53 protein-coding genes and 1 tRNA gene (2 of these 54 only partly in view) are annotated in these 56,527 nt (G+C 71.2%); 25 read left to right on the top strand and 29 right to left on the bottom strand.

Annotated elements, in window-relative coordinates; genetic code table 11:
* A protein-coding gene (locus C1A17_RS12490; RefSeq protein ID WP_146000637.1) for a S1 family peptidase crosses the window boundary here: on the bottom strand, positions 1–798 show its 5' end (the start). It extends 1,017 nt beyond the left edge of the window; only the first 798 of its 1,815 coding nucleotides appear in the window; it begins with the start codon at positions 796–798; the stop codon falls past the left edge of the window.
* A gap of 434 nt (positions 799–1,232) precedes the next feature.
* Between C1A17_RS12490 and C1A17_RS12485 the strand changes: the two genes are divergently transcribed.
* The gene (locus tag C1A17_RS12485) at positions 1,233–1,628 is read left to right on the top strand and encodes an META domain-containing protein (RefSeq protein ID WP_101653279.1); all 396 of its coding nucleotides are present in this window, start codon (positions 1,233–1,235) and stop codon (positions 1,626–1,628) included.
* Between the two features lie 117 nt (positions 1,629–1,745).
* On the opposite strand, the gene C1A17_RS12480 is transcribed toward C1A17_RS12485, so the two are convergent.
* From C1A17_RS12480 to C1A17_RS12470, 3 genes are all read right to left on the bottom strand, one after another.
* A tRNA-Thr gene (locus C1A17_RS12480) sits at positions 1,746–1,818 on the bottom strand.
* Between the two features lie 154 nt (positions 1,819–1,972).
* A complete protein-coding gene (locus C1A17_RS12475) occupies positions 1,973–2,851 on the bottom strand; it encodes a DsbA family protein (RefSeq protein ID WP_101653278.1) in 879 nt (292 codons plus the stop codon).
* A gap of 268 nt (positions 2,852–3,119) precedes the next feature.
* Positions 3,120–4,934: a serine/threonine-protein kinase gene (locus C1A17_RS12470; RefSeq protein ID WP_101653277.1), complete on the bottom strand. Its 1,815-nt coding sequence runs from the start codon at positions 4,932–4,934 to the stop codon at positions 3,120–3,122.
* A 65-nt stretch (positions 4,935–4,999) separates the two neighbouring features.
* Between C1A17_RS12470 and C1A17_RS12465 the strand changes: the two genes are divergently transcribed.
* Both C1A17_RS12465 and otsB read left to right on the top strand, forming a co-directional pair.
* On the top strand, positions 5,000–6,544 hold the full coding sequence (locus tag C1A17_RS12465) for an alpha,alpha-trehalose-phosphate synthase (UDP-forming) (RefSeq protein WP_101653276.1): 1,545 nt from the start codon (positions 5,000–5,002) through the stop codon (positions 6,542–6,544).
* Positions 6,541–7,419: a trehalose-phosphatase gene (gene otsB, locus C1A17_RS12460; RefSeq protein ID WP_101653275.1), complete on the top strand. Its 879-nt coding sequence runs from the start codon at positions 6,541–6,543 to the stop codon at positions 7,417–7,419. Before C1A17_RS12465 ends, otsB begins: the two co-directional genes overlap by 4 nt.
* Before the next feature lie 94 nt (positions 7,420–7,513).
* Here otsB and C1A17_RS12455 read toward each other — a convergent pair whose 3' ends face one another.
* Positions 7,514–8,509, bottom strand: coding sequence for a LacI family DNA-binding transcriptional regulator (locus C1A17_RS12455; protein ID WP_101653274.1), 996 nt, complete (start codon positions 8,507–8,509; stop codon positions 7,514–7,516).
* On the bottom strand, positions 8,506–9,507 hold the full coding sequence (locus tag C1A17_RS12450) for a LacI family DNA-binding transcriptional regulator (protein ID WP_101653273.1): 1,002 nt from the start codon (positions 9,505–9,507) through the stop codon (positions 8,506–8,508). The genes C1A17_RS12455 and C1A17_RS12450 overlap by 4 nt, the downstream gene beginning before the upstream one ends.
* 128 nt (positions 9,508–9,635) lie before the next feature.
* Between C1A17_RS12450 and C1A17_RS12445 the strand changes: the two genes are divergently transcribed.
* The 4 genes from C1A17_RS12445 (at position 9,636) to C1A17_RS12430 (ending at position 14,451) form a co-directional block, all read left to right on the top strand.
* Positions 9,636–10,319, top strand: a complete 684-nt coding sequence (locus C1A17_RS12445) for an ABC transporter ATP-binding protein (protein WP_180953327.1) — start codon at positions 9,636–9,638, stop codon at positions 10,317–10,319.
* A gap of 58 nt (positions 10,320–10,377) precedes the next feature.
* A complete protein-coding gene (locus C1A17_RS12440) occupies positions 10,378–11,655 on the top strand; it encodes a DUF4032 domain-containing protein (RefSeq protein WP_101653271.1) in 1,278 nt (425 codons plus the stop codon).
* A 335-nt stretch (positions 11,656–11,990) separates the two neighbouring features.
* Positions 11,991–12,791, top strand: a complete 801-nt coding sequence (locus tag C1A17_RS12435) for an SDR family NAD(P)-dependent oxidoreductase (protein WP_101653270.1) — start codon at positions 11,991–11,993, stop codon at positions 12,789–12,791.
* Positions 12,792–13,029: 238 nt separating this feature from the next.
* Positions 13,030–14,451, top strand: a complete 1,422-nt coding sequence (locus C1A17_RS12430; RefSeq protein ID WP_245873739.1) for an MFS transporter — start codon at positions 13,030–13,032, stop codon at positions 14,449–14,451.
* Positions 14,452–14,497: 46 nt separating this feature from the next.
* Here the strand turns inward: C1A17_RS12430 and rlmB are convergent, their stop codons facing one another.
* The 4 genes from rlmB to C1A17_RS12410 form a co-directional block, all read right to left on the bottom strand.
* A complete protein-coding gene (gene rlmB, locus C1A17_RS12425) occupies positions 14,498–15,448 on the bottom strand; it encodes a 23S rRNA (guanosine(2251)-2'-O)-methyltransferase RlmB (RefSeq protein ID WP_101653269.1) in 951 nt (316 codons plus the stop codon).
* A 48-nt stretch (positions 15,449–15,496) separates the two neighbouring features.
* A complete protein-coding gene (cysS, locus tag C1A17_RS12420) occupies positions 15,497–16,966 on the bottom strand; it encodes a cysteine--tRNA ligase (protein ID WP_101653268.1) in 1,470 nt (489 codons plus the stop codon).
* A gap of 97 nt (positions 16,967–17,063) precedes the next feature.
* Complete coding sequence (locus C1A17_RS12415; protein ID WP_101653267.1) at positions 17,064–18,068, bottom strand: Clp protease N-terminal domain-containing protein; 1,005 nt, start codon at positions 18,066–18,068, stop codon at positions 17,064–17,066.
* A complete protein-coding gene (locus C1A17_RS12410) occupies positions 18,065–18,313 on the bottom strand; it encodes a hypothetical protein (protein WP_101653266.1) in 249 nt (82 codons plus the stop codon). The genes C1A17_RS12415 and C1A17_RS12410 overlap by 4 nt, the downstream gene beginning before the upstream one ends.
* A 217-nt stretch (positions 18,314–18,530) precedes the next feature.
* Between C1A17_RS12410 and C1A17_RS12405 the strand changes: the two genes are divergently transcribed.
* From C1A17_RS12405 to C1A17_RS12390, 4 genes are all read left to right on the top strand, one after another.
* Positions 18,531–19,625 (top strand): S-(hydroxymethyl)mycothiol dehydrogenase, encoded by a 1,095-nt coding sequence (locus tag C1A17_RS12405; RefSeq protein ID WP_101653265.1) that lies wholly within the window; start codon positions 18,531–18,533, stop codon positions 19,623–19,625.
* The gene (locus C1A17_RS12400) at positions 19,622–20,305 is read left to right on the top strand and encodes an MBL fold metallo-hydrolase (protein WP_101653264.1); all 684 of its coding nucleotides are present in this window, start codon (positions 19,622–19,624) and stop codon (positions 20,303–20,305) included. Before C1A17_RS12405 ends, C1A17_RS12400 begins: the two co-directional genes overlap by 4 nt.
* A 638-nt stretch (positions 20,306–20,943) precedes the next feature.
* Complete coding sequence (gene dctP / locus C1A17_RS12395) at positions 20,944–21,921, top strand: TRAP transporter substrate-binding protein DctP (RefSeq protein ID WP_101653263.1); 978 nt, start codon at positions 20,944–20,946, stop codon at positions 21,919–21,921.
* A 149-nt stretch (positions 21,922–22,070) separates the two neighbouring features.
* Complete coding sequence (locus C1A17_RS12390) at positions 22,071–22,634, top strand: hypothetical protein (protein ID WP_101653262.1); 564 nt, start codon at positions 22,071–22,073, stop codon at positions 22,632–22,634.
* 18 nt (positions 22,635–22,652) lie between these two features.
* On the opposite strand, the gene ispF is transcribed toward C1A17_RS12390, so the two are convergent.
* From ispF to C1A17_RS12375, 3 genes are read right to left on the bottom strand one after another with little or no spacing between them, the layout of a single operon-like run.
* Complete coding sequence (ispF, locus tag C1A17_RS12385; RefSeq protein ID WP_101653261.1) at positions 22,653–23,141, bottom strand: 2-C-methyl-D-erythritol 2,4-cyclodiphosphate synthase; 489 nt, start codon at positions 23,139–23,141, stop codon at positions 22,653–22,655.
* Positions 23,138–23,851 carry a 2-C-methyl-D-erythritol 4-phosphate cytidylyltransferase gene (gene ispD, locus C1A17_RS12380; protein WP_219618303.1) on the bottom strand — a complete coding sequence of 238 codons (714 nt, stop codon included), beginning with the start codon at positions 23,849–23,851 and terminating at the stop codon, positions 23,138–23,140. The genes ispF and ispD overlap by 4 nt, the downstream gene beginning before the upstream one ends.
* A gap of 14 nt (positions 23,852–23,865) precedes the next feature.
* Positions 23,866–24,348 (bottom strand): CarD family transcriptional regulator, encoded by a 483-nt coding sequence (locus C1A17_RS12375; RefSeq protein ID WP_101653259.1) that lies wholly within the window; start codon positions 24,346–24,348, stop codon positions 23,866–23,868.
* Between the two features lie 430 nt (positions 24,349–24,778).
* On the opposite strand from C1A17_RS12375, the gene C1A17_RS12370 reads away from it, so the two are divergent.
* Positions 24,779–25,354, top strand: a complete 576-nt coding sequence (locus C1A17_RS12370) for a hypothetical protein (RefSeq protein WP_101653258.1) — start codon at positions 24,779–24,781, stop codon at positions 25,352–25,354.
* Between the two features lie 162 nt (positions 25,355–25,516).
* Here C1A17_RS12370 and C1A17_RS12365 read toward each other — a convergent pair whose 3' ends face one another.
* The gene (locus C1A17_RS12365) at positions 25,517–26,197 is read right to left on the bottom strand and encodes a response regulator transcription factor (protein ID WP_101653257.1); all 681 of its coding nucleotides are present in this window, start codon (positions 26,195–26,197) and stop codon (positions 25,517–25,519) included.
* Positions 26,194–27,444: a sensor histidine kinase gene (locus C1A17_RS12360; RefSeq protein ID WP_101653256.1), complete on the bottom strand. Its 1,251-nt coding sequence runs from the start codon at positions 27,442–27,444 to the stop codon at positions 26,194–26,196. Before C1A17_RS12360 ends, C1A17_RS12365 begins: the two co-directional genes overlap by 4 nt.
* 237 nt (positions 27,445–27,681) lie before the next feature.
* Between C1A17_RS12360 and phoU the strand changes: the two genes are divergently transcribed.
* Positions 27,682–28,383, top strand: coding sequence for a phosphate signaling complex protein PhoU (gene phoU / locus C1A17_RS12355; protein WP_101653255.1), 702 nt, complete (start codon positions 27,682–27,684; stop codon positions 28,381–28,383).
* 107 nt (positions 28,384–28,490) lie between these two features.
* Here the strand turns inward: phoU and C1A17_RS12350 are convergent, their stop codons facing one another.
* From C1A17_RS12350 to C1A17_RS12320, 7 genes are all read right to left on the bottom strand, one after another.
* Positions 28,491–29,234: a phosphoglyceromutase gene (locus C1A17_RS12350; protein WP_101653254.1), complete on the bottom strand. Its 744-nt coding sequence runs from the start codon at positions 29,232–29,234 to the stop codon at positions 28,491–28,493.
* Between the two features lie 141 nt (positions 29,235–29,375).
* A complete protein-coding gene (locus C1A17_RS12345) occupies positions 29,376–29,966 on the bottom strand; it encodes a YbjN domain-containing protein (protein WP_101653253.1) in 591 nt (196 codons plus the stop codon).
* Entirely contained in the window at positions 29,950–31,221 is a 1,272-nt protein-coding gene (locus C1A17_RS12340) for a glycosyltransferase (RefSeq protein ID WP_101653252.1), read from the bottom strand. The genes C1A17_RS12345 and C1A17_RS12340 overlap by 17 nt, the downstream gene beginning before the upstream one ends.
* Before the next feature lie 11 nt (positions 31,222–31,232).
* Positions 31,233–32,003: an alpha/beta fold hydrolase gene (locus C1A17_RS12335; RefSeq protein ID WP_101653251.1), complete on the bottom strand. Its 771-nt coding sequence runs from the start codon at positions 32,001–32,003 to the stop codon at positions 31,233–31,235.
* 53 nt (positions 32,004–32,056) lie between these two features.
* A complete protein-coding gene (locus C1A17_RS12330; RefSeq protein WP_101653250.1) occupies positions 32,057–32,368 on the bottom strand; it encodes a DUF2516 family protein in 312 nt (103 codons plus the stop codon).
* A gap of 115 nt (positions 32,369–32,483) precedes the next feature.
* Positions 32,484–32,840, bottom strand: coding sequence for an AzlD domain-containing protein (locus tag C1A17_RS12325; RefSeq protein WP_101653249.1), 357 nt, complete (start codon positions 32,838–32,840; stop codon positions 32,484–32,486).
* Positions 32,837–33,532 (bottom strand): AzlC family ABC transporter permease, encoded by a 696-nt coding sequence (locus C1A17_RS12320; RefSeq protein ID WP_101653248.1) that lies wholly within the window; start codon positions 33,530–33,532, stop codon positions 32,837–32,839. Before C1A17_RS12320 ends, C1A17_RS12325 begins: the two co-directional genes overlap by 4 nt.
* Positions 33,533–33,613: 81 nt before the next feature.
* On the opposite strand from C1A17_RS12320, the gene C1A17_RS12315 reads away from it, so the two are divergent.
* Positions 33,614–34,168 carry a helix-turn-helix domain-containing protein gene (locus C1A17_RS12315; protein ID WP_101653247.1) on the top strand — a complete coding sequence of 185 codons (555 nt, stop codon included), beginning with the start codon at positions 33,614–33,616 and terminating at the stop codon, positions 34,166–34,168.
* Positions 34,169–34,254: 86 nt separating this feature from the next.
* Here the strand turns inward: C1A17_RS12315 and C1A17_RS12310 are convergent, their stop codons facing one another.
* Positions 34,255–35,412, bottom strand: a complete 1,158-nt coding sequence (locus tag C1A17_RS12310; protein ID WP_101653246.1) for an FUSC family protein — start codon at positions 35,410–35,412, stop codon at positions 34,255–34,257.
* A 50-nt stretch (positions 35,413–35,462) separates the two neighbouring features.
* On the opposite strand from C1A17_RS12310, the gene pepN reads away from it, so the two are divergent.
* Both pepN and C1A17_RS12300 read left to right on the top strand, forming a co-directional pair.
* Positions 35,463–38,234: an aminopeptidase N gene (gene pepN, locus C1A17_RS12305; RefSeq protein WP_101653245.1), complete on the top strand. Its 2,772-nt coding sequence runs from the start codon at positions 35,463–35,465 to the stop codon at positions 38,232–38,234.
* Positions 38,235–38,565: 331 nt separating this feature from the next.
* Entirely contained in the window at positions 38,566–39,957 is a 1,392-nt protein-coding gene (locus tag C1A17_RS12300) for a serine hydrolase domain-containing protein (RefSeq protein WP_180953326.1), read from the top strand.
* A gap of 68 nt (positions 39,958–40,025) precedes the next feature.
* Here the strand turns inward: C1A17_RS12300 and C1A17_RS12295 are convergent, their stop codons facing one another.
* Positions 40,026–41,111 (bottom strand): LLM class flavin-dependent oxidoreductase, encoded by a 1,086-nt coding sequence (locus C1A17_RS12295; protein WP_101653680.1) that lies wholly within the window; start codon positions 41,109–41,111, stop codon positions 40,026–40,028.
* Positions 41,112–41,518: 407 nt separating this feature from the next.
* Between C1A17_RS12295 and C1A17_RS12290 the strand changes: the two genes are divergently transcribed.
* Complete coding sequence (locus tag C1A17_RS12290; RefSeq protein ID WP_101653243.1) at positions 41,519–42,415, top strand: PDDEXK family nuclease; 897 nt, start codon at positions 41,519–41,521, stop codon at positions 42,413–42,415.
* Positions 42,416–42,603: 188 nt separating this feature from the next.
* Here the strand turns inward: C1A17_RS12290 and gabT are convergent, their stop codons facing one another.
* From gabT to C1A17_RS12265, 5 genes are all read right to left on the bottom strand, one after another.
* Positions 42,604–43,968 (bottom strand): 4-aminobutyrate--2-oxoglutarate transaminase, encoded by a 1,365-nt coding sequence (gene gabT / locus C1A17_RS12285; protein ID WP_101653242.1) that lies wholly within the window; start codon positions 43,966–43,968, stop codon positions 42,604–42,606.
* A gap of 155 nt (positions 43,969–44,123) precedes the next feature.
* Positions 44,124–45,347: a CAF17-like 4Fe-4S cluster assembly/insertion protein YgfZ gene (ygfZ, locus tag C1A17_RS12280; protein ID WP_101653241.1), complete on the bottom strand. Its 1,224-nt coding sequence runs from the start codon at positions 45,345–45,347 to the stop codon at positions 44,124–44,126.
* A 40-nt stretch (positions 45,348–45,387) separates the two neighbouring features.
* On the bottom strand, positions 45,388–46,095 hold the full coding sequence (locus C1A17_RS12275; protein ID WP_101653240.1) for a hypothetical protein: 708 nt from the start codon (positions 46,093–46,095) through the stop codon (positions 45,388–45,390).
* Positions 46,096–46,106: 11 nt separating this feature from the next.
* Positions 46,107–46,709: a nitrobindin family protein gene (locus tag C1A17_RS12270; protein WP_101653239.1), complete on the bottom strand. Its 603-nt coding sequence runs from the start codon at positions 46,707–46,709 to the stop codon at positions 46,107–46,109.
* 287 nt (positions 46,710–46,996) lie between these two features.
* A complete protein-coding gene (locus C1A17_RS12265; RefSeq protein ID WP_101653238.1) occupies positions 46,997–47,788 on the bottom strand; it encodes an ammonia permease in 792 nt (263 codons plus the stop codon).
* Between the two features lie 176 nt (positions 47,789–47,964).
* Between C1A17_RS12265 and C1A17_RS12260 the strand changes: the two genes are divergently transcribed.
* The 8 genes from C1A17_RS12260 to pstB all read left to right on the top strand — a co-directional run.
* Positions 47,965–48,750, top strand: a complete 786-nt coding sequence (locus tag C1A17_RS12260) for a response regulator transcription factor (RefSeq protein ID WP_101653237.1) — start codon at positions 47,965–47,967, stop codon at positions 48,748–48,750.
* Positions 48,737–49,651: a mycothiol synthase gene (gene mshD, locus C1A17_RS12255; RefSeq protein WP_101653236.1), complete on the top strand. Its 915-nt coding sequence runs from the start codon at positions 48,737–48,739 to the stop codon at positions 49,649–49,651. The genes C1A17_RS12260 and mshD overlap by 14 nt, the downstream gene beginning before the upstream one ends.
* Entirely contained in the window at positions 49,652–51,796 is a 2,145-nt protein-coding gene (locus tag C1A17_RS12250; protein ID WP_101653235.1) for an RNA degradosome polyphosphate kinase, read from the top strand.
* Complete coding sequence (locus tag C1A17_RS12245) at positions 51,793–52,767, top strand: NUDIX hydrolase (RefSeq protein WP_101653234.1); 975 nt, start codon at positions 51,793–51,795, stop codon at positions 52,765–52,767. Before C1A17_RS12250 ends, C1A17_RS12245 begins: the two co-directional genes overlap by 4 nt.
* A gap of 177 nt (positions 52,768–52,944) precedes the next feature.
* A complete protein-coding gene (locus C1A17_RS12240; protein ID WP_101653233.1) occupies positions 52,945–54,048 on the top strand; it encodes a phosphate ABC transporter substrate-binding protein PstS in 1,104 nt (367 codons plus the stop codon).
* Positions 54,049–54,200: 152 nt separating this feature from the next.
* Positions 54,201–55,172: a phosphate ABC transporter permease subunit PstC gene (pstC, locus tag C1A17_RS12235; protein ID WP_101653232.1), complete on the top strand. Its 972-nt coding sequence runs from the start codon at positions 54,201–54,203 to the stop codon at positions 55,170–55,172.
* On the top strand, positions 55,172–56,347 hold the full coding sequence (pstA, locus tag C1A17_RS12230; protein WP_101653231.1) for a phosphate ABC transporter permease PstA: 1,176 nt from the start codon (positions 55,172–55,174) through the stop codon (positions 56,345–56,347). The genes pstC and pstA overlap by 1 nt, the downstream gene beginning before the upstream one ends.
* A gap of 35 nt (positions 56,348–56,382) precedes the next feature.
* A protein-coding gene (gene pstB / locus C1A17_RS12225) for a phosphate ABC transporter ATP-binding protein PstB (RefSeq protein WP_101653230.1) crosses the window boundary here: on the top strand, positions 56,383–56,527 show its start. It continues 635 nt past the right edge of the window; the window shows 145 of its 780 coding nt (coding positions 1–145); its start codon is at positions 56,383–56,385; its stop codon lies beyond the right edge, outside the window.

The raw sequence follows: 56,527 nt of genomic DNA, 5'->3' as shown, positions 1-56,527 counted from the left end.
GTCGGTGAGGCCGGTCGTGCGACCGCTCTTCGAGACCGGGGCACCTTCGGCCGGGGCGGCGACGCCGGTGATCTCGGTCTCGATCCCGGCTGCGAGATCATCGTCTCCGGCGGTCGACCAATCGGTGACAGCGGGAAGCAGATCAAGGTCCGCATTGCTGACGTCGATGACAGCGATGTCAGTCGACTCGGTGGTGGGCTCATCCTGGGGGGTGCTGCCGGGGCCGCCGAACTGCGAGAACCCGAACGTGCCCATCGCCGCGTCATCCAGGGGCGGCGGCTGGCTGGTCTCGCCGGCGTGCGCGGTGTCCAGGGACGGCGTCGACCGACCGGTTTGGGTACCTTCGGCACCACAGTGACCGGCGGTGATGATGGCCGGATTGCCATCGGGGCTCACGGCGGTGAAGCCGACCGAGCACAGACCGCCTTCGCTCGTGATGTAACCGGCGCCGCCGACGAGCTCATTCTGCGCGTAGGCCTGGACCGGCGCGCCGATCTCGATGACCTCAACGTTGCTGTGATCGCCCTCGAATGCCTCGAGCGCTTCGGTGCTGTCAGCGTCGAGGTCCTCTTCCGGCAGGGTGACGACGACGACGTTGCCGTCACCGTCGGTGCCGTAGGCCTGGATGCCGTCGACGTCGTCGAACTCCTGCACCTGCTTGCTCATCGCCTTGACCGAGGTCGGGGCCTCTTCGGCGGTCTCGGTGGCCGATGCCGGAACGGTGACGAGCACGCCCGTCATCCCCAGCGACGCGGCCGCGGCAAGAGCTGCCGGGCGCGAAAGGAGTCTCTTCCTCATTGCGTCTCTTTCCCTACTTCGTTCCGTAACGGTCAGGCGGCTGACGGATCAGCACTGGTTGCGAGCGCCGTGCGCACGGGGAGGCAACCGGGGTCGACTTTACCGATCCGTGACCTGACGACCAATGATTGCGTGAACGTAACGAACTAAACACAGAATCGACGTTTCAACTACCCGCGGGTACCCGCTTCGGAATGCGGATCGCGGCGGCCGACGCCGGTCGTCTCCGCCGGGGAGCGGTGACCGGGCTCAGAGCCCGACCCGGGCTCAGGTGTCGGCAGATGAGGCGAGCGTGCAACTGCATCTCCGCTCACCGCACACGGCACCGACCGCCCCCGCGGCACCGGCGGAAGGAGGGACGAGCAGGGTCTTCCAGCGCGCCCCCCAGCCCGGCAGGTCTTCATGCTTGAGCGCGCGCCGCTTAGACTCGGAGCATGAAGTTTCGCCCCATCCCCATGATCGCCGCACTGGCGACGACAACCGGGCTGCTCCTCGGCGGGTGCGGCGGTACCGGAACCGTGTCCTCGACGAACGGAGAAGAGTCCGTGGAAACTGTAGTCGGCCGCTGGGTCTCCGACGAGAAGGGGGAGCCGCACCTGACGTTCTCCGAGGACGGCAAGGTCTCCGGCAGCGACGGGTGCAACGGCATCGGTACCACCTACGAGCAGGACGGGGCCACGGTGACGCTCGAACGGTTCACCACGACGCTCAAGGCGTGCATCGGGGTCGATACCTGGCTGCGCGAGGCGCGGGTTCTCGAGATCGACGGCTCGACGATGACGGTGAAGAACGGCGACGAACAGGAGATCGGCTCCCTGACGCGTGAGTGACGTCACTCTCCGGCGGGTGCCGTCGCCGGCCCGACCCCGAGCTCCGAGCCCCACCTCTCCCCCGAAACGCATCACGGCCCCGGGATCCTTCCGATCCCGGGGCCGCATGCTGTCCGGAGCCCCCTGTCAGACTCGAACTGACGACCTTCGCTTTACAAGAGCGGTGCTCTACCAACTGAGCTAAGGAGGCGGGCCGCCCGGGTGTCCGCACGGCAGTGCGTCCCGTTCGGCGACTGCAGCAGTCTAAACCACCCGCCTCGACGGACGGCACAATCCGATCGGAAGCAGCCTCACCGGTCACGATCCCGGCCGGATCCAAACCCGCCGCGCGAGCGCGGTTCGACTCAGCCGATCTCGCCGGCGGCGGTGAGGAGCTCGGTGGCGAACGCCTCCGGATCCTGCCAGGCCTCGGTGTCCTCGCCGTTGACGAGCACGCGCGGGGTGCCCTGCAGGCCGTCGCTCAGCGCGTCCTGCGTGGTGTTCTCGACGAACTTGTCGAAGCTCACGTTCTCCACGCACTCCTGCACGGAGGGCCCGCCCTCGAGCGTCGTCGTCGGGGCACTCGTGTCGACTCCGGCCTGCTCGGCGAACTCGAGGAGCTGCTCGTCGGTCATGCCGTTGGCGCCCTGCGCCGGCTGGTTGTCGAAGAGGGTCTTCATGACATCCATGTAGACGTCGGTCTGGCCGCTGTCGGCCACGCAGGCCATGAGGTTCGCCGAGCGGGTCGAGTACTCGTTGCCCTGCGAGCTCGCATCGAGGATCGCGACGGGCTGGTACTCCACGGCGATCGTGCCCTCATCGACGAGCTTTCCGAGCGTTCCGGCGTTGGCCTGCTCGAAGCCCGCGCAGCCGGGGCACTGGAAGTCGAGGTACACGGTGACGACCGGCGCGGTGTCCGGGAGGCCGGACTCGGAGAACGCCGGCGCGTCCGCCGGGGCGTCATCCGCCTCGGCGCCCTTGGCACCGTAGGCCTGCACCTGCTCGCCGTCGCTCGCGAGCGTGATCGACCCGGCGGTGTAGTTCTTGGGTCCCGGCGTCGGTTGGGCGGCCTGGACGATGAGGAAGATCACGACGGCGAGAACCGCGACCACCACGACGCCCACCCCGGTGTAGAGGATCGTGCGTGCGGTCTTCTCGCGCTTGGCCTGCGTCTCTGCGATCTGCCGCGCCTTTTCGCGCGCGGCCTGCCTGCGGTCGGCCGCGGACGAGGAGTTCTTCGCCATGTTCCCTCACGTTGTGTCGCTGGTGCTGGTCTCGGGCGCCCTCCGGCGCCCTGCCATGATACGACCTCCGGCTCCGCCCGCCGTTCACCAACCACGCAGGTTCGCGTCGCGGATCACGCAGGTTCGCGTCGACGGATCACCCGGATCGGAGCACGCGGTGGCACGGCGGCCGCGCACACGGAACCGCTGCGGGTTCACCGCTTCCCAGTCGCGCTCACGGAACTGCGGCAGGGCTCAGCAGGCCCCGACCGCGCTCACGCGGCGTCGCTCACGGGAACTGCGGCTCCGGGATGAGGCCGAAGGGATTGGCCGGGGAGGGCCACCACGTCACCGAACCTCCGGTGAGGACGGTGATGACCGCGAGGACGACGAGCACGCCGAGGATCGCGGTCGCGATCCATTCGCCGGTCGAGGAGCGCGTGATCGGGCTCAGCAGCACCCGGGAGCCGTGCCGGAGGTTCGCCGATCCGGGACCGAGCCACAGCACGACCGCGGACGCGAGCGCGGCCGCCCACAGCGCCCAGGCCTCGGAGCTGCCGCCCGGCACGATCCCGAGCACGTCGAGGCGCATGAGGATCGCGATCGCCCCGGCGGCGATGAGCGGGAGGATGAGGCAGAACAGGGAGACGAAGAGCGCGCCGAGCAGCGCCCCGGGCATCGAGCCGACCGAGGACCACAGGCTCACCGAGCCCGGCCCGCGCTCGAACTGCCGCCAGTTGCGGGTGCGCGCCATCGACCCGGCCGTGCGGGCGATGACCTGCCAGATATACGTCGCGATGAGCATGATGAACGGTCCGAGCGGCGTGAGCGCGATCGCGAGGAGGTTGAGGGCGAGCACCGCCCACGCGCCGCCGAGGCGCGAGGGACGGGGTCGTCCGGGCGGCACGAGCCGCCCCTGCTGCATCCCCGCCTGCTGCGGCCGGCCGTATCCCTGTCCCGGCGGCATGCCCTGCTGCATGCCCTGCATCTGACCCGGCGCACCGGGCCGCGGGCGCGGGTCGATGCCGAGCGGACCATAGGGCCGGGGCCCGCCGGGGACCGGTGCCTGCTGATGGACGGGCGGCGCGGATCCGTACTGCCCGGCCCCCGGATGGGTTCCGGGCTGCTGGACCGGCCGCTGACCCTGGTGCGACTGGCGTGGCACGCCGTGGGCGCCCGGCACGTGCCCCGGGGCGCCGGGGTACCCGGCTCCGGCGGCCACCGCCGGCATCACCGCGGTGCCCGAGGGTCCGACCGGGGCGGCGGACGACCCGGCACCGGGGCCCTGCCGCACCGGGCCGCCGAGCGAGGGCATGCGTCCGGACTCGATGTCGACGAGCGCGTCGAGGATCATCGAGCCCGAGGGGCGGCGCTCCGGCTTCGGGTCGAGGCATGCCCGCAGGAGGGGGACGAACAGCGCCGGGGCGCCGTCGAGATTCGCCCGACCCATCGCGACCCGGCCGAGGACCGCCTCGAGCGGTCCCGAGCCGTAGGGGTTGGTGCCGGTGGCGGCGAACGCCATCGAGGCCGCCCACCCCCACCAGTCGGTCTTCTCGCTCGAGGCCTTGCCGTCGGCGATCTCCGGGCTCAGGTACCCCGGGGTGCCCATGACGAGACCGGTCGCGGTGACCTTGACCTCGTCGGCGGCCTGCGCGATGCCGAAGTCGATGACCATCGGCTCGCCGTCCATGATCATGATGTTCGCGGGCTTGAGGTCGCGGTGGATGACCCCGGCGGAGTGCACGGCGTTGAGGGCATCGAGCAGCGCGTGGCCGAAGTGGACGAGCTCGTCCTCGGCGAAGGGGCCGTTCTCCTTGACGTCGTCGGACAGCGTCATACCGTCGACGAACTCGGTGACGATGAAGGGCTGCTCCGATTCGAGCTCCGCGTCGAGCACCTCGGCGATCCGGGGGTGCTTGATCCGGCGCAGCGTGCGGACCTCGCGAGCGAGCCGCTTGCGGGAGGTCTCGTCGTTGGCGATGTGCGAATGGAGGACCTTGACGGCGACGGGATTGTTCTCCCCGTCCACCGCGAGATACACGACGCCCATGCCGCCGGAGCCCAGCTGCTCGAGCAGGCGGTAGCCGCCCAGTTCTTCCATCATCACCTCATCCACATTACGTGAGAGAGTAGAGTCTCTCCTGACAGAGGTTCAATCCGAGGAGCACTGTGACACGCACACCGGCCGATCAGGAAACCAGCACCTCTTCCCTCCCTCCCCCGCCCGACGGCGCCGATTTCGTCGTCGTCGCCAACCGCCTCCCCGTCGACCGCGTGAGCGCCGGGCCGGAGCCTGAATGGGCGACCTCGCCCGGCGGTCTCGTCACCGCCCTCGCACCGGTCATGCAGGCCAACGACGGCGCCTGGATCGGCTGGGCCGGGATCCCCGACGAGGAGATCGAGCCCTTTGACATCGACGGCATGCACCTCGTGCCGCTCACGCTGAGCTCGGACGAGATCGTCAGCTACTACGAGGGCTTCTCCAATGCCACGCTGTGGCCGCTCTACCACGACGTCATCGTCGCCCCGGAGTTCCACCGCACCTGGTGGGAGAGCTATCTGCAGGTCAACACCCGCTTCGCCGAGGCGGCCGCGCGGACCGCCGCCGCGGGCGCCACCGTGTGGGTCCACGACTACCAGCTCCAGCTCGTACCGGCACTCGTGCGCGCCCTGCGCCCGGACGTGTCGATCGGGTTCTTCAACCACATCCCGTTCCCGCCCGCCGAGCTGTTCGCGCAGCTCCCGTGGCGCTCGCAGATCCTCCACGGCCTGCTCGGCGCCGACCTCATCGGCTTCCAGCGGCCGGCCGACGCGGCGAACTTCCGCCGGGCGGCCCGCATCCACGCCGGCTTCACGACGAAGGCGAGCCAGATCCGGGTGCCGGCGTCGGAGGAGGCGGGCACCGGGGAGCACATCGCTGAGGCGCGCGCGTTCCCGATCTCCGTCGACGCGCAGGCGCTCGACTCCGCAGCCCGCGATCCGCAGACCGTCGCCCGGGCGCGGGAGATCCGCGCCGAGCTCGGCGACCCGGAGACCCTCGTGCTCGGCGTCGACCGCCTCGACTACACGAAGGGCATCCGCCACCGGCTCAAGGCGTGGGGCGAGCTGCTCGCCGACGGGTCGATCGACCCCGGCGAGGTCACCCTCGTCCAGATCGCCACCCCGAGCCGCGAGCGGATCGAGCAGTACCAGCAGATCCGCACCGACGTCGAGCTCGCCGTGGGACGCATCAACGGCGAGTTCTCCGACCTCGGGACGACGGTGATCCACTACTTCCACCACTCCTATCCGCGCTCGGAGATGACTGCGCTCTACCTCGCCGCCGACGTCCTCCTCGTCACCGCGCTGCGCGACGGGATGAACCTCGTCGCCAAGGAGTACGTCGCCTGCCGCATAGGGGAGGACGGCGTCCTCGTCCTCTCCGAGTTCGCCGGGGCCGCCGACCACATGAACCAGGCGGTGCTCGTCAATCCGCACGACATCGACGGGCTCAAGGCGAACATCGTGCGCGCTGTCGAGATGCCGCCGGCCGACCGCCGGCGCCGGATGCGCACGCTGCGCCGCCGGCTGTTCCGCGACGACGTGCATTCGTGGTCGCAGACGTTCCTCGACACGCTCGAGGCGCTCGACGACGACAAGGACATGCGCCGCTGGGAGGCCGCCGAGGCGAAGGAGCCGCCCGAGCCCACCGAGCCGGAGGAGCGCCGCCGATGACCGCGGCGTCCGGTCCCGGGCTCTGCCCGCCCCTGCAGGATCCCGCCGACGTCGACATCCGGGCGCTCGCCCGCACCCGGCGGCTCCTCGTCGCCCTCGACTTCGACGGGGTCATTGCGCCTCTCCAGGACGATCCGGCGACCTCGGCCCCGGTGCCGGAGTCGGCGGAGGCGGTCGAGGCGCTCGCCGCCCTGCCGGAGACCGCTGTCGGCTACATCTCCGGGCGCGACGTCGCCGCGCTCAAGGAGCTGAGCCGGGCACCCGGCCCGGTGCTCTTCGTCGGCTCGCACGGCGTCGAGCAGGACCTCAGCGGCGGTACCGAGGCCTCGGCCGACCCCGCCGACCCGTACCGCTACTCCGCCGCGCCCACGCCGGCGGAGCGCACCCTGCTCGACGCGCTCGACGCGGAGTTCGAGCGGATCACCGCCGCCACGCCGGATACCGGGCACGGCGAGCTGCGCGTCGAGCGCAAGCCGCTCGGCCGGACCTTCCACACCCGCGGCTGCTCGCCGGAGCGCACCGAGTTCTTCGCCGCCGAACTCCGCCGGTTCGCCGAGGACAACCCCGAGCTGCGCTCGCTCGACGGCCACGACATGATCGAGTTCGGGGTGCGGATGCACACCAAGGGCGACGGCCTCGACCTCATGATCGACCACACCGGGGCGACGGCCGCGCTCTACATCGGCGACGACACCACCGACGAGGACGCCTTCGCCCACCTCGATGCCCGCCGGGAGGGCGGCTATGAGGGCCTGAGCATCCGGGTCGGCACCGCGGACACGTGCGCCCGCGCGCGGATCGCCTCGCCCGAGGCGGTCGCCGCGCTCCTCACCCGGCTCGCCGCGGAGCGCTCCGCCGCCCTCGCCGGCAGCTGAGGCTCCCGCCGACGGAGCGGCCCGCGGGTGATGGCCCCTCGGTCGCCGGCCCCACGAGTGCGGACCCAGCCGGCACTGACCCACCGAGCGGTGACTACCGCGTGCGGACCGGCAGCTCGGAGGAGCGGAGCACGAGCTCCGGGGCCACCGAGTAGTCCGGGAGCGTACCCGCGCCGGCCATGAGCCGCTCGAGCTCGCTGATCGCCGTCTGCGCGAGCCGGCCCCAGTCGAAGGTCACCTGCGAGAGCGGAGGGTGGACGACATCGGCGTCGGGCATCTCCCCCACGGTGAGGAGCGAGAGGTCCTGCGGCACGTCGAGGCCGAGGCGGCGCGCCGATTCGAGCACCCCGAATGTCAGCGCGGGCGAGCAGCTGATGACCGCCGAGCAGTTCGCGCGGAGCAGACCGTCCGCGGCCTGCGCTCCGGCGAGGATGCCCGGGCCGGCCTGCGCCACCGGAGCCTGGTCCCGGGTCGCCGCGATGTGGAGGAGGTCCGCCATCGACCGCCGGTAGGCGGCCACCCGGTTCGCAGCCGCGGAGTCCTCCGGCACCGCGATGCCGATCCGCCGGTGTCCCAGGTGGACGAGGTGCCTCACCGCGGTGTCAATGCCCTGCGAGGCATCGAGGACGATCTGGCCGGTGCCTTCGTGGCGGGCGTTCGACACCCGGACGACCGGGACGTTGAGCGCCGCGAGGCGCTTGGCCTCCGGCCCGGCCGACTGCCCGCCGAGCACCACCGCGCCGGCCACCCCGAACTCCTGGAGCCGGGTCGCTGGCGAGGGGAGCTCGGGCCCGGTCGTCACCCGCAGCGCGACCTTGCCCACCCGGTAGATCCGACGGACGGTCTCGAGGTAGAGGGTCTCGAAGGGGTCGACGTCGGCGCCGGTGACCTCGGCCTGAACCACCGCGACGACGGCGGGCGAGTCCTCCGGCAGGGCGCTCGCGACGCCGAGCGTGCGGAGCGCCACCTCGACCGCCCGCCGGGCCTCCGCGGAGACCCCGGGGCGGTCGCGGAGCACCCGGGATACCGTCGAGGCGGAGAGACCCGACAGCTCCGCGATCCGGTTGAGGGAGACGTCCGTGCGCATCATGAGCGGGCCGCCGCGGTCGACGCGCGGGCGAGCAGCCGGGGCCGGTAGGTCGGCGGCACCGAGCGCATCCCCTCGCCCGGCAGGTCGAGCACGGTGCGGACCCCGGCGACGAGGGCCTGGGTCATCCCCGGGTTGTCGAGGCCGAGCACGGTGGCCGGCGGCGCGGTGTAGCGCATCGTCGACGAGTCGCCGAAGCCCACCACCGAGAGGTCGCGCGGGACGACGAGCCGGCGCTGCCGCATCGCGGCGAAGACCCCGTAGAGCTGGAGCGCGCTCTGCACGATGAGCGCGGTGCACGTGGCGTCGCGCAGGCGGGTCGCCGCCTCGATCCCGCCGGAGTACGACTTGGGCACCGCGGCGATCCATTCGTCGAGGCGCGAGGTGAGGCCGCGCACCGGGTGCTCGGCGAGGAAGCGCTCCTCGAGCTGCCGGGCGAGCGCGCCGGATTCGTTGCACACGAGGCCGATCCGCCGGTGCCCGAGCGCGCTCAGGTGCTCGAAGGCGAGGGTGAGGCCGCCGGTGAGGTCGATGTGGGCGGCGACCCATTCGCCGCCGACCCGCGTCCCGCCGGCCGGCCGGGGCGCCTCGGCCCGGACCGCCGCCTCGGCGAAGCGCACCACCGGGACGTCGACGTCGAGCTCGGTGAAGGTCGGGGTCACCACCGCTGCGGCACCGGCGGCGATGCAGGCGCGGACGTCGGCGAGGTCGGAACCGAGGAACACCGGGGCGGTGAGGAGGCCCTCGGCCTGGAGCCGGTCGGCCACCCCGTTGCACACATCGAGCTGCCAGTGCTCGGGGGCCTCGGGCGCCCCGACGACGACGAGCCGGGCGGGGCTCGGCCGCAGCAGCGTCGAGCGCGTGTAGCCCACCCTCTCGAGTGCGCGGTGCACCCGCTCGCGCGTGGCCGCGGCGACCGTGCCGCGCCCGGAGAGCACCCGTGACACCGTGGTGACGGAGACCTCGGCGGCGGCCGCGACGTCTTCCAGGCGAACTCTCATGCGCCTATCCTACGGTGGACCCGACAGCCCTCCCCCGGACCATCCTGCACCCCCGGCCACCTGCAACGATGGGGTTCGGCTCCGATAGGATCGAGAGCATCAGCCACCCTGTGAGGAGACCCGCCCGCATGTCCACGGTCACCCTGACCGATGTCAGCCACCGCTACCCGGCGACCTCGACCGCCGCGGTCGACGGGGTGTCGTTCCGCGTCCACGACGGCGAGTTCCTCGTCCTCCTCGGACCCGCCGGCAGCGGCAAGTCGACGATCCTGCGGATGATCCACGGCACCGAGCGACCCTCGCGGGGGACGATCGAGATCGACGGCCAGGACGTCACGACGGTGCCGCCGGGCGATCGCGACGTCACGATGGCGTTCGAGAACTACGCGCTCTACCCCCACATGGACGTGGCGGAGAACATGGGCTTCGCGCTCCGGCTCAGCGGGATCAGCGAGGACGAGATCGACCGGCGGGTGAGCGATGCGGCGGCCCGGCTGGGGCTCGGCGCGGTGCTCCGCGCCCGGCACGACGATCTCGACGGCCTGCAGCGCCAGAAGGTCGCGCTCGCCCGCGCCCTCGTGCGCAACCCGCGGGTGTTCGTCATGGACGAGCCGCTCGCCAACCTCGCCCCCGCCGTCCACGACACCACCCGCGATCAGATCCGGACCCTGCAGCAGGACCTCGGCATCACCACGCTCTACGCCACGAAGTCCGCGGAGGACGCGGTGGCGGTGGCGGACCGGATCGCGCTGCTCGAGAAGGGCCGCGTCGTCGGGGTGCACTCCCCCGAGGAGCTCTCCCGCCGGATCTGAGACCCGGGATCGCGCCCGCACCCCGGACGCGACGGCCCGATCCTGCGATGATGGCTCCATGTTCATCACCGCCGAACGCCTGGGCAGCGCGATCGCGACCCTGCCGTGGCGCACCCCGGTGGCCGACTGGCCCAAGGATCTGCTCGTCGGCCTGCCGCGCGGCATCTCCCGGCATGTCGTGCGGTTCGTCGAGCTCGCCGGCGAGGTCGTCGCCGTCAAGGAGACCGAGGACCCGGTGGCCGAGCGCGAGCACGAGATGCTCCGCGCGCTCGTCCGGCTCGACGTGCCCGCGGTCGCCCCGCTCGGCCACGTCACCGAACGGTGCACCCCTGAGGGCGAGCACCTGCCCGGTGCGCTGCTCACCCCGCACCTGCGCTACTCGCTGCCGTATCGCGCGCTGTTCAGCCAGGACCTCGCAGCGGCCGTCGCCGACCGCCTCGTCGACGCCCTCGCCGTCCTCCTCGTCCGCCTCCACCTCGCCGGGTTCTTCTGGGGCGACGTGTCCCTGTCGAACGCGCTGTTCCGGCGCGATGCCGACGCCTTCGCCGCCTACCTCGTCGATGCGGAGACCGGGGAGCTCCACCTCTCGCTGTCCGACGGCCAGCGCGAGCACGATCTCGAGATCGCGCGGACGAACATCGCCGGCGACTTCCTCGACCTCCAGGCCGGCGAGCTCGTCGACGCCTCGGTCGACCCTCTCGCGGTGAGCACCCGGCTGCTCGAGCGCTACCGCGCGCTGTGGCAGGAGCTCACCGGCAGCGAGGAGTTCCGCGAGGACGAGCGCTGGCGGATGGACGACCGGGTGCGGCGGCTCAACGACCTCGGCTTCGACCTCGGCGAACTCACCGTGACGACCGACCTCGACGGGGTCACCACCCGGATCGAGCCGAAGGTCGTCGAACCCGGGCACCACACCCGCCGGCTGCGGCGGCTCACCGGGATCGGAGCACAGGACAACCAGGCGCGCCGAATGCTCAACGACCTCGACAGCTACCGGATGGCCACGGGCCTGGCCGATGCGGACGAGCTCGCCTCCGCCGAGGCATGGATGGCCGATGTGTACCGTCCCGTGGTCGACACGCTGCCCGCGGATTCCGCCCAGCGGCTCGAGCCCGCGCAGCTGTTCCACGAGTTCCTCGACCACCGGTGGTACATGTCGGAGAACGCCGGGCGCGACGTGTCCACCCCGGAGGCGATCCGGTCCTACGTCGAGACTGTGCTTCCTCACCACCGTCGCGAGGAGTCCTATCTCCGCGAGCCGAGCACCGAGGCCCTGCAGGCCATCCGCAGCGCCGACCCCACCTCCCCCGAGAGTGCAATTTCCGAAGGTTCCTGAGAACGAATCCGCAATCCATTGCAGTTTCGACTGCGTGCCGCTCTCCCAACCTGCCGCAATCTCGACTCGTTGCACACACGGCCCGCAGACGCCGAGGTTCCCGGAAGGGTGCGTCCGCCGCATGGATCGGAGGAGCCGCAGTCCGCAGGAGGGCTCATCCCTGTTCATCCCGAAGACGACTCATCCCTGTTCCTCCCGAGGAGACCTGCACCGGTCGGAATCATGCCGCCCCGAATCGGCCGAGGAGCGATACAGTCACGTGGAGAGACCACCACCCGCACGGACCATCGCCCGCACCGACCCGTGCAGACACGCACCCCGATGAAAGGCCGATCATGAGCGCAGCAGCCGACTTCCCCTCCATCCCCGGTCAGTTCGACCTGTCCGGCACCACCGCGGTCGTCGTCGGCGCCGCCTCGGGCCTCGGCCGGGCCACCGCGCTCGGCCTCGCCGACGCCGGCGCCCGGGTCGTGTGCGCCGACCTCGACGAGACCGGCGCCGCGGAGACGGTCGACATCATCGCCGGCCGCGGAGGCACCGCCGAGGCCGCAGCGATCGACGTCACGTCGACGGAGTCCGTCGAGGCGCTCGTCGCCGCCCACTCCGATGCCGCCGCCCTCGTCATGACGCCCGGTCTCAACATCCGCAAGCGGATGCTCACCACCACGGACGAGGAGTTCGACCGGGTCATCGACATCAACCTCAAGGGCACCTACCGCCTCATGCGCGGGTTCGGCGCGCAGATGGCCGAGCGCGGCCGGGGATCGATCATCACCTTCGCCTCGTTCCGCGCTCTTGTCGTCGAGCCCGGTCAGGGGCTGTACGCCGCCGCCAAGGCCGGGGTCGTGCAGCTGACGAAGGCGCTCGCGAGCGAGCTCGGGCCCTCCGGCGTGCGGGTCAATTCGATCCTGCCGGGGCCGTTCGAGACCCCGCTCACCGCGCAGATCAAGTCCGACGAGGAGTGGTGGAACGCGTACGCGGACAAGACCGCCGTGGGCCGCTGGGGCATCCTCCACGAGATCGCCGGCCCGGTGCTGTTCCTCGCCTCCGACGCCTCGAGCTTCGTCACCGGACACTCGCTCGTCGTCGACGGCGGCTGGATGGCGCAGGACGGGCGGTTCTCCCCCCGCGTGTGATGCGAGGGCGGGTGCCGGCACCCGGTGAGGGCCCGTCGGCCGGGAGCCGAAACCCGCTGCACGATCCGGGTCGCACCCACCCCGCCGAAAGTTACCCGCAGGTCACCTGTGTCCCGTCATATGAGACGACACGACGCTCACCAGTGGACACTCCGGGGGCGCGGGTGTAGAACTTGCAAGGTCACCCGATCGCATCGTCATCGTCGACGGTCGATCGTCCCCCCAGGAAGGAACTCCGGTGTCCTCGTCCTCCCCCGCCGCTTCCGCAGGCCCGGCGCACGATGCCGAGCTGCGCAAGCGGACCCTGCGCAAGGTCGCCCTCCGGCTGACCCCGTTCCTCGGGCTCCTCTACTTCATCAACTACCTCGACCGGACGAACATCGGCTTCGCCGGCCCGAACGGGATGAATGACGAGCTCGGTCTCACCCAGACGATGTTCGGTCTGGCCTCGGGCGTCTTCTTCGCCGGCTACCTCCTCCTCGAGGTGCCGTCGAACCTCGCCCTCCACCGGTTCGGCGCACGCCGCTGGATCGCCCGCATCCTCGTCACCTGGGGTGCGATCGCCGCGCTCATGGCGTTCGTGCCGACCGACAGCTGGGCCGGCATCTCCGGCGAGTGGTGGCTCATCATCCTCCGGTTCCTCCTCGGCATCGCCGAGGCCGGCTTCTTCCCGGGCATCATCCTCTACCTGACGTTCTGGTTCCCCAAGTCCGAGCGCGCCAAGGCCGTCGCATACTTCATGGTCGCGATCCCGCTGTCGAGCGTCATCGGCGCCCCGGTGTCCGCGCTCCTCATCGAGCACGGCGACCAGCTGCTGTGGGGCATGTCCGGCTGGCGGTTCATGTTCCTCATCGAGGGCCTGCCCGCGATCCTCCTCGGCATCATCTGCTGGTTCTTCCTCACCGACCGGCCGCAGGACGCGAAGTGGCTCGCCCCCGATGAGCGGCAGTGGCTGCAGGCGGAGATGGAGCGCGAGGAGTCGGAGACCGCCGCGAAGTACCACGTGCCGCTGCGCAGGTCGCTCACCGCCGGCCGCGTGTGGGCCCTCGCGTTCGTGTACTTCGGCGTGGTCTACGGCCTCTACGCCATCAGCTTCTTCCTGCCGACGATCATCGAGGGCTTCCAGGAGCGGTTCGGCGTCGAGTACTCGATCTGGGAGAAGGGTCTGCTCACCGCGGTGCCCTTCACCTTCGCCGCGGTGTTCATGATCTTCTGGGCCCGCCACGGCGACCGCACCGGCGAGCGCGTGTGGCACGTCGCCGCTCCGTCGATCGTCGCCGCGATCACCATCCCGATCACGGCCTACGTCGGTTCGCCGTTCCTTGCGATGGTGTGCGTGTCGATCTTCGCGTGCGGCGTCATGGGCTCGCTCGCGACGTTCTGGCCCCTGCCCACCGCGTTCCTCTCCGGCGTGGCCGCGGCCGCGGGCGTGGCGCTCATCAACTCCGTGGGCAACGCCTCGGGCTTCTTCGCCCCGTACATCACCGGCTTCCTCGCCGACGCGACCGGCTCGCAGACTGCGGGCATGTGGGTGATCTCGGGAGCGATGATCATGGCCGCGATCATCACCGTGTCGCTCGGCGCCCTGCCCAAGCAGGGTGCCGCCGCGGACGGAACGGCTGCCGGTGCCGACCCGGTGCCCCCGCGCGACGTGCGCTGATCACACCGGACGCGGGTGCCGAGGGGCCCTACCCTCGGCGCCCGGGTCAGCCCTGCCGGGCGCGGGTGCGAGCGACCTCGTAGAGGGTGACGGCTGCCGCGATGCCGGCGTTGAGCGATTCGGTGCTCGCCTGGATCGGTATCGACACGATCTGATCGCACAGGTCGCCGACGAGGCGGGACACGCCCTTGCCCTCGGAACCGACGACGATGCACACCGGGGCGGTCGCGAGCTCGAGGGCGGGGAGCTCGACGTCGCCGTCCATGTCGAGCCCGAGGACGAAGACCCCCTGCTTCTTGAGGTCCTGGATCGAGCGCGCGAGGTTGACCACGCGCGCCACCGGGATGCGCGAGGCGGCCCCGGCCGAGGTCTTCCAGGCCGCCGCGGTCATGCTCGCCGAGCGGCGCTCGGGGATGATGACCCCGTGCCCGCCGAACGCGGCGGTCGAGCGGACGATGGCCCCGAGGTTGCGCGGATCGGTCACCCCGTCGAGAGCGACGAGCAGCGGGGTCTCGAAGCGCTCCGCAGCGAGCGCGAGGAGGTCGTCGGGGTGGGAGTACTCGTACGGCGGGACCTGGAGCGCGAGCCCCTGGTGGATCGCGTCGTCGGTGAGGCGGTCGAGGTCCGGCCGGCTCGCCTCGAGGAGTGCGATGCCCCGCTCGGCCGCGAGCGCGATCGATTCCCTGACGCGGTCGTCGGAGTCGATCCGCTGGGCCACGTAGAGCGCCGTCGCCGGCACTCCGGCGCGGAGCGCCTCGAGCACGGAGTTGCGCCCGGCCACCACGTCGGCACCGACCTCGCGCTTCTTGCGCTTGGCCTGCGCGGTCTGCCGCGCCTTCTTCGCCTGGGCCTCCTTATGCGCCTTGTGGTAGACGCGGTCCTCGGCGCGCGGGGTGGGCCCCTTGCCCTCGAGCTTGCGCTTGCCCTGGCCGCCGGTCCCCTTCCGGGGGCCCTTGCCGGCCCGGCGGACGGCTCCGCCGCGTGACTTCGGTGGCATTTCGGTGTTCCTGTCTGTCGACGTGGGAGCGGATGGGTGCGTCTGGGGTCAGTCCGCCAGCGACCAGCGGAAGCCGCCCGGGGTGTCCTCGATCGCGATGCCCGCAGCACTCAGACGATCGCGGATCGCATCCGCCCGAGCGTAGTCCTTCTCCCCCTTGGCCGCGAGCCTTTCGGCGGCGAGCTCGGAGACGAGGGCGTCGAGCGCACGGTTCGCGGAGTCGTCTCCGCCCGCAGCGCCCGCCCAGTTCGCGGCCGTCGGGTTGACCCCGAGGATGTCGAGCATGAGCTCGATCTCCGCGACGAGGCGCACGAGCGCGACCGAATCCGATTCGGACGGCGCGGATCCCGCCGCGTCGAGGAGCCGATACCCCTCGCTCACCCGTTCGAAGGCGACGGCGAGGGCGCGCGGGATCGCGAGGTCGTCGTCCATCGCCGAGGCGAAGGCGGCGGGCACGTCGACCGTCCGCTCGGCATAGCCGCGGCGGGCGTCCGGCACCGAGGGCGCCGCATCCCCGAGCGCCTGGCGGGCGCGGATGAGGAAGTTCGCGAAGCGGTCGAGCGCCGCCCCCTGCTGGCCGACGAGCTGCTCGGAGAACTCGAGCACCGAGCGGTAGTGGGCGGTGGAGAGGAAGTAGCGCACGGTGATCGCCGGGAAGCGGTCGAACAGCTCGTGGGCGAAGATCGAGTTGCCGAGCGACTTCGACATCTTGTCCCCGCCGACGTTGAGCAGCCCGGAGTGCATCCACACCCGGGCGAAGGCGTCGCCGGCCGCCTGGGACTGCGCCTTCTCGTTCTCATGATGCGGGAACCGGAGGTCGAGGCCGCCGCCGTGGATGTCGAACTCGGCGCCGAGGTACTTCGTCGACATCGCCGAGCACTCGATGTGCCAGCCCGGCCGGCCGCGGCCCCACGGGGTCGGCCACGAGGCGGTGTCCGGGTCCTCGGACTTGTGGGCCTTCCACAGCGCGAAGTCGCGGGGGTCGCGCTTCCCGCGCAGCGGGGCGTCGGCGGCGTCGGCCATGTCCTCGAGCCGCTGGTTGGTGAGCCCGCCGTACTCCGGCCAGCTGCCCGCGGCGAAGTACACGTCGCCGGAGCCGTCGAGCGCCTCGTAGGCGAAGCCCGCGTCGAGGAGGCGGGAGATGAGCTCGATCATCTCGGTGATGTGGCCGGTGGCCCGGGGCTCGTAGGTGGGCCGGAGCACACCCATCCGGTCGTAGGCCTCGGTGAAGGACTGCTCGTAGTGGTAGGCGTGCGCCCACCACGTCCGGCCCTCGTCGACCGACTTGCTGAGGATCTTGTCGTCGATGTCGGTGACGTTGCGGACGAGGGTGACGTCGTACCCGCGGTACCCGAGCCAGCGGCGCAGCTGGTCGAACACCACGGCCGACCGCATGTGCCCGATATGGGGCGCGCCCTGCACCGTGGCTCCGCACACGTAGATCCCGGCCCGGCCCTCGGCCACCGGGCGGAAGGGTTCGAGGGTGCGGGTCGCGGTGTTGTACAGCTGAATGGTCACGGTCAGAGTCTAGCGAGAACCGCGGACAGGTCCCTGCGGGCGGTCCGGGCCCGAGGCACATGCCGGGGCCCGGCGCCGGCCCGCACCGCGCGCACGACTACTCGTCCTCGCCGCGCGCGCAGGCGTCGGACAGGAGCAGGAGCCGGTGCCGGGGCGCGAAGCGGAGGCTGTACCGGGCGACGAGCGCCCACAGCCGCGCGGTGCGGCCGTAGGTGCGCCGCGCGGTCTCGTAGAGCACGACCGTCCCGCCGGGGACCGGCATGAGCTCGAAGCGCTCGTAGCCGGTGACCTGATCGGCCGGACCGGGGACCTTTCCGTCGACCTCCTCGCCGCTGAAGACCACCCTCCAGGCGATGGCCCCCAGCGGGTCGGGCTGCCGGTCGACGCGGAAGACGCCTCCGCCGCCGACGATCCGCCGGATCTGCTCGGGGTCCTCGAGAACGGCCCGGACGCGCGAGGGGTCGGCGGACACGAAGTGGCTCTGCGCGATCGCCGCGGCGGGTTCGCCGCCGGGCCAACACCCAGGCAGCACCCGCGCCGGACGCGGGACCGCGGGGGACGCGCGACGAACGCCGCGCCCGGTCCCGCTCACGGGTCCGCCCGTCGCATCGGCCCGGAGTGCTGCGACCGATGCCCCGCAGTGTTCGATGATCGCAGCGATCCGGCCGGAGGGCTCGGCGAGGAGATCGCGGAGGATCCCGGTCTCGAAGTCGGCGCCCCGGAGGCGTCGCCGTCGGCGGCGCTCCCCGAAGGAGAACGGGTTCCAGCCGGGACCCTGGGACAGCACCTCCCGGGCCGCTCGGGACATCGGCAGGTCCCCCACCTCGCGGGCGGTGAGCCCCGCCATGTCGCGGACGTCGCGGACGGGCACAGTGGTGGGGTCGATGCCGATGTCGCCCAGACGCTCGGCCCTCACCGCGGTCACCGCCCGACGGGCACGCGCGAGGGTGACGCCGTGCGCGGCGAGGGTCTGGGCCGGTCCGCCGCCGGCGCCGAGGAGGCCGAGGAGCAGATGCTCGATGTCGAGCTCGGCACGGTGCTCGCGCATGGTCTCGAACCAGGCCGCGCCGCTGATGGACATCGCACGGTTGAAGGAGTTCATCTCTTGCCTCCGGATCGTCTGAGGAGTGCGGGGGCGACCCGCGAACGGTACTTGCGGTGAACCGCCTGCTTGGACACGCCGAGCGCATCGGCGATCTGCTGCCAGGTCATGCCCTGCCCGAGGGCGGACTCGACCTGCGCGAGCTCGAGGGAGTCGGTGAGGGTCCGCAGCTCAGCGACCGCCCGCAGACCCCGGATCGGGTCCGCGGTGTCGCCGGCGACGGCGGTGAGCGTTCGATCTGCCATGCTGTCAATATATGTTGACAGCTGTCGTTCGTCAACATCTGTTGACACGTTGCCCTCCTCGCCGTCGTGGCGCCCACTCCCGTCCGGCGGTCACCGCACCTTCCGCGCCCCCTCACCAGTGCGCCTCGGCTCCGCACCTTCCGCGCCCCTCCCACGGCCCCTAGACTGGCGACAGACACATCATCGACCGCGCATGCGCGCGTGAACGGGAGGCCCCATGCCCACCACAGTCAAGGGAGTCGTCGCGAAGGCGAAGGGGGAGCCGGTCGAGGTCACCGACATCGTCATCCCCGATCCCGGACCCGGCGAGGTCGTCGTCGACGTCAAGTCCTGCGGCGTCTGCCACACCGACCTCCACTACCGCGAGGGCGGGATCAGCGACGACTACCCGTTCCTCCTCGGCCACGAGTCCGCCGGCGTCGTCGCCGAGGTGGGTGAGGGCGTCGATTCGGTCGAGGTGGGCGACTTCGTCGTCCTCAACTGGCGCGCGATCTGCGGCGACTGCCGCGCCTGCCGCCGCGGCGAGCCCTGGTACTGCTTCGACACCCACAATGCGACCCAGAAGATGACGCTCACCGACGGCACCGAGCTCGAGGCGGCGCTCGGCATCGGCTCCTTCGCGGAGAAGACGCTCGTGGCGGCCGGCCAGTGCACGAAGGTCGACGAGTCCGATCCGGCCGTCGTCGGTCTGCTCGGCTGCGGAGTCATGGCCGGCATCGGCGCCGCGATCAACACCGGTCAGGTGACCCGCGGGAAGTCCGTGGCGGTCATCGGCTGCGGCGGCGTGGGCAATGCCGCGATCGCCGGTTCCCACCTCGCCGGCGCCTCGCCGATCATCGCGATCGACTTCGACGAGAAGAAGCTCGCCGCGGCGCAGGACCTCGGCGCGACCCACACGATCGTGTCGAAGGACCTCGACGAGGACGGCGTGGTGGCGGCCGTGCAGGAGCTCACCGGTGGGTTCGGCGCGGATGTCGTCATCGACGCGGTGGGGCGCCCGGAGACGTGGCGCCAGGCGTTCTACGCCCGGGACCTCGCCGGCACGGTCGTACTCGTCGGCGTCCCCACGCCGGAGATGGAGCTCAGTGTGCCGCTGCTCGACGTGTTCGGCCGGGGCGGTTCGCTCAAGTCCTCGTGGTACGGCGACTGCCTGCCCGACCGCGACTTCCCCATGCTCGTCGACCTCTACACCCAGGGGCGCCTGCCGCTCGAGAAGTTCGTCACCGAGCGCATCACGATCGACGGGGTCGAGGACGCGTTCGCCAAGATGGGCCGCGGCGAGGTCCTGCGATCGGTGGTGGAGTTCCGATGAGCGCACGCATCGATCACGTGGTGACCTCCGGGACGTTCTCGCTCGACGGCGGGACCTGGGAGGTCGACAACAACGTCTGGATCGTCGGCGACGACCGCGAGGTCATCGTGTTCGATCCCGCCCACTCCCCCGAGGCCGTCGTCGAGGCGGTCGCCGGCCGCACGGTGCAGGCGATCGTCCTCACCCACGGGCACGACGACCACATCCGGGCGGTCCGGGACACCCAGGATGCGCTCGGCGGCCCGCCCGTGCTCCTCAACCCCGAGGACCGGGTGCTGTGGGACATGGTGTACCCGGATTCCGAGCCGGACGCGCCGCTGGCCGACGGCCAGGAGCTCACGGTCGCGGGCGTCACGCTCCGGGCGATCCACACCCCGGGCCACTCACCGGGCTCGACGTGCTTCTTCGCCCGGTCCGGACTGTCGGTCGCAGGGCTGCCGGGGGTGTCCGAGAGCGACGCGGCCGAGGCGCCGGTGCTGATCTCCGGGGACACCCTGTTCCAGGGCGGGCCCGGTGCCACCGGGCGCTCGTACTCGAGCTTCGACACGATCATCGAGTCGATCAGTTCGAAGCTCTTCGCCCTCCCGGAGGAGACGGTGGTCCTCACCGGGCACGGCGATGCGACCCGGATCGGCGACGAGAAGCCGCACCTCCAGGAGTGGATCGACCGCGGGGAGTGAGCCTCGGTGAGTTCGCGGGAATGAGCCCGCGGCACTCGCCGGGAACGAACCGGTGAGCTGGCCAGTCGATGACGCCCGGAGGCGAAGGCCTCCGGGCGCCGTCGAGTGCGGGCGGAGCGCAAGGGCGACAGCCACATCGGGCTGGGCGCGAGAGCCGCTGCGGATGGGGCGCGAGGGTGCCTGTGCAGTGCGGCGTCTCATTCAACAGACCCGGTATTCAATACCGAACGATCCTTCGCTAAGCTCTCTTCAACGCACGACGACGTGCGCACCCGCGCAGGGTCCCCCTCCCCGAGCCGCACCCTCGGGACCGAGAGAAGCAGGTCCGCAGATGACGACCATGTTGACAAAGAACTGACTCGCCGCGTCCGTCCTCGCAGCCGGCGCCTCGCTCGCGCTGCTCGGCGGCTGCGCCGGATCCGCCGGCGACGGGGGCGGCGGTGGTCAGGGCGGGGGCGAGGGCTTCGAGTACGGCGCCTCCCAGGAGGACGTCGACGCCGCGATCGCCGACCTCGACCCGGTGACGCTCACCTATCAGCCGGGCGGTTCCTCACAGGAATCGCTCACGGCGGCGAGCGGTCTCGCCTTCAAGGAGTACGTCGAGGAGCATTCGGGCGGGAAGACACCCTCGAGATGGTGTGGGGCCAGACGATCGCCGGCTACCCCGAGCTCGAGGACGCCTCGTCGACGGCCGGGTCGATCTCGCCTTCCATGCGGCGATCTACTTCCCCGAGGAGTTCCCCACGGTCGACGCCTTCAGCAAGATCACCCAGTACTCGACTCCCGCACCCCTCACCGGCGAGGCGATCTCGACGGCGATGATGGCCGAGCACGGCTGGAACACCGCAGAGCACCTCGAGTCCTTCGAGGAGAAGGGCCTCACCCCGCTCTCACCGCTCATGAATTCCGGGGACTACTGGACCGCATGCCGCGAACCGGGGACGACGACCGACGACTGGAACGGCCGCCAGATGCGGATCGCCGGCACAGCCCACACCGCGATCACCGAGGCGCTGAATGCGAGCCCGGTGTCCATGGAGTACGGCGAGACCTTCGAGGCGCTCCAGCGCGGCACCGTCGACTGCACCTTCGTCCAGCCGCAGGTCGCCGGCTCGACCGGCCTCCTCGAGGTCGCTCCGCATGTGGCCCATTTCGCCGACTCCCGGATGACCGGTTCCGCGACGGCGGCTCATGTCGCGGGTTCGGCGTTCCAGGAGCTGCCGCTCGCCTACCAGCAGATCCTCTTCGACGGCGAAGTCGACCATTTCCACGGCATCATCCAGAACACCCTCGATGCGCAGTACCAGGCGGTCATCGACGCCACGGAGAACGGCGGCGAATTCTCCGAGATGGATCCGGAGACCGAAAAGGTGATGTCGGACGTCCAGGAGCAGCTCGTCGACGACCTCATCGCGGAGGGCCGCCTGCCCGAGGACATCCGCGAGCAGATGGAGGCGTCGGCGGAGAAGTGGACCGGCATCGTCGAGGATCTCGGCTACACGGACGACGGCGAGCTCACCGACTTCGACCAGTGGTACGAGACCGGCGGCGTCGACTTCCGCCCGCTCGGCGAGCGCGTCTTCACCGAGGCGGCCGAGGCCCACCGTCCGAGCTGACCCGCCCATCGCGCGACCCTGACACCGCGGCCGCACCGGAGCGATCCGGTGCGGCCGCGCCGCGTCTGCGGCTCGCAGCACGGGAATCTTCCGTCCCAGAACGGCGTTGTACAGGAACCGACGCACCCCACCCGCAGAGGATCGATCCCATGCCCCGCACCCACGACCCGGCAGCGCCCGAGTACACCCTGGGCCGGCACGAGGAGATGTGGGTCACCGCCCAGGTCAATCAGCCCGGGTGGAACCTGTTCTACGGCATCGCGCTCCTCGTCGTCGCGGCCTCGCTCGCCGCTTCCGTCCTCGTCGCCGGCCTCACCGGCGGGTCGACGCTCATCGCCCTCTCGCTGTCCGCGGTCATCGCGGTCGGCGGGGTCGTCCTCAGTCGGATGGGACTCCAGCGCATCCGGCCGCTCCAGCGCCTGCGGAAGAACCTGCCGCCGCAGGAGGAGCGGACGGTCGAGGTGCGCGGCCTCCGCGGGCCCGGCGCACTGCTGCTGCGCGGCGCGGACGGCCGGGATGTCGAGCTGCGCGGACCCGCCCCCGCAACCGGGACCGGAGAGCGCTCGGAGACCGCGCTCGTCGCCGGGACGAGCGCCCGCCTCGCCGTGTACGCCCCCTATGACGAGTTCGGCGCCGCGCCTGCGCGCCTGCTCTTCCCCGATGGTGAGCACGCGATCGGCTGGATCACCGACGACGCCGCCGCACGGATCTGAACGGGGTCCCGGCTCCGCTCAGACCCGCAGGACGAGTGCGGTCGCGATCGCCGCGACCCCTTCGCCCCGACCGGTGAGCCCGAGCCCGTCCGTCGTCGTCCCGGACACCATGACCGGTGCCCCGGCGGCAGCCCCGAGCACCGCCTGCGCCTCCGCACGGCGGGTGCCGATCTTGGGCCGGGTGCACACCGCCTGGACCGCGATGTTCCCGATCTCGAAGCCCGCCGCCCGCACAAGCCGGGCGGCCTCGGCGAGGAGCTCCGCCCCCGAGGCGCCTGCGAGCTCCGGGCGGTCGGTGCCGAAGTGCGCGCCGAGGTCGCCGATCCCGGCCGCGGAGAACAGCGCATCGCAGCACGCATGGGCGACCGCGTCCGAATCTGAATGGCCCTCGAGCCCTGGCACCCCTTCCCAGTGGAGACCCGCGAGCCACATCGGGCGATCCGGATCCGCGGAGACGGCGTGGACATCGACGCCGATGCCGATCTGCGGCAGGCTCGGCTCACTCATGCAGGGGACTCCTCGAGATGGATCCGCGCGATGCGGAGATCGATCGGGTAGGTGATCTTGAGCGCCCGCTCGTCGCCGGCGACGGCCTCGACCGGATGACCGAGCCGCTCGACGAGCTGGGCGTCGTCCGTGGCCGCCGGGTGAGGATCGGAGCGCTGGTGCGCGTGGGCCTCGCGGAGCACTGCGGCGTCGAATCCCTGCGGGGTCTGCACCCTGCGCAGGGCGGCTCGGTCGAGATCGCTCACGAGCGCCTCCCCGCCGGTCGGACCGGTCCCGGTCGCGCGCTTGACCGTGTCGGTCATCGGGAGCACGGGCACCACCGCCGGGGCACCGGCCCGCAGCGCACCGACGACCCGGGTGAACACCGCGGGCGGGGTGAGACAGCGGGCGGCGTCGTGGACGAGCACGAGATCCGGGGAGTCGGCGGCCGCGAGCGCCCGGTCGACCGAAGCGATGCGGTCGGCTCCCCCGGCGACGACGCGCACCGCAGTGCCCGCCCCGGGACCGAGGTCGGCGGAGGCGAGGAGCGCGGCGAGGAGGTCCTGCGCCGGACGCACGAGCGCCTCGGGCACGGCGACCACGATCTCCGTGGCCGCACCCGAGGCGAGGGTGCCGAGCACGCAGTGCTCGAGGAGCGTCATCCCGGCGAGTTCGACGAACGCCTTGGGGCGGTCGGAGTCGAGCCGGGTCCCCGACCCGGCGGCCGGGATGACGACGCAGACGTTCAGGACGCGAGGACCTCGTCGAGGAGGGCTTCGGCCTCTTCCTCCTCCTTCTTCTCCGCCAGTGCGAGCTCGGACACGAGCACCTGGCGGGCCTTGGCGAGCATCCGCTTCTCACCGGTGGAGAGTCCGCGGTCCTGCTCGCGGCGCCAGAGGTCGCGGACGACCTCGGCGACCTTGATGACGTCGCCGGACTGGAACTTCTCGAGATTCGCCTTGTAGCGGCGGGACCAGTTCGTGGGTTCCTCGGAGATCTCTGCACGGAGGACGTTGAAGACCTTCTCGAGGCCCTCTTCGCCGACGACGTCGCGCACGCCCACGAGATCACAGTTCTCGGCCGGCACCTCGATGGTCAGATCGCCGTGCGACACCTGCAGCTTGAGATAGAGCTTCTCCACACCCTTGATCGCACGCGTCTTGATTTCCTGGACCGTCGCTGCTCCGTGATGAGGATAGACAACGGTATCGCCGACCTGAAAATTCATATTCTCCTGAACCCCTTTCGCGGACCTCCAGTTTACCATGACATGCACCACAGAGATCTCTCAGATTCGTATTCGCCTGTGGTAACGTGCGCCAATTCATCTGCCGTTAACACTGGTGAGAGGCCTGCGGACACGACGGGCAGCACCCGCCGGCCCCGCTCCGGGCGCCCCCGAGCACTCGCGGATGATCCCCCGGGCCACCCGTCCGCCCGCTCCGAGCTCCCCCGGTGCTCTCCCGGCAGCACCCGACGGCTGCTCCCCGGGCGGTACCCGACGGCCACTCTCCCGGAGCTCTCCCGACGCCGCTCACGGCCGCGCGCGCAGTGCGCCCCACCTCGGGAGATCCCGTGGCGGACAGCGTTCTACGGAGGATCGAAAACCGGGTACTATACAGAATGATCCTGTCTTGCCACTTCAAGGAGCTTGAACCGTGAAACGGCTTACCCGTGTCGCCCTCACCGCAGCAGCCGCGGCGCTCGTCATCCCGATGAGCGGCTGCGCAGCCCTCCTCTCCGCACAGCAGACAGCCGAATACCAGTACAACGGCGGAGACGGAGCCTGGGCGGACATCGAGGACGTCGCGGTCCGCGGTCTGATGATCGTGTCCGAGGACGGCGAGCAGGGCACCCTCTTCTACACCATCGTCAACAACTCCGCGGACTCCGCAGACGTCGAGATCTCCGTGGGCGACGCCCAGGTCAGCGAGACCATCCCGGCCGGCGAGTCCGTCGTCCAGAACCCGGAGAACCCGGAGAGCGAGAGCGAGCCGGTCACCGTGAGCGGCTTCGACGGCCAGCCCGGATCCCTCGTCGACGTCGAGGTCACCGTCAACGGCCAGAGCGAGACCGTCCGCGCCCAGGTGCTCGGCACGGATCTTCCCGAGTACCAGGACCTCGCGCCCACCGGCGGAGCGAGCGGAGAGGCCACGGAGGGCGCGACCGAACAGCCCACCGAGGGCGCCGAGCCCACCGACGGGGCCACCGCCGAGGAGACCGCGGCTCCCTGATCCGCGAGCACAGGCTCATCCGCGAGCGCAGCGCGCGCGGACCACGACGCACAGAGGGCGGGCACCCGATCCGGGTGCCCGCCCTCGTCGCGTCCGGGCCGGGACGTCGTGTCCGGGGCGGGATCCGGCGCCGGGGCTCCGGACCGGACCTCGAGGCCCGGCCTATGCCTCGAACTTGTACCCGAGGCCGCGCACGGTGACGAGGAGCTTGGGGTCGGAGGGCTCGACCTCGACCTTGGCGCGCAGGCGCTTGATGTGGACGTCGAGGGTCTTCGTGTCGCCCACGTAGTCCTGCCCCCAGATCCGGTCGATGAGCTGGCCGCGGGTCATCACCCGGCCGGCATTGCGGACGAGCATCTCGAGGAGCTCGAACTCCTTGAGCGGCAGCGACAGGTCGGTGCCGCGCACCGAAGCGACGTGGCGGTCGACGTCGATCCGCACGCCGCCGGCCTCGAGCACCGAATCGACGAGGGCGTCGGGCTCGGCGTTGCGGCGCATCACGGCGCGGATCCGGGCGAGGAGCTCCCGCGAGGAGTACGGCTTGGTGACATAGTCGTCGGCCCCGAGCTCGAGCCCGACGACCTTGTCGATCTCCGAATCCTTCGCGGTGAGCATGATGATCGGCACGTTCGACTTCGACCGGAGGTTCCGACACACCTCGGTCCCGGAGGCGCCGGGGAGCATGAGGTCGAGCAGCACGAGGTCGGCGCCGTTGCGGTCGAACTCGGCGAGCGCCTCAAGGCCGTCCTCGGCGATGACGACCTCGTAGCCCTCCTTGCCCAGCAGGTACGACAGCGGGTCGGAGAACGAGTCCTCGTCCTCGACGAGCAGAATGCGGGTCACGTCGTCTGTCTCCTTTGCGCGGTGTCCGCCGACGGCGCGACCGGATCGGGGTCGCCGTCGGGGTCGGTTCCGGTACTGATCAAAATACCCTGCTCGGCCGCATCGGCCAGGTCGGGAGGCTCGTCGACGCCGGCGATCGGCAGCAGGATGGTGAAGGTCGAGCCCTGCCCGAGCTTGCTCCACACCCGGATGTCTCCGCCGTGGGTCGCGACGATGTGCTTGACGATGCTCAGACCGAGCCCGGTGCCGCCGGTGACCCGGGAGCGCGCCGGGTCGACGCGGTAGAAGCGCTCGAAGACGCGCTCGGTGTCCTCGGTGCTCAGCCCGATGCCCTGATCGGTCACCGCCACGGCGATGCGGCCGTCGTCGAGCTTCGCGCCGATCCCCACCTGGGTGCCGTCGTTCGAGTAGCTGATCGCGTTGTCGACGAGATTGCGCACCGCGTTGACGAGCAGCTCGAAGTTCCCCTCGACGTGCCAGTCCCCTCCGCTCACCACCTGCAGGGTGATGTTCTTCGCGTCGGCGCGCGTGGAGGCCCGGTCGACGGCGTCCTCGATGATCCGCCCGATCGGGATGAGCTCGGTGGCCGCCGGCGTCTCGTGGTCCTGCACGCGCGACAGGTCGATGATCTCCTGGACGAGCTGCGCGAGCCGCTTCGACTCCCGCTGCATGCGGGTGCCGAAGCGCCCCACCGCCTCGGGGTCGTCGGCGAAGTCGGTGACCGCCTCGGCGAGCAGGGTGACCGCACCGATCGGGGTCTTGAGCTCGTGCGACACGTTCGCCACGAAGTCGCGGCGCACGGCGTCGAGGCGCCTCGCCTCGGTCTGGTCGTCGCACAGGACGAGGACGAACGAGGGTCCCAGCGGCGCGACCCGGGCGTGGAGGTGCCGCGCCACCCGGGCGTCGGAGCCGCGCTTCTGCTCGAAGTCGAGCTCCTCGATGAGTCCGCGGACGCGCGCTCGCCGGACGACCGCGAGGAGCGTGGCCGAGGTGAGCTCGTGCCCGCGCACGAGGCCGTAGGTGTAGGCGGCGGGAGAGGCCTTGACGACGTCGTCGCCGGCATCGAGCACGATCGCGGCGCTCGACAGGACGGCGAGCACCTCCGCGATGCCGTCGGGCAGCTCGTTGTCGGAGTGGAGGTCGGCCGAGCTCCGGCTGCGTTCCGAGAACCGGAACGCGAGGATCCCGGCGATGCCGAGACCCAGCCCGATGATGCCGGTGAGGACGGCGACGACCAGAAGATCCACGTGTCCACTGTAGAGGGTGGCCGCGTCCGACCGGTCGGAGCGCGGAGTCACGGGGTAGGGTTTACGCAGAAGTTCACCTCGGGTCCAGGATCGGTTCACGCTGCACTGCCACCGTTGGACACTGCCAGAGATCCGCACCGCGGTCGGCGCTGCCGCACCGCAGCTGCCGGGCCTGACCCCCCGACCGTCGAGCGCTCCGTGCTCGACGGCCTCCTCCGTGAAAGGATGCATCCTCACATGCGCGAAGTCTTCAAGAACGAGCTCAACGCTCTCGCCGACGACCTGGTCACCATGGCCACCCGGGCGGCCGAGGCGGTCGAGAAGGCCTCACAGGCCCTCGAGTCCAATGATCTCGATCTTGCCGAGGCGGTCATCGACGGCGATGCCGAGATCGACCACCTGCAGGGGCACATCGATCAGCAGGCCGCCCAGATCCTCGCCCTCCAGGCCCCGGTCGCCCACGACCTGCGGGTCGTCATCTCCGCGCTCAAGATGAGCGTGGCGATCGAGCGGATGGGCGACCTCGCGCGACACATCGCCTCGCTCGTGCGGATCCGGCACCCCAAGCCGGCCCTGCCGCCGGCGTTCGCGGACACCTTCTCCCTCATGGGCCGCTCCGCCCACCGAATCGGCCGGTCGCTCGTCGAGCTGCTCGACAACCCGGGACTCGACGCGGTGCCGACGATCACCGCGATCGACGAGGAGCTCGACGACCTCCATCTCCGCGTCTTCTCGATGATCTCCGAGCTCGGCCACTCCGAGGTCACGCCCGCGCAGATCGCTGACGTCACCCTGCTGTCGCGCTACTACGAGCGGTTCGGCGACCAGTGCGTCAACGTCTCGCAGCGCGTCGAGTACCTGCTCACCGGCAGCTGGCAGCCGGAGCTGTCCGCGTCCGACGCCGCCTCCCACGAGCAGCGCAGCGAACCGCGCCACTGATGACGTGCCGCACCGGGAACCCCTGACCCGGCGCGGCAGCACGATGACGAGCGCCCGACCGGTTCGACCGGTCGGGCGCTCGTCATCGTGCTGCGGCGCCGCCTGGCTCAGTGCCCCTGGCTCGCCACCTGGCCGATCGCGGCCTCGGCGGCGGCGGGATCGAGGTAGGTGCCGCCCGGGTTGAGCGGGGTGAGGGACTCGTCGAGCTGGTAATGGAGCGGGATGCCGGTCGGGATGTTGAGACCGGGGATGTCCGCGTCGGAGATCCCGTCGAGGTGCTTGACGAGCGCGCGCAGCGAGTTGCCGTGCGCGGTGACGAGCACGGTGCGGCCGAGCTGGAGGTCCGGGACGATCGCGTCGTACCAGTAGGGCAGCATGCGGACGATGACGTCGGCGAGGCACTCGGTGCGCGGGATCGCGGATCCGAGATTCGCGTACCGCGGGTCCCCGGCCTGTGACCACTCTGAGGAGTCGTCGAGCACCGGCGGCGGGGTGTCGAAGGAGCGGCGCCAGGTCATGAACTGTTCCTCGCCGAACTCCTCGCGGATCTCCTTCTTGTTCTTGCCCTGGAGCGCACCGTAGTGGCGCTCGTTGAGCCGCCACGAGCGCTTGGCGTCGATCCACGAGCGATCCGCGGCCTCGAGCGCGAGGTTCGCGGTGAGGATGGCGCGCTTGAGGCGCGAGGTGTGGAGCACCTCGGGCAGCAGCTCGTGGGCGATGAGCAGCTCGCCGGCGCGGGCGGCCTCGGTGCGGCCCTTGTCGGTGAGGGGGACATCGACCCATCCGGTGAACAGATTCTTCTGGTTCCATTCGCTCTCGCCGTGGCGCAGGAGCACGAGGTTGTACGTCATGGTGTCATTCTTCCACGGCACCGCGGGCGGGCGCACCCGTGTTCCGGGGACCGGATGAGCGCGTTCCGCCGCCGGCCGCGGCGGGAGGAGAATCGGAGGCGGGAGATCCTGTCCGCTCCGGGAAGTCCTGCGGCGGGAGGTTCAGTCCGCGGACCCGCCCGCGTCGAGGAACTCGTTGTCCGGCCCGGACAGCAGCGATTCGAAGGCCGCGAGGTTGCGCGTCGACTCCCCGCGCGAAATCCGCCAGGCCCACTCCTTCTTCATCGAGGTGAGGAATCCGAGCACGAGCAGGTCGTTGAAGGACTCGTCTGCCGCGGACAGGAACCGCCCGAGCAGCGAGTCGAGCACCTCGGCGCTCCACGCCTCGACCGGCAGCGAGGCGTCGAGATAGACGTCGCCGAGGTGATCGGTGGAGAACGCGAGTCCGCGGAGCTTCGAGTTCTTGTGGAGGAGCCAGGCCTGGAACCGCTCGCGGTTCTCGTCCGGGTGCCGGATGACGAAGGCCTGGAGGTCGATCGAGCGTCGGGAGCACCGCACCGAGACCGTGGTCTTGAGCTTCCGGTCTCCGGGCAGCGTCACCGCGACGTGCGCATCGCCGAGGCGGTCGGCCTCGAGGTCCTGCTCCCGCGCCCAGTCGAGCACGAGCTCGCTCGCGTCCTCCGGGGACAGGGGCGCCGCCCTGCCGGTCCGGTCCGGCGCGCCCGTGCTGCTGTTCTCAGTCGTGTCGTCCATGATGTCCTCCGCTCTCACCGCGCCGCGCGGCCGTGTCCGCCGCAGCGAGCACCGTCCGTACGCAGGTGCGCCAGTCGAACGCCTGGGCGCGCCGCGCGGCCTCGACTCCCATCCGAGCACGTGCGGCCGGATCGAGCAAGAGGGCCTCGATGCCCTCCGCCCAGGTGAGGGGGTCGTCCTCCGCGACGAGCAGACCGGTGCGCCCGGCCTCGACGACGTGGGACAGCCCGCCCACGGCCGAGGCGATGACCGGTGCACCGCACGCCTGCGCCTCGGCCGCGGCGAAGCCGAACGACTCGCTGCGCGAGGGGACGAGCACGACGTCGGCCGCCCGGTACCAGTCGGCGAGCTCGGCGGCCGGGACCGGCGGGCGCATGCGAACGCGGTCGTCGAGGCGGGCCGCGTCGATCCGGTGCACGAGCTCGGCGACGTCGGTGTCCTCCCCCGACGCGGCACCGAGCATGACGAGGCGGGTGCGCGCGGCGAGCACGGGGTCGAGCCGATCGAGCGCGGCGAGCGCCTCGATCGCAGTGTCGGTGCCCTTGACGTGCTGCATGCGTCCCACGTAGAGCAGGAGGAGGTCGGCGGACGCGGCGCCGACCGCCCGGCGCGCGGCGTGCTGCGGACCGGGGGCGAAGGTCGCGAGATCGACCCCGGGCATCGCGACGACGACCCGTGCCGGATCCGCCCCGAGGAGGCCGCGGAGGTCTTCGGCCTCCGCCCCGGTGTTCGCGACGAGGAGGTCGGCCCCAGCGGCGATCCGCTCCTCGGCCCGGCGGCGCTCCTCCGGCTCGCGCGCCTCGCCGGTGTCGCGGTCCTTGACCGCGGCGACCGTGTGGAAGGACACCGCGAGGACGGGATCGGCAGGGCCGTCCGCAGCGGGCACGCGCGCGGCGCGGTCCCCACCGGCGAGAGCGAGGCCGACGAGACCGGAGATCCAGTAGTGGGCCCAGATGAGCGCGGTGCCGGAGTACGCCGGGTGCGCCGCGATCGTGCGGGCGAGATCGGCGACCTCCTCGCTGAGCCCGTTCTTGTCCCGGGCGGCCGTCGTGAGCTGGTGGAGGCGGATCCCCGGCGCGAGCTCCACGGTGCCCGAGGTCGGGGCGGCCGGATCGGCGGTGAAGATCTCGACCGCGTGGCCGGCGGCGGCGAGCTCGTTCGCGGTGGCCCGGACGTAGACGTTCATGCCCCCGGCGTCGCCCTGGCCGGGCTGTGCGGCGGGCGAGGTGTGGAGGGAGAGGAGAGCGATGCGCACAGCTCTCGATCCTAGTCGTTGAAGAACGCGGTGAGGATCCGCCGGACCTCGCTCCGCCCCCGCCACAGGATGCTGCCGGGCGGCAGGATCTCGAGCGTCGCGCGCGGGAACGCCGCGGCGATGTCGCGGGCGACGGGGACCGGGTGAGCGGCATCGTCCTCATGGGTGAGGACGAGGACCTCGCCGGGGAACGCGGAGGCCGCACGGGCGGCGTGCTCCGCGCTGTCGACGGCGATCTCGAGGGCGAGGCCGAGTCCGTCGGCCATGTCGGTGTCGAACAGGGCGTCGACCTTCGCCCGCACCCAGGCCCGGGCCGGCGAGAGGTCGCGCACCGGCGCCGGCTCGCGGGCGAGCAGAGCGTCGACGAGCCCCGCGCGGTCGCCGGCGGTCAGGTGCTCGCGCACGAGGGCGACATGCGCCGCTGCGGCGCGCTCGACCTCGGGAGCGAATCCCGCCCACGACGCCGGGAGGACGAACGCGACCTTCTCCAGCCCGAGCGCGGCGGGATGCCCTGCGGTGATGAGTCGGGCGAGGCCCCCGGCGCTCATCGACACCCCGAGGGCACGGCGCGCCCCCGAACCGGTGAGCGCCTGCGCGAGCTGATCGGCGATCGTCGCATAGGTCCACCCCGGGCCGGGAGAGGGCCGACCGCCGTGTCCGCCGAGGTTGACGAGCACCCGGGTTCCGGCGATGCCCGAGGCGAAGGGCCGGGTATCGCGGATCGCGCCGGAGAAGCCGTGGGAGAACAGGGTGACCGGATCGCCGGTGCCGAAGGCCGCCATCCAGCCGTCATCCGGGCCGGGGCAATCGACCCCGGGCCGAGCGGTTCCGTGCCTCACCGGCCGCGATAGCGCGGGTCGACCGCGCGCAGCCCCTTGCGCACATCGGTGAAGTACACCGCGGCGGCGACGAAGCCGAGGAGGGAGATGAAGATCGGCATCGCCTGGAGCGGCGGCATCGCGAGGAAGCCGATCGCGGCGGCGACTCCGAGCAGCACGGTCCAGAACGTCTTCGTGCGCTTGTCGGCGGCCCGGTACACCTCGTTGCGATAGCGGAGCGAATCGATGAACGCCGCGAGCTCGACGAGGAAGGCGGCCACGGTGAGGACGAGGAACACGAGGCCCTGGATGCTGGCGAGCGCTGACATGCCCCCCACCCTAGCAACGCCGCCTCCGCGTCCCCTGGTCGGCCGAGCCCTCCCGGACCTGCCGAGCGGCTCCTCGATCGGTCGCGGTCCCCGGATCGGCTGCGCGGCTGCCTGATCAGGCGAGCCCGAGGAGGCGCGCACCCGCGCACACCGCCATGCCGATGCCGACGCTGCCGAGCAGCGGGACCCGGCACACCGCGGCGAGCGCCCCGGCGCCCACGCCGAGCACCCGCGCCCAGCCGGCGAAGTCCTGCCCGTCGTAGAGGGTCGAGGTGACGCACACGGCGGCGATGAGCACGGTGGCCGAACGGTCGAACCACACGCGCACGGGCGAGTCCTCGGGGCTCCCGGACCCGGACGCCCCGCTCCCCCGGGTCCGCATGAGGGCGCCGAGCCGGACGCCGAGGATCCGGATGAGGAAGGTGCCGACCGCGAGCGCGGAGGCGGCGAGGAGGAAGCCCGCGGTCGTCATCGCCGCGTCCTCCGGCCGAGCGCGGCGGGGAGGAGCCCGAGCAGGGCGAGCATGGGAGCGAGACCGGCGGCGACGAACGGCGCGGTGAGCGCGGCGATCCCGGTGCCGGCGCCGACCGCCACCGCGGTGCGCGGGACCCGGAGGTCGCTGAGCACGAGGCAGAGGAGGATGACGGGGAACGCGACGTCGAGCCCGAGGAGCTCGGCATCGACCGCGCGCCCGAGGCCGAGGCCGGCCACGGCGCCCGCCGGCCAGAGGACGAGGAACGTCAGGCCCATAAGGAGGAACGCCCGCCAGCGCATCGCATCGTTCGGCATCGACCGGGCGAACGCGGTGGTCTCGTCGTTGACGAGGTGGGCGGCCGGCAGCGCCTTCGCGTCGGTGGGGAAGAACCCGCCCACCGCGAGGCCGAAGGGGAAGCTCCGGGAGTTGACGAGCAGTCCGGCGACGACGGCGAGGACCGGGGACCCGCCGGCGGCGATGACCCCGACGAAGGTGAGCTCGGCCGCCCCGCCGAGCGCGAACAGCGCGAGGAGGAGAGTCTGCCACCACTCGAACCCCGCGGCACCGGACACCGCCCCGTAGGACAGCGCCATCGCGAGGACCGGCAGCGAGACGAAGACGTTCGTCCGCACCGCTCCTCGCGGGAGACCGAGCCGGGCATCCCAGCCGGACCTGTTCAATGGACTCATGTTCACTATAGTGAACGCGCGTCAGGTGTTCGTCAAGATGAACGTGCTGGCCATTCCAGCGAACATCCCTAGACTGGACCCATGACCGACGACTCCCCGCGCCTCCTCGTCGCCGGGGCGCTCCGCCGCGAGCGCGAGCGGAGCGGCCTCAGCCTCACCGAGGCGGCCCGGCGCGCCGGGCTCGGCAAGTCGACGCTCTCCCAGCTCGAATCAGGGGCCGGGAACCCGAGCCTCGAGACGATGTGGTCGCTCGCCACGACCTACGGCATCCCGCTCGCCCGCCTCCTCGACGCCCCCGACCCGGGAGCCGCAGTGATCCGCCTCGGGGAGCCGCCCGCCCTCGCCTCCTCGACGACGGACTACGTCTCGTGGCTGCTGAGCGCGAGCCCGCCCCACGCCCGGCGCGACCTCTACCTCATCAGCGCGCAGCCGGGCGAGGTCAAGGAGTCCATGCCCCACCCGGTCGGCACGACCGAGCACGTCGTGGTGGGCCGGGGGCGTGTCCGCGTCAGCTGGGCCGATCGGAGCGAGGAGCTCTCCGCCGGCGACTACCTGCGCTATCCGGGCGATGTGCTCCACACCTGCGCGGCCCTCGAGCCCGACAGCCTCGTCGTCTACGTCGTCGAGACCGCCTGAGGCGGTCGGGCACCCGCCCGGTGTCTGACCGCCGGGGCCGCAGTCAGCGGCCCGCTGCACGCCGGGCCCGTTGCCCTGGCCCCGGATCATTCGACCGGCGGGCCCTCCGCGGTGTCCTCGCTCAGCACCGGCAGCTTCTCGAGCGCGGCATCCTCCGGCAGGCCGGACGCCTGGAGCAGATCGACCGCGAGCGGCCGCAGGAGCAGCACGAGCGTCCGGTCCTGCATGTCGGCGACGTCCCTGCCGTTGGGGTCGAGCCGGGCGGCGACGCCGGAGAGGAACTCCTCGGCCGGGGTGCGCGAGGTGCCCCGCTCGAGCGCCACCCGCAGCCGCCGCGCTCCCTCCCCGAGGTCGCGGACGAGCTCGGCGTGCTGCGGGCGCGCGGTGCCGAGCTCGGCCATCGCCTGGGTCCTCCTCGCCACCACGCGGACCATCCGCATCGCGCGATCGGCGTACTCGACGGCGCGGGCGAGGCGGGTGACCTCGGCGGCGTAGCGGCGCGAGCGGGCGTTGATTCGGGTGGCCTCCTGGGAGATCCGCAGGGTCGACCGCCACGAATCGACGATCCCCTGCGTGTCCCGGGCGCGCGACAGCGCCCGGCGCGCGGCCTGGACGTCGGCGCGGGCGAGCGCGTCACCGGATTCGACGAGCGTCTCCGCGATCTCGGTGAGCAGGGACGACGCCCGGTCCCGCGGACCCTTCCGCGCGTCGTTGGGGACGACGAGCGCCATGAGGATCGCGACGAGAGCGCCGACGAGCGCGTCGACGGTCCGGTCGAAGGGCTGGGCCGCCTCGGCCTGGGGGACGGAGATGACGTAGACCGACTGGACGCCGATCTGGGTGATGAAAATGCCCCCGGAGTTGATCATCGTGCCGATCATCAGACCGAGCAGCATGGTCACCGCGAGCTGCCACAGGCCCGCCCCGAAGGTCGCGAGCATGAACTCGCCGACGAGCACGCCGGCCGTCGCACCGAACCCGATCTCCATCGAGCGGCGGACACGGCGGTCAGCGGTGACGCCGGTGCCGATCGCGGCGGCGACGGCCGCGAGGAACGGGTACTCGTGGCCGAGGACGAGCGCGCAGAAGGCGTAGGCGGCCGTCGCGCCGAGGGTGACCTGGAGGAGCTGGGAGAGGTTCGCGCGCGTGCGGCGGGCACCGAGCCGGGCACGATTGCGGAGGTGCCCGCTGAGCTGCCCGGGCCATGCCGAGGGCCGCGACCGGGCGCCGGTTCGACGGCTCACGCTCTCATTCCTCCTGTGGCATGCTGGGAAGCGGTGTCGAAGGAGGCCCCATGACGACCAATCTCACCCGTGACGAAGCCCGTCGCCGTTCTGAGCTGCTCGAGATCTCCCGGTACTCCGTCATCCTAGACCTCGGCCGCTGCACGGATCGAGAGCAGCGGGAGTTCGATTCGGTGACCGAGGTCGATTTCACCGCCGAGCAAGCCGAGCCCACCTTCATCGACCTCATCGCCGCCGGAGTCGTCGAGCTCGCGCTCAACGGCGAGCGGCTCGATCCGGAGGCGGCGTTCGACGGGGCGCGCGTCCGGTTCACCCCGCGGACCGGGGCGAACACCCTGCGCGTCCACGCCCGCGCGCTGTACTCGCGGACCGGTGAGGGCCTCCACCGCTTCTTCGACCCCGCCGACGACACCGTCTACCTCTACACCCAGTACGAGCCGACCGACGCCCGCCGCGTGTTCGCGAACTTCGACCAGCCCGACCTCAAGGCCCGCTTCTCCTTCACCGTACTCGCCCCCGACGGCCTCCTCGTCCGCAGCAACGCGCCCGTCGTTCGGGAGAGCCCCACCGAGCCGGGCGTGACGTGCCACGAGTTCGCCGACACCGAGGTCATGTCGACCTACATCACCTGCGTCGTCGCCGGCCACTATGCGCAGGCACAGACCTCCTACTCCCACCCGGTCACCGGAGCCGCGATCGACCTCGGCCTCCTCACCCGCGCCTCGCTCGCCGACCACATGGACGCCGACGAGATCTTCCGGGTCACCGCGCAGGGGCTCGACTTCTTCCACACGGCCTTCGACATCCCCTACCCGTGGGGCAAGTACGACCAGGTGTTCGTCCCCGAGTACAACCTCGGCGCGATGGAGAATCCCGGACTCGTCACCTTCACCGATGCGCTGATCTTCCGCGACCAGGTGACCCGGTCCATGCGGGAGTCGCGCGCGAACGTCATCCTCCACGAGATGGCGCACATGTGGTTCGGGGACCTCGTCACCATGGAGTGGTGGGACGACCTGTGGCTCAAGGAGTCCTTCGCCGACTACATGGCCGGGCTCGTACTCGCCGAGGCCACCGAGCACACCGACGGCTGGGTGACCTTCGCCCTCCGGCGCAAGGACTGGGCATACCGGCAGGACCAGTACCCGACGACGCATCCGATCGTCGCCGACATCCCCGACGTCGAGGCCGCGAAACTCAACTTCGACGGGATCACCTACGCGAAGGGCGCCTCGGTCCTCAAGCAGCTCGTCACGTTCGTCGGACGCGAGGCGTTCCTCGACGGGAGCCGCCGCTACTTCCGCGCCCACGCCTTCGGCACCGCCACCCTCACCGACTTCCTCACCGCACTCGCCGAGGCCGCCCCGGACCGCGACGTCCACCACTGGGCCGACGCCTGGCTGCGCACGGTGGGCGTCTCGGAGATCGAGCTCACCGTCGAATCCGGCCCCCTGCCCGCCGAGGCGCGGGAGGACCGGGACGACCACGGCGCCGGGACCGCACGGACCGGGAGAGCGATCGACGACCCGGCGGGGATCGACGTGCCCGACCACACCGGGGACGACCCGGACGGGGATGGTCCCGGCGGGGAGGGTGCTGCGGACGGTGCCGACGTCCTCACCGAGGTGCACATCCGCCAGGAGAACTCCGACGGCGCGGCCGACGCCGGGGTGGTGCGCCCGCACCGGCTCGCAGTGGCGGCGTTCGATCGCGTCGGGCCGGTGCTCGAGCGGACGGGGACGTGGATGATCGACTTCGCGGTCGAGAGCTGCGACGTCCCGGAGATGCTCGGCACCGAGCGGCCGGCGCTCATCCTCCCCAACGACGGAGACCTCGACTACTGCAAGGTGCGGCTCGACCCGGTGTCGACGGCGACCGCGCTGAGCTCGGTATCGCGGCTCGCCGACCCGCTCCACCGGGCGCTCGTGTGGTCGGCGCTCGGCAACGCGCTGCGGGACGGACTGCTGCCGACCGAGGACTACTTCGCGGCCTACTGCCGCGCGCTGCCCCGGGAGACGCATCCCGGGATCGCCGCCGGGCTGCGGACGACGGTGCTCACCGCACTCGATCGCTGGACCTCCCCCGCCGCTCGACCGGAGGCGGTCGCCGGGGTGCTCGGCGCCGCTCTCGACTCCCTCGTCGCGGCCGAACCGGGCTCGGACTCCCAGCTCGATCTCGCGAACACCGTGCTCGCACTCGTCGCCCGGACCGCGGACTCGACCGCCGGCGAGCCGGGTGCCGATGACCCGGCGGTCGGCGCCGGGCGCGAATTCGCCTCGGCCCTCCTCGCCGGGCGGATGCGCGAGTTCCCCGGACTCGAGGTCGACCATGCGCTGCGTTGGAAGGCGCTCATCGCGCTCGTCGCGCTCGGCTGGGCGGACACCCCGGAGATCGAGGCGGAGGCGGCTGCCGACCGCACCGGTTCGGGCGCGCTCCACGCAGCGACGGCCTCCGCCGCCCGACCGCTCCCGATCGCCAAGATGCGCGCCTGGGAAGCGATCACCGGCGACACCGAACTGAGCAACGACATGCTCTCGGCGACGATCGCCGGGTTCACCGCACCGAGCGCTCTCCCGCTCACCGAGTCCTCCGTGAGCCCGTACTTCGACCTGCTCGACACGGTGTGGACGACGCGGTCGATCGAGATCGCGCGGCGGCTCGTGGTCGGGCTCTACCCGCACTGGTCGCAGCGGCCGCAGCACGTGCTCGAGCGCACCGATGCCTGGCTCGCGGACCGCCCCGAGGCACCGGGCGCCCTCCGCCGCCTGCTCCTCGAGCTGCGCGACGACCTCGCCCGGTCGATCCGGATCCGCGGGGTCTGAGGCTTCGGCAGGGACTGTGCGTCCCGGAGAGCGGGAGCTGAGGTCCCCCGTTGGGACTGTGCCGGCGGACGGGAGCTGGGTTTCCCCTCAGGCGGACGGGGTCCGAGATTCCCGCACTGACGGTCCCGGCGGACGGGGATCCCCCGGTGCCCATCGGGATTTCCCCACCGCTCACCGGCGCCGGGCGCGCCTAGCGTGGGGGCAGGAGGTTCCCCACCCCACCCCGTCGTATCCCCAGCTTTCTCATCCGTCCCGCAGAGTCCGCGCTCTCCCCTCGCGACTCGCATCCGGGATCACAGCACTCGTCCTCGCACTGCTGTCAGCCTTCGCAGTGCCGGGCGTCAGCGCTGTCGCGGCGGCCCCGGTGCGCACGGATGCCGAGGACCGTCTGGACTCCCTCCTCACCGCGCTGGAGACCCCGCACGCACGCGCCGTGGTCGTGAGCAGCGTCGGCATCGAGGCGCAGGCGGCAGGCGACCCACCGGAGGGCGACGGCACCGCACCCCCGGCGGCTACCCGTTGGGGTTCGGTGTCGAAGGGCGTCACCGGCCACCTCGTCGACACCCTCGTCGAGGAGGGTCGGATCGATCTCGACACCGAGGTGGGCACCGTGCTCACCGAGCTCCCCGACGCCACCGGGCGCCTCACCGTCCGGCAGCTCCTCACCCACACGAGCGGCCTGCCCCATGACCTCGCGGTGACCGACCGTGACCGGCCCTCTGCCCGTGCCGTCGATGTCCTCGGCGAGCTGCCGGCGCCGGATGCCGCGGCATCGGGGTTCACCTATGCGAGCACGAACTACATCGTCCTCCAGGCGCTCGTCGAGCGGGTGACCGGTGAGGAGTTCCCCGCGACGGTCGCCGCTACGGGAGCTGTCTCCGCCGGAACCGGACCGGACGGGCAGGCCGCAGGTCACGGCTGCGCACGCCCCGCGCGGATCGGATCGGCGCCCTTCGCAGGCCTGCCCATGGCGGCGCCCGCGACCTGCGACGGCGCGGGCCTCGGCTACGGGTACCTCACCGGGGACCTCTCGGATCTCGCCCGGTGGGCCCAGTGGAACCTGTCGCCGGAGGGCGCGGCGTTCCACGCCCGGTCTCGGGAGGCCGCCGCACCCACGGGCCCGGACTCCGCATATGGATTCGGGTGGAACTACGACAGCGTCGATCTCGACGGGACCGCCGTCGAGCGGATCCATCACTCCGGTGCGATCCCGGGGACCTTCACCCGGGTCGAGCTGCTGCCCGCGCTCGATCGGGCCGTGGTGATCGTCGTCGACGAGTACGGGGAGCCGGGGTCCGCTGACCTCGTCCGCACCGCGAGCTCCGCTGCGACCGCGGTGTTCGGCTCGGAGTCGCCCGCTCCGGCGCGCTCCGCGACCTATCCGCTCGCGCTCGGCGCAGTCGGCATCGCGGTCATCGGGGCCGTCTCGTGGCTCGGGGTCGTCCTCCTCCGGCCGGCGCGCGTGCCGACACGGACTGGTGGGAGATCCTCCGAGCGGTCCGCGGTGCGCACCGCGGCGACTCGGTTCGGCATCTCGGCCGTCCTCTGCGCGGCTGCGGCCGCAGCGATGGCCGTCGTCCTCCCGGCGACGACCGGCCTCGGCCCGGCAGGCCTCGCACGGTGGGCGCCCGATCTGGCGGCCGGCGGCGGGCTCGTCGTCGTGGCCCTCGCAGCCGCGACCGTCGTCGCGGGGCTCCGCCTCGCCCGAGCGGCGCGCGTCTGAGTGGACACGTGGATGATGGGGATCACGGGCGCCGGTGCGGGTCGCCTGCCCGGAGTCCTCTCCTGGACTCAGCCCAGGAGGACCTCGGCGAGGTGCTCGAGCGTGCGGACGCGGGCGGGCGTCTCGTCGATCGGATCCTCGGGCCGCCCGCCGGCGACGGGATGGATCATCACCTCGTCGACCTCGAACCGCTCGGCAGTCTCGCGCAGCTGCTCGGCGGCCTCCTCCGGGGTCCCGACGACCCACGCCGTGATCATCTTCTCCGCGACCTCCCGGTGGCCGGCGGTCATCTTCTCCCGCACATCGGCGCCGACGAGCGGCAGGGTGGTGATCGGAGCACCGATCCGGAGGTTCGCCATGGTGAACATGTACGGTTCGGCGAGCTCGAGCGCCTCCTCACGGGTGTCGGCGACGACGGCGTTGACGGTGAGGAAGGTCGTCGGACTCCCGGTCTCCGGCTGACCTGGGTGTGCAGTGGGGCTGAAGGAGTTCCGGTAGAGGTTGAGCGCGGCCTCGGTGCCGTGGCCGGAGAAGTGGTGGGCGAACACGTAGGGCAGCCCGAGCGCGGCGGACAGCTGCGCCGAGTACCCGCTCGAGCCGAGCAGCCACACCTGCGGTGAGGCGGTCGGGCGCGGGGTCGCCGCGAGTCGGTGCTCGCGTCCTCCGAACATCGGCACGGCGGCACCGTCCGGCGACAGCAGTGCGATCGTGTCCATCACGTGCTGCGGGAATGCCTCGACGGGGTCGATCGGGTTCCCCTCGCGATCGACCATCCGCCCCTCGCCCAGGTGGCCGCGCATCGCCATCGAGGTGATGGGGTCGGTGCCCGGAGCCCGCCCGATGCCCAGGTCGATCCGGTCGCCGTACACCGCGGCGAGCAGCGAGAACTGCTCCGCGACGGCGAGCGGGGCATGGTTGGGCAACATGACCCCGCCGGATCCCAGGCGGATGCGCTCGGTGTTCTGCCCGAGGTGCATGAGCTCGATGCCCGGCGTGGTCGACGCGACGGACTGCATGTTGTGGTGCTCGGCCACCCAGTAGCGGGTGTAGCCGAGCCGGTCGGCGGTCTCGACGAGCTGCTTCGAGGCATGGAGGGCGTCAGCGGTCGTCTGTTCACCGCGCACCGGGATGAGATCGAGGACAGAGAGCTTCATGCTCCGCACAACCGGAAGGGCAGCGCTTTCATTCCGCAGGGCGCTCCTTTCGCGGGACTCTCCTTCCCGGCCCCGCCGCCTGACTGCCCGGCACCCAGTTCTTCCCCCTCGGGCTCAGCTCCTCTCCCTCGGGCCGTTCTCCTCCTCAGGCTCGGCCCTTGGCCCCGCCCCCTCCTCACGGGCAGTTCGGCCATTCCTTCCGACCCGGCCCTTCGTCGAGTGGTCACTTCTTGCACGCCAGTCCGTCGAGTGGTCACTTCTGGTCGAATACTCGCGAGTATTCGACCGAACATGACCACTCGAGGGTGGGCCGACCTGAGGTCACAGGCCACGCCACACGGGCCGGCTTCTCCCCAGGGCCGAGGCGGGGGTTCCGCAGCGCTCCCGAGTGCGGGTTCGATGCGGGGATGAAGCAGATCATCGTGCCGCAGGTCATCACGCGCGCCCGGGCAGGGGAATCCGGCCACACGAGCTATGAGATCCGGAACTCACCGGCCGCCCTCCGACCGTTCCGCGGAGCGGTCGAATCGACGCGGGCGACCGAGATCGCCACCGTTCCGCATTGGGCGGACGAGGAATGGGTCGCCCTGTTCCGCCGGGCCCGCGTACTCCAGAGCGTGCGCCCGCAGGCGGTTTTCTGCTCCCTCACCGCGGCCCAGCTCACCGGTCTCCCCCTGCCTCCTCGCCTCCGGAACGGACCGCTCCACGTCATCGTTCCGGGGACCAGCAGGGTGCGACTGGACGGTGTCGTCGGCCACCGGACCCAGCGGGTCGATCCCATCGACAGGTTCGGCCTGCGGATCAACCACCCCGGGTTCGTCCTGGCGGAGGTCGCCGGTCTCACCTCGCCCTGGAACCTCGTGCAGATCTGCGATGCGCTCATGGGGAAATGGCACGGCCCGCCCGTCGTCTCGCATCCCGCGCTCACCGACTTCCTCAACGGCCACACGCGGTTCCGCGGGAGGCGGCGACTGCTGGCCGCCCTCGCCGAGGCGCGCGAGGGGGTCGACTCGCCCCGGGAGACGGACATCAGGCTCACGATCGTCCGGGCCGGGCTGCCCGAACCCCGCGTGCACCCGCGGATCCGGCTCCCCTCGGGCGCGGTGATCGAACCGGATCTGGGCTACGAGGACCGGAAGGTCGTCCTCGAGTACGAGGGTCGGCACCACCGGGAGGAGGCGCAGTGGCAGTACGACATCGGGCGCTACGACGAACTGCGCGACCTCGGATACCTCGTCATCCGCATCACTGCGGGCATGACTGACCGGGACTGGTTGCCCCGACTGCGCCGCGCCCTGTGGTGAATGCATCAAGTGGTCGTGTTCGGTCGAATACTCGCGAGTATTCGACCGAACACGACCACTCGACGGGTCCGGCCCGAGGCCCGAGGCCCGAGGCCCGGACCCGAGGCCCAGAGGGCCGGGTGCCCGGGAGCCCGAGACCGAGACCAGGGTCAGGGGCCTGGCCAAGTCCCAGGAGGCTTGGGGCCGGGTCAGCTCAGGGCGTCGGCGAAGGCCTCTTCGAGGACGTCGAAGGCCTCGTGGAGCAGCTCGTCGCTGATGGTGAGCGGCGGGAGGAACCGGAGCACGTTGCCGAAAGTCCCGGTGACGAGCACGAGCACGGCGTTCTTCGCGGCGTAAGCGGCGACGGCCTTCGCGAGTTCCGGGTTCGGCTCGATCGAATCCTTGGCGACGAGCTCGATCGCCTGCATCGCGCCGCGGCCGCGGATGTCGCCGACCTCGGGGAAGCGCGTCTGGAGGCGCACCACCCGCTCGGTGATGATCTCGCCGATCTGCAGCGCGCGGGACACGAGGTCGTCCTGCTCGTAGGCCTCGATCGCACCGAGCGCGGCGGCGACCGCGGTCGGGTTGCCGCCGTAGGTGCCGCCGAGTCCGCCGGCGCCCACCGAATCGATGATCTCCTTCCGACCGGTCACGGCCGACAGCGGCAGACCGCCGGCGATGCCCTTGGCGGTCGTCACGAGGTCGGGCTCGATGCCCTCCCACTCGCTCGCGAACATCTTGCCGGTGCGAGCGAATCCGGCCTGCACCTCGTCGGCGACGAAGACGATGCCGTTGGCGCGCGCGTACTCGACGAGTGCGGGGAGGAATCCCTCGGCGGGGACGATGAAGCCGCCCTCGCCCTGGATCGGCTCGATGACGAGCGCGGCGACGTTGTCGGCGCCGATCTGCTTGTCGATCATCGTCATCACGCGCTTCGCCGCGTCCTCGCCGGAGACCTTGGTGCCGGCCGCGTCGTTGTCGCGGTACGGGTAGGACATCGGGGCGCGGTAGACCTCGCCGGCGAACGGACCGAAGCCCGCCTTGTACGGGTGGGCCTTCGCCGTCATCGCCATGGTGAGGTTGGTGCGGCCGTGGTAGGCGTGGTCGAACACGACGACGGCGTCGCGCTTGGTGTGGGCGCGGGCGATCTTCACCGCGTTCTCCACCGCCTCCGCGCCGGAGTTGAGGAGCACGGTGCGCTTCTCGAAGTCGCCCGGGGTGAGCGCGTTGAGCTTCTCCGCGAGCTCGATGTACGACTCGTACGGGTTGACCATGAAGCACGTGTGGGTGAAGGCGGCGAGCTGGGCCGCCGCGCGCTCGACGACCCGCGGGTTCGAGTTGCCGGCCGTGGTCACGGCGATGCCGGAGCCGAGGTCGATGATCTGGTTGCCGTCGGCGTCCTTGAGGATCCCGCCGCCCGCGGCGACGACGTAGGCCGGCAGGCTCGAGGCGACGCCGGCGGCGACGGCCTTCGCGCGCCGGGCCTCGATGGCCTGGGAACTCGGTCCGGGGATCTCGGTTGCGATGATGCGTTCCTGCGGCAGTGCGGCGCCGCCCAGTTCCTGAGTGCTCATGCCTCAGACCCTAGACCCATTCCGCGCGCGTCGCCACGCGCGGCGGGCCTGCGGCACCGTGGTCGGGGTGCGCGGCCCCGGCGGCGGATCTGCAGCCCGGGAGCGAGGTTTGCAGTCCCGTGGTCGGAGCTGCTGCCCCGTGGTCGCGCCGGCCCTCAGCGACGACGCCGGTCGACGTCGCGATCGATCCGCGGGACGCCGGCCCGGTTGTTCCGCTCGAGCACGACGACGGTCTCCTGGTTCGCCGCGATCTGCTCCTCCCCGGGGACCTCGACGAGCAGCGGCTCCTCGGCCGGCAGGTTCCGCTTGACGAGAGCGAGCGCGATCGGACCGAGCTCGTGGTGGAGCGCGGCCGAGGTCACCTGCCCGACCGGCCGGACGGCACCGCGCACCTCGGCGCGGACCTCGGCCCCGGGTTCGGGCAGCGCGTGGGCCGATCCGTCGAGGTGGAGGAACACGAGGCGGCGCGGCGGCTGCCCGAGATTGTGGACGCGGGCGACCGCCTCCTGCCCCCGGTAGCAGCCCTTCGCGAGGTGGACCGCGGTGCGGAGCACGTCGAGCTCCCCGACGAGCGCCTTGTGGTCGACCTCGGCGGTGCCGGGACGCCAGGCCTCGACCCGGAGTGCCTCCCATGCGTCGCGGCCGACGACCTCGACCCCGGCCGCCGCCGGATCCCATTCGGCGAGCTCCGCCTTCGGGCACACAGCGATCCGGAAGCGGTGCTCGCCGCCGGGATGCTCCGGCGAAGCCACCGGCATGCCGAGGTCGACCGCCGCGTACGAGGCCGAGCCCTCGCCGATCTCCGGCCACGGGTCATCCCACACAACCACCGCGGGCAGACCGGCGGGCAGCCCTGCCGGCCCCCGCGCCGCAGCACCGTCCGCACCAGTCCCATGCCCCGCAGCATCCCCCTGCACGGCATCACCCGGTCCGGCGTCGAGGCCGAGGCACTGGAACTCCGCGCTGACGTCGGCGATCTCGACGCGCATCATGAACTTCATCGATTCGAGGAAGGCACGGGCGGCCTCGGCGTCGCCGTCGGTGAGCACCCACAGCCGCTCGTCGTCGCGCACGAGACGCAGCCAGTGCTCGATGTGCCCGGTGGGCGACAGCACGAGCGTCTCGGTCGACCGGCCGACCGGCAGCGCATCGATCTTCTGCGTCGTGATCGAGTTGAGCCAGCTCAGCGCGTCCGGCCCGGTGAGCGTGAGGACGCGGACGGCGGAGAGGTCGGCCACGGCGCGCCCGCGGGCGAGGGCGCGCTGCTCGCGCAGCGGGTTCCCGAGGTGGGCGACCTCGGCCGAGCGGTCCCCCTCGCCGAGCACCGCGCTCGAGCGGGGGAAGCGGAGCACATTGGTCGGTCGGTGCGTCCCGGTCATCGTCTGACTCCCTTCCGGCCGTCCCCGGTGTCGCCGGGGTTCAGGCCAGGTTGCGGATGAGGTCGAGCAGGTTGAAGTTCTCGATGCCCTCGGTGACCCACTCCTGCAGGTCGCTGAAGGTTTTGCGGACCGGCGCCACCCGGCCGTAGGCGTCGTCGAGGGACGTCTCGAGCTCCTCGATCGAATCCCTCACTGCCGGCAGCAGCCCGTCGGTCTCGATCGCGGAGACCGCGTCGCGGACCTCCCCGAGCCGGTCGATCGCCCCGGGGGCGGCCCGGATGACCTCGACCGAGTCCTCGAGGGTCGACCGCCACTCGGCGACCGAGCTGCCGGGATCGCGCAGCGTCCGCTCCTCGAAGTCGATGAGCACCGCCGCGTCGGTGAGCACGGGGGCGACCTCGTCGGTGAGGATCTGCATCTGGTCGACCGCAGTGGCGGTGGCGGTGAGGTTGCGGCCGAGCCACGGGAGGTGGGTGAGCTGGGCGAGCGGCACCTCGGCGAGCTCCGCCTCGGCCGCGTCGAGCTCGGTGCGCGCGCGGTCGAGGTGGCCGTCGAGCGCGGCGGGATCCTCGGTGAGGGCGAGCATGTAGTTCTCGGCCGCGCCCGAGGCGGCCTCGAGGTGGTCGATGAGCGCGTTGACCCGGACCGTGGTGAGCGCCGCGAAGGCGAGGATTGCGAGGAGGGCGACGGCGAGGACGAACCCGATGATGCGGGTCCGGGTGCGCCTGCGCCGGATGCCGGTCGCCATGGCCGTGGAGGTCAGGAGACCCGCTTGAGCCGGGCGGAGGCGTGGGAGGTGAGCTCGCGGCCGAGCGCGGCCATGTCCCACGCCCACATGAGCTCGCCGTCGACGAGGCCGTACATCCGCGTCGATGCGGTGTACTCCTTGGCGGTGGTCGTGCGGGCGACGACGTCGGTGGCGAGGTCGATCCGGGGGCCTGTGACCCGGCCGGCGTAGAGCTCCATCACGCCGTGCGGGTGGACGATCTCGACCTCGATCTCGAAGTCGCCGTCCTCACCACGGAGGGTCTCGACGGATTCCGCCGTGGTGAAGGGGGTGGGCTCGGTGGGCACCATGAGACCCGGACCGGCATCGTGCTCGCGGCGCGGCCGGACCAGCTGCCAGATCCCGGTCTCGAGGGTGAGGGTGTCGGCGGGACGCCCGTCCTCGTCGAGCAGCCAGGCCTGCGCGGTGTAGTGAAGGAAGGGCGCACCGGCGGGCGCGACGAAATCGATGCGCTGCCCGAACTGGCGCTCCGGGGTGCCGGGATAGCCCACGACGCCGACGCCCTCCCAGTAGCCGATGAGCCAGGCCAGCGGCACGAGCTCCGGCTGGAGGTCCGCGTCGAGTTCGATGGGCATGCGGTCAGCGGGGGGTCTTGAAGAGGTTGGTGATGACCTTGATGGCCACACCCGCAGTGCCGAGGCCGGCGAGGCCGACGAGCACGGTGAAGAAGATTTCGAGCATCACGAGGTTGTCCATGGTGCCCAGTGTACCCACTGCGGACCCTGCGCCGGCACCCGGTCCCGAGCCCGGGCGGGGCGGACGCTCGGCCGGGACGCCGTGACCCGGGAGGGGCTCGGCCGCGGTCACGGCCCCGGACCGGAGTGGTGCGCGCCCGCGCTCCGGGCCAGAGAGGCGAGGGCCCTCAGCCGAAGACGAGGATCCGCTCGATGACATAGACGACGATGCCGCCGAGCGCTATCGGAGCGGCGCCGAGCGCCATCTGGACGGCGACCAGGCGCGCCTTGTCCCGGCGCCGCGCGCGGCGCAGTTCGCGCGACTGCAGGCGGCTGCGGGCGACGAGGCCGAGCATCCGGTCGGTGGCGGCGACGAGCAGGCCCATGACGAGGCCGAGGCCGGCCGCTCCCCACAGGGACATGCTGCCGTCGACCATGATCGTCGCGGTGGTCGCGGCACCGAGCACCGCGATGCCGAGCGCCAGCGGCGAGGTGTAGCGGGCGGGCCACGGCACCACCGTCGCCGCCTGGGCGAGGATGATCGCGACGAGGGCGACGATCACCGCCTCCTTGTCGCCCGGCACCTGCACGGCACCCACCCAGCTCGCCACGGACAGGATGATGACGAGCCCGGCGACCTGGGCGGAGACGTTGACGACAGCGTGCGAGGCGCCGATCCCGCGCACGAGGTTCTGCACGAAGGCCCAGAGCAGGCCCACGCCGGCGACGAGCGGGAGCCAATCGAGGAACGGGGCCGTGGGGGCGATCCAGACGGTGGCCAGGCCGATGAGACCGAGCACGAAGAGCATCGTCGTCGTGGCGCGCGGCTGGGGCGAGTCGGTGAGGCGAGGCCAGCCGTAGGCGAGGGCCGCGACGACGAGGCCGCAGGCGAGCGCGAAGGGCACGAGGCCGAAGTACACGGAGACGCCGAGGGCGGCCGCCAGGCACAGGGCGACGACGATCCGGATCCAACGCGTCATCCCCCCATCCTGCCAAACGCCGCGCATCGACGGTATTCGGCGCACCGCGAGCCGGGTCGGGCGCAGGTCCGCCGCAGAACCCCCCGATGGGCACCCCGCCGCCCGAGCGCGCACCCGGCCTCCCGGTATACTCGCGAGCAGTCAGACGAGGATCGACGCAGGGGGTTAGGACGGCAATGCGCATACTCCACATCGCCCACGGCTCCGCCGTCACCGGACCCCCGTCGCTCACTGCTCTCGGGTATCTGCCGCACACCGTGCACGCGGTGCGCCCGGACCACTCCGACCTGCTCGCCGCCCCGCCGGCCGACGTCGCGGTCCTCGATGCGACGACCGACCTCGGCCTCGCTCCGACCATGGCCTCCCGACTGTCCACCGTGGGCATCGACCTGCCGCTCATCATCGTCCTCACCGAGGGCGGTCTCGCAGCCGCGAACCCGAGCTGGAACGCCGCCGACATCATCCTGTCCACCGCCGGCCCGGCGGAGATCGATGCACGCCTGCGGCTCGCGGAGACCCGCGCCGTGGCGCGGGAGTCGGTCGATCCCCCCGTGGTCGCGGGCGCTCTCGTCATCGACGAGGGCAGCTACACCGCCTCTGTCGCGGGGCGTCCGATCGACCTGACGTACAAGGAGTTCGAGCTCCTCAAGTTCCTCGCCCAGCACCCCGACCGGGTCTTCACCCGCGCCCAGCTCCTCCAGGACGTGTGGGGCTACGACTACTACGGGGGCACCCGCACGGTCGACGTCCACATCCGCCGACTGCGGGCGAAGCTCGGCTCCGAGCTCGAATCCGCGATCCACACGGTGCGCAACGTCGGCTACCGCTTCAGTCCCGTCGCGGTCCCCGACCCGGTCCTCGCGAACTCCGCCCAGCCGTCCGGTCGCACCGCCCCTGCCGCGGCCGGCCCGGACCGGATCCGCCCGGCGCAGAACAAGGAGAACATCGATGTCAGCGCCTGAGATCCAGACCGTCGACCACGTCCCGGCGCAGCTGCCCGCCCTCCTCGACGCGGCCACCCGCGCCGACGGACTGCTGCCGATCTCCGACGGGCTGCTCGCCGCACTCGGGGAATCCGCCGAAGGAACCCGGATGTGGACCGCGGACACCGGCGACGAGCTCCTCGGGTTCGGCGTCGCCGCAGAGCAGGGCGCCCGCTGGGCCGCCGAGGCGGTCGTCGCCCCGGATTCCCGCGGCACAGGACTCGGCGGTGAGCTCGTGCGCGCCATGCACGACGAGCTCACCGCGGCGGGCGCCGGCGCCTGGTTCTGGTCGCACGGCGACCATCCCGCGGCCGCCCACCTCGCTGCCGCCCTCGGGTACGAGCGCGAGCGCGAGCTCCTCCAGCTCCACACCGATCCGCTCGACCGCCTCACGCTGCCGGAGCCCCGGACGCCGGAGGACACGACGATCCGGCCCTTCGCCCCCGGCGACGAGGACGGCTGGCTCCAGGTCAACAACGCCGCCTTCGACTGGCACCCCGAACAGGGCGGACAGGCCCGCTCCGACATCGCCGCCATCGTCGACGCGCCCGGATTCGATCCGGCCGACGTCCTCATCGCCGAGCGCGCCAACGCCGTCATCGGCTTCCACCACACCAAGCTCCACCGGGACCACCCGTCCGGCGCAGTCACCGGGGAGGTCTACGTCATCGGCGTCGATCCGGCCGTGCACGCCGCCGGGGTCGGCCGCGCCCTCACCGTGGCCGGCATGCACCATCTGCGCGGGATCGGGGCCGAGGTCGTCGAGCTCTACGTCGAGAGCGACAACGTGCCCGCCCGGCGGCTCTACGAGTCGCTCGGCTTCACCCATACGATCGTCCATGTGAGCTACGCCCCGCCGGGCACCGCCGAGGAGAACTGAATGTACGACGTCGCGGCCTTCGGGCTCGATCACGAGCTCCCTTCCCCGCCCGACCGGTTCCTCGACCGCGAGCTGAGCTGGCTGGCGTTCAACGAGCGCGTTCTCGAGCTCGCCGCCGACACCTCGATCCCGCTGCTCGAGCGCGCGAACTTCCTCAGCATCTTCGCCTCGAACCTCGACGAGTTCTTCATGGTCCGGGTCGCCGGCCTCAAGCGCCGGATCGCCACCGGTCTCGCGGTGCCCTCGATCACCGGTGCACAGCCGCGGGCGGTCATGCGCTCGCTCGGCAAGCACGCGCACACCCTCATGGAGCGCCATTCGGAACTCCTCAAGACCGACATCGGTCCGCGCCTCGATGCGGAGGGGATCTTCTCGGTCTCGATGGCCGACCTCACCCCGGAGGAGCGGACGAAGGTCGACGAGTACTTCGAGTCCCACGTGTTCCCGGTGCTCACCCCGCTCGCCGTCGACCCCGCACACCCGTTCCCCTACATCTCAGGGCTGTCGCTCAACCTCGGCGTGCTCCTCCGCCACCCGAGCACGGGGGCGGACCTGTTCGCCCGGGTCAAGGTCCCCCAGGTCCTCCCCCGCTTCATCAACGTCGCCGAATCCGCCGAGACCCGGCAGGTGAGCCCCGAGTTCCCGGCCCGGTTCATCGCGCTCGAGGAGATCATCGCCGCCCACCTCGACCGGCTGTTCGAGGGCATGGAGATCGTCGACCACTCGCTCTTCCGGGTCACCCGCAACGAGGACGTCGAGGTCGAGGAGGACGATGCGGAGAACCTCCTCAAAGCGCTCGAGAAGGAGCTGCTGCGGCGCCGGTTCGGCCCGGCGGTGCGGCTCGAGGTCACCGAGGACCTCCATCCCCGGGTGCGCCAGATCCTCACCCGCGAGCTCGGGATCGACGAATCGGAGATCTACGAGCTGCCGACCCCGCTCGACCTCCGCGGCCTGAGCGAGATCACCGACCTCAACCGCGACGACCTCCACTTCCCCAAGGCGGTGCCGGCGATGAACCGGTACCTGTCGCAGACCGAGAGCTCCGAGCAGGTCGACATCTTCGAGGCGGTGGCCGAGCGCGACATCCTCCTCCACCACCCCTACGACTCGTTCTCCACGAGCGTCCAGGCCTTCCTCGAGCAGGCCGCCGCCGACCCCACGGTCCTCGCGATCAAGCAGACCCTCTACCGCACCTCGGGCGACTCCCCGATCATCGACGCCCTCGTCGACGCGGCGCAGGCGGGCAAGCAGGTGCTCGCGGTCGTCGAGATCAAGGCGCGGTTCGACGAGGAGGCCAACATCACGTGGGCCCGCAAGCTCGAGCGCGCCGGGGTGCACGTCGTGTACGGCATCGTCGGGCTCAAGACCCACGCCAAGCTGTGCCTCGTCATCCGGCAGGAGAACACCGGCCTCGTCCGCTACTGCCACGTCGGCACCGGCAACTACCACCCGAAGACCGCTCGCGGCTACGAGGACTTCGGCCTCCTCACCCGCGATCCCGAGGTCGGCCAGGACCTCACCAAGCTGTTCAACCAGCTCTCGGGCTACGCCCCGCACGCCGACTACTCCCGCCTCCTCGTCGCGCCCAACCGGGTGCGAACCGGTCTCCTCGAGCTCATCGAGGCCGAGATCGAGCACGCGCGCGCCGGGCACGAGGCGCGGATCCGGATCAAGGTCAACTCGATCGTCGACGAGCCGATCATCGACGCGCTCTACCTCGCTTCGCGCGCCGGCGTGCGGATCGAGCTCTTCGTGCGCGGGATCTGCGCGATCCGTCCGGGCATCCCGGGACTGAGCGAGAACATCACCGTGCGATCGATCCTCGGCCGCTATCTCGAGCACTCGCGGATCTTCGTGTTCGGCACCGGTGAGCGCACGGTCGCCTACATCGGGTCGGCCGACCTCATGCACCGCAATCTCGACCGCCGGGTCGAGGCCCTCGTCCGCCTGGGCGACGCCGAGCACATCGCCGAGGTCGACGGGCTGTTCGATCTCGCGTTCGCGCCGACGACCTCGAGCTTCCACCTCGGCCCGGCCGGGATCTGGACCCGTCACTCGCGCGGCCCCGAGGGCGAGCCGCTCGCCGACTACCAGTCCGAGCTCATCCGCCGCCACCACCGACGCCGGACGGTGGATCCGCAGTGAGCCCCACCGCCGTCACCAACGCCGAGGAGTCCGCCCGGCTCCAGGCGGATGTGCTCGCCGCAGGGGCCGTGTGCTGGCGGGAGGGCCGCTCCGGCCTCGAGGTGCTCCTCGTCCACCGGCCCCGCTACGACGACTGGTCATGGCCCAAGGGCAAGGTCGACAAGGGCGAGACCCTGCCGGAGTGCGCCGTGCGCGAGGTGGCCGAGGAGACCGGCTTCGACATCCACCTCGGGCTGCCCATGCCCTCGGCCCGGTACACCGTCGGCCGGCGACTTACCAAGCACGTGAGCTACTGGGCCGCCGAGGTGACGAGCGACAAGCCCGCGAAGCCGGACGACCCCAAGGAGATCGACCGCGCGGAGTGGTTCCCGGTCGGCACGGCGCGCGCGAAGCTCAGCCGGTTCGCCGACCGCGAGCAGCTCGATCGGCTCGAGCACGCCCACCGGACCGGTGCGCTGCGCGCCTGGGCGCTCATCATCGTGCGCCACGGCAAGGCGTTCCCGCGCTCGAAATGGCACGAGACCGAGCACGTGCGTCCGCTCCTCGCGCTCGGCACCCGGCAGTCGATGGCGCTCACCGGACTGCTCGCCGCCTGGCGGATCAAGAGGGTCGTGTCGAGCCCGTGGAAGCGCTGCGTGGCGACCCTCAAGCCGTACTCCGCGGCCGTCGGCAGGAGCATCAAGACCGTGGCGCCGCTGAGCGAGAAGGCGAACGCTGCGAACCCGAAGAAGACCGCGAAGGCGCTCGTCGCGATCCTCGAGAAGGGCAAGCCGACGGTGATCTGCACGCACCGCCCGGTGCTGCCGACCGTGCTCGCCGTGCTCGCCGACCACGCACCGGCCGGGCTGGCCGAGCGGCTGCCGAAGAAGGACCCGTACATGAACCCCGGGGAGATCCTCGTCGCCTACGTCCGACCCGGACCGGTGCCGCGGATCGTCGAGTTCGAGCGCTACCGGCCGATCGACGCCTGAGGAGAGGGCGACGCCGACCGCACAGTGTGACCCAGATCCCATGAGCTGTCGGGTGATTTCGAAGCCAGTTCACCATCCGTTCACCTTGCAACGGTCTTGAATACACACGCCGCTCTTAGCGTGATGGCTGTACGCGGGGCAGCGCCCCGGACTCAGCACCCATCGAAAGGCATCCACGTGAAGCTCACGCGTTTTGCTCCTGCCGCGGCCCTCTTCGCCGCTGGCGCACTCACCCTCTCCGCCTGCGGTGGCGGCGGCTCGAACGGCGGCTCCGAGAGCGGAGGCGGCGAAGGCGGCGGCGAGACCCAGGTCTCGGGCAACCTCATCGGCGGCGGCGCCTCCTCGCAGGAAGCCGCGATGACCGCGTGGACCGATGGCATCACCGGCGAGTTCCCCGACCTCACCGTCCAGTACGACCCGGTCGGCTCCGGCTCGGGCCGTGAGGGCTTCCTCAACGGCCAGTACTCCTTCGCCGGTTCCGACGCCGCGATGGACGACGACGAGAAGAGCCAGGCCGAGTCCGTCTGCGGTCCCGAGGGCATCTTCCACGTCCCGGCCTACATCTCCCCCGTCGCCGTGGCCTACAACCTGCCCGAGGTCTCCGAGGCCGTGAAGATGGACGCCGACACCATCGCGAAGGTCTTCACCGGCGAGATCAGCAAGTGGAACGACGAGGCGATCGCCTCCCAGAACGAGGGCGTCGAGCTCCCCGACCTCGACATCACCGTCGTCCACCGTGCCGACGACTCGGGCACCACCGAGAACTTCACCGAGTACCTCGCCGCCGCGGCCCCGGACGCCTGGACCCACGACGTCGTCGAGGCCTGGCCGTCCGACATCGCCGCGGAGTCCGCGCAGCAGACCTCCGGCGTCGTGTCGCTCACCCAGTCGACCGAGGGTGCTATCACCTACGCCGACGCCTCGCAGGTCGGCGAGCTCGGCACCGTGGCCGTCGGCGTGGGCGAGGAGTACATCGAGTACTCCGCCGATGCCGCCGCCCAGGCGGTCGAGAAGGCGACGCAGAACGATGACGGCTCGGTCGAGCTCGAGCGCGACACCGAGGAGGCCGGCGTCTACCCGATCGTCCTCGTGTCGTACCACATCTACTGCAACCAGTACCAGAACCAGGAGACCGCCGATCAGGTGAAGGCCTTCGCGAACTACGTGGTCTCCGAGGATGGACAGTCGACCGCTGAGGGCGCTGCCGGATCCGCACCGATCTCGGACGCCACCCGCGACGCCGCACTCGAGAAGATCGAGGCCATCGGCACCCAGGGCTGATCATGCCCATCACCTGCGGCGATCGCTGACGATGCGGCCATCGGGTTACCACTCCACGACCCGGTGGCCGCATCGTGACGCGGGAGCCGCAATCGATCGAACCACATACCCGGCGAGCGGCCACCGCATCCGGGCATACCGAGGAAGTCATCGTGACCGAAACCACAGCCACCGAGCCGAAGAAGAGTCCGGCTCTGACGAAATCCCGCGGAGGCGCGGCCGGGGACAAGGTCTTCTCCAACACCGCGCTCGCCGCCGGCGTCATCATCCTCCTGGTCCTGGCGTTCGTCGCCATCTTCCTCGTCGTCGAGGCGCTCCCGGCGCTGTGGCCCGAGGTGTTCTCCACCCACGACTCGATCGAGAGCGCGGACACCTTCTGGCAGTACGTGTGGCCGCTCATGGCGGGCACCATCATCGCCTCGGTCATCGCGCTCCTGCTCGCCACCCCGGTGGCCGTCGGGATCGCGCTCTACATCTCGCACTACGCGCCGCGGAAGATCGCTACCCCGGTGGGGTACATCGTCGACCTCCTCGCCGCGATCCCCTCGGTGGTCTACGGCGCGTGGGGCATGACCTTCCTCGCCTCGAGCATGGTGCCGATCTACGGGTGGCTCCACAACAACCTCGGGTTCATCCCGTTCTTCGCGGGAAACCCCTCGACGACCGGGCGCACGCTGCTGACCTCGGGCGTGGTGCTCGCGGTGATGATCCTGCCGATCATCACCTCGCTGTGCCGGGAGATCTTCATCCAGACCCCGAAGCTCCACGAGGAGGCGGCTCTCGCGCTCGGCGCGACGCGCTGGGAGATGATCACGATGACCGTCTTCCCGTTCGCCCGCGCCGGCATCATCTCCTCGGTCATGCTCGGCCTCGGCCGCGCCCTCGGCGAGACGATGGCCGTCACCCTTGTCCTCTCCCCCGGCGTGTTCTCGCTGAGCCTCATCACCTCGGGACGCAATGCGACGATCCCGTCGGAGATCGCACTCAACTTCCCCGAGGCGTTCGGCATGCGGCAGTCCGAGCTCATCGCCGCCGGCCTCATGCTGTTCATCATCACCCTCGCGGTGAACATGGTCGCGCGCTGGATCGTCAGCCGCCACAAGGAATTCTCGGGAGCCAACTGATGAAGACCACGACCGACACCGCCGCACACGACTCGCGGGCACGGGTCGCCAAGAAGAACTCCCTCACCGCCGGCCAGAAGCCGTCGTGGACCTGGATCGCCGTGCTCATCGGCGCGCTCGTCCTCGCCGCCGCCGTGACGTTCGTGCTCAGCGGCGGATTCAACTGGACCGGCTTCGTCGTCCTCACCGCCGTGCTCTACGTCATCGGCATGTACGTCACCACCCTCGTCGTCGAGAACCGGCGCCGGGCGACCGACGGCCTGTGGAAGAACCTCGTGTGGGGCGCCTTCCTCATCGCCCTCCTCCCGCTCGTGTCGGTGATCTGGACGGTCGTCGCCGAGGGCCTTCCCACGCTGCTCGCCAACCCGCACCTCCTGTGGGACGACATGTCCGGGGTCACCGGCGCGACCGACCAGGCGACCCGTGACGAGGGCGCACCGCTCATGGGCGGCTTCCTCCACGGACTCGTCGGCACCCTTGCGATCACCGCCATCGCCACCCTGATCTCGGTGCCGATCGGGCTCATGGCCTCGATCTACCTCGTCGAGTACTCCCGCGGAGGCTGGTTCTCCCGCGCGATCACGTTCTTCGTCGACGTCATGACCGGCATTCCGTCGATCGTCGCCGGCCTGTTCGCCTTCGCGGCCGTCCAGCTCGTCATCACGACGATCCTCGGCGAAGGACCCAGCCAGATGCAGATGGTCAAGATGGGCCTCACCGCCGCGATCGCGCTGTCGGTGCTCATGATCCCGGTCGTCGTGCGCTCCACCGAGGAGATGCTCCGCGTCGTCCCCAACGAGCTGCGCGAGGCGTCCTACGCGCTCGGCGTCCGCAAGTGGCGGACGATCCTCAAGGTCGTCCTCCCCACCGCGATGTCCGGCATCGCCTCGGGCGTGACGCTCGCGATCGCCCGCGTCACCGGTGAGACCGCTCCGATCCTCGTCACCGCCGGCTACGCGGCGACGGTCAACTGGAACGTGCTCTCCGGCTGGATGACGGCGCTGCCGGTGTACATCTACCGCCAGCTCGTCAACCCGACCGCGCCGGCGGCTCCCGAGCCCTCGACGCTGCGCGCCTGGGCGGCAGCCCTCGTGCTCATCATCATCGTGATGCTGCTCAACCTCATCGCGCGCGTCATCGCGAAGGCCTTCGCCCCCAAGAACTCCGGCCGCTGAGCCGCAGCCCGAAGCACACAGCAGGAAGAGAACTCATGTCCAAGCGCATCGACGCCACCAACCTCAACGTCTACTACGACAAGTTCCTCGCGGTGGAAGACGTCAACATCAGCATCGAGCCGCGTTCGGTGACCGCCTTCATCGGCCCGTCCGGCTGCGGCAAGACGACGTTCCTCCGCA

The sequence above is a fragment of the Brevibacterium ihuae genome, assembly GCF_900184225.1.
GTDB lineage: Bacteria > Actinomycetota > Actinomycetes > Actinomycetales > Brevibacteriaceae > Brevibacterium > Brevibacterium ihuae.
The sequence above is the reverse complement of the archived record's forward strand: the minus strand, read 5'-3'. Positions and strand labels throughout refer to the sequence as shown.

What these genes read in the sequence shown, in the direction of transcription:
- C1A17_RS12320 (WP_101653248.1), bottom strand. Translation starts at nt 33,532, where the DNA reads ATGAGTCCATTGAACAGGTCCGGCTGGGATGCCCGGCTCGGTCTCCCG.
- rlmB (WP_101653269.1), bottom strand. Translation starts at nt 15,448, where the DNA reads ATGCCACCGAAGTCACGCGGCGGAGCCGTCCGCCGGGCCGGCAAGGGC.
- C1A17_RS12250 (WP_101653235.1), top strand. Translation starts at nt 49,652, where the DNA reads ATGTACGACGTCGCGGCCTTCGGGCTCGATCACGAGCTCCCTTCCCCG.
- pepN (WP_101653245.1), top strand. Translation starts at nt 35,463, where the DNA reads ATGACGACCAATCTCACCCGTGACGAAGCCCGTCGCCGTTCTGAGCTG.
- C1A17_RS12345 (WP_101653253.1), bottom strand. Translation starts at nt 29,966, where the DNA reads ATGGACGACACGACTGAGAACAGCAGCACGGGCGCGCCGGACCGGACC.
- C1A17_RS12400 (WP_101653264.1), top strand. Translation starts at nt 19,622, where the DNA reads ATGAGCGCACGCATCGATCACGTGGTGACCTCCGGGACGTTCTCGCTC.
- ispF (WP_101653261.1), bottom strand. Translation starts at nt 23,141, where the DNA reads ATGAGTGAGCCGAGCCTGCCGCAGATCGGCATCGGCGTCGATGTCCAC.
- C1A17_RS12410 (WP_101653266.1), bottom strand. Translation starts at nt 18,313, where the DNA reads ATGGCAGATCGAACGCTCACCGCCGTCGCCGGCGACACCGCGGACCCG.
- C1A17_RS12265 (WP_101653238.1), bottom strand. Translation starts at nt 47,788, where the DNA reads ATGACGCGTTGGATCCGGATCGTCGTCGCCCTGTGCCTGGCGGCCGCC.
- C1A17_RS12350 (WP_101653254.1), bottom strand. Translation starts at nt 29,234, where the DNA reads ATGACGTACAACCTCGTGCTCCTGCGCCACGGCGAGAGCGAATGGAAC.
- phoU (WP_101653255.1), top strand. Translation starts at nt 27,682, where the DNA reads ATGCGCGAAGTCTTCAAGAACGAGCTCAACGCTCTCGCCGACGACCTG.
- C1A17_RS12260 (WP_101653237.1), top strand. Translation starts at nt 47,965, where the DNA reads ATGCGCATACTCCACATCGCCCACGGCTCCGCCGTCACCGGACCCCCG.
- C1A17_RS12390 (WP_101653262.1), top strand. Translation starts at nt 22,071, where the DNA reads ATGCCCCGCACCCACGACCCGGCAGCGCCCGAGTACACCCTGGGCCGG.
- C1A17_RS12325 (WP_101653249.1), bottom strand. Translation starts at nt 32,840, where the DNA reads ATGACGACCGCGGGCTTCCTCCTCGCCGCCTCCGCGCTCGCGGTCGGC.
- C1A17_RS12475 (WP_101653278.1), bottom strand. Translation starts at nt 2,851, where the DNA reads ATGGCGAAGAACTCCTCGTCCGCGGCCGACCGCAGGCAGGCCGCGCGC.
- C1A17_RS12415 (WP_101653267.1), bottom strand. Translation starts at nt 18,068, where the DNA reads ATGAACTCCTTCAACCGTGCGATGTCCATCAGCGGCGCGGCCTGGTTC.
- C1A17_RS12375 (WP_101653259.1), bottom strand. Translation starts at nt 24,348, where the DNA reads ATGAATTTTCAGGTCGGCGATACCGTTGTCTATCCTCATCACGGAGCA.
- C1A17_RS12435 (WP_101653270.1), top strand. Translation starts at nt 11,991, where the DNA reads ATGAGCGCAGCAGCCGACTTCCCCTCCATCCCCGGTCAGTTCGACCTG.
- C1A17_RS12470 (WP_101653277.1), bottom strand. Translation starts at nt 4,934, where the DNA reads ATGATGGAAGAACTGGGCGGCTACCGCCTGCTCGAGCAGCTGGGCTCC.
- C1A17_RS12275 (WP_101653240.1), bottom strand. Translation starts at nt 46,095, where the DNA reads ATGGCGACCGGCATCCGGCGCAGGCGCACCCGGACCCGCATCATCGGG.
- pstA (WP_101653231.1), top strand. Translation starts at nt 55,172, where the DNA reads ATGAAGACCACGACCGACACCGCCGCACACGACTCGCGGGCACGGGTC.
- C1A17_RS12290 (WP_101653243.1), top strand. Translation starts at nt 41,519, where the DNA reads ATGAAGCAGATCATCGTGCCGCAGGTCATCACGCGCGCCCGGGCAGGG.
- otsB (WP_101653275.1), top strand. Translation starts at nt 6,541, where the DNA reads ATGACCGCGGCGTCCGGTCCCGGGCTCTGCCCGCCCCTGCAGGATCCC.
- C1A17_RS12330 (WP_101653250.1), bottom strand. Translation starts at nt 32,368, where the DNA reads ATGTCAGCGCTCGCCAGCATCCAGGGCCTCGTGTTCCTCGTCCTCACC.
- C1A17_RS12440 (WP_101653271.1), top strand. Translation starts at nt 10,378, where the DNA reads ATGTTCATCACCGCCGAACGCCTGGGCAGCGCGATCGCGACCCTGCCG.
- C1A17_RS12295 (WP_101653680.1), bottom strand. Translation starts at nt 41,111, where the DNA reads ATGAAGCTCTCTGTCCTCGATCTCATCCCGGTGCGCGGTGAACAGACG.
- C1A17_RS12335 (WP_101653251.1), bottom strand. Translation starts at nt 32,003, where the DNA reads ATGGCGGCCTTCGGCACCGGCGATCCGGTCACCCTGTTCTCCCACGGC.
- C1A17_RS12270 (WP_101653239.1), bottom strand. Translation starts at nt 46,709, where the DNA reads ATGCCCATCGAACTCGACGCGGACCTCCAGCCGGAGCTCGTGCCGCTG.
- C1A17_RS12315 (WP_101653247.1), top strand. Translation starts at nt 33,614, where the DNA reads ATGACCGACGACTCCCCGCGCCTCCTCGTCGCCGGGGCGCTCCGCCGC.
- C1A17_RS12450 (WP_101653273.1), bottom strand. Translation starts at nt 9,507, where the DNA reads ATGAGAGTTCGCCTGGAAGACGTCGCGGCCGCCGCCGAGGTCTCCGTC.
- mshD (WP_101653236.1), top strand. Translation starts at nt 48,737, where the DNA reads ATGTCAGCGCCTGAGATCCAGACCGTCGACCACGTCCCGGCGCAGCTG.
- ygfZ (WP_101653241.1), bottom strand. Translation starts at nt 45,347, where the DNA reads ATGACCGGGACGCACCGACCGACCAATGTGCTCCGCTTCCCCCGCTCG.
- C1A17_RS12455 (WP_101653274.1), bottom strand. Translation starts at nt 8,509, where the DNA reads ATGATGCGCACGGACGTCTCCCTCAACCGGATCGCGGAGCTGTCGGGT.
- gabT (WP_101653242.1), bottom strand. Translation starts at nt 43,968, where the DNA reads ATGAGCACTCAGGAACTGGGCGGCGCCGCACTGCCGCAGGAACGCATC.
- C1A17_RS12445 (WP_180953327.1), top strand. Translation starts at nt 9,636, where the DNA reads ATGTCCACGGTCACCCTGACCGATGTCAGCCACCGCTACCCGGCGACC.
- C1A17_RS12405 (WP_101653265.1), top strand. Translation starts at nt 18,531, where the DNA reads ATGCCCACCACAGTCAAGGGAGTCGTCGCGAAGGCGAAGGGGGAGCCG.
- C1A17_RS12485 (WP_101653279.1), top strand. Translation starts at nt 1,233, where the DNA reads ATGAAGTTTCGCCCCATCCCCATGATCGCCGCACTGGCGACGACAACC.